Origin of the sequence: Streptomyces sp. NPDC044571, assembly GCF_040647115.1 — a bacterium.
In the GTDB taxonomy this organism is placed as follows: domain Bacteria; phylum Actinomycetota; class Actinomycetes; order Streptomycetales; family Streptomycetaceae; genus Streptomyces.
This window is the reverse complement of record NZ_JBEZBN010000049.1, coordinates 1-47,497: the sequence shown is the minus strand read 5'-3', so window position 1 is coordinate 47,497 and position 47,497 is coordinate 1. Positions and strand designations below refer to the sequence as shown.

The window sequence follows — 47,497 nt, the reverse complement described above, 5'->3', positions numbered from 1 at the left end:
CTCGCCGCCGACGACCGCTGCAGGCCACTCGCCTTCCACCTCACCGCCGGACAGGCCGGTGACGCACCCGCCTTCACCGACGTCATGGCCCGCCTTCGCGTTCCCCGTCGGCGAGGACGGCCCCGCACCAGGCCGGATGTGGTCCTGGCCGACAAGGCGTACTCCTCGCGAGCGATCCGCGAGCACCTGCGCAAACGCGGCATCCGGGCAGTGATCCCCGTCCCCGCCGACCAGCGCGCACACCGGCTACGTCGGGGCAGCCGCGGCGGCAGACCACCGGCCTTCGACCGCGAGACCTACAAGCAGCGCAACACCGTCGAACGGTGCATCAACCGCTTGAAGCAGTGGCGCGGTCTCGCCACCCGCTACGAGAAGACCGCCACCATCTACCTGGCCGGGCTCCACATCGCGGGCATCTTCCTCTGGTCCGCCCGGTGATCCAAACGAAACTGCCTAGGCCGGGGCGCCCGAGGTGAAGCGGCGGAGGAGCGGGGAGAGGACCAGCACCGATTTGGTGCGCTCCACGAACGGCTCGCCCGCGATGCGTTCCAGTACCCGCTCGAAGTGCCGCATGTCGGAGGCGAAGACCTGGACGAGGGCGTCCGCGTCGCCGGTGACGGTCGACGCGGACACCACCTCGGGGTAGCGCTCCAGACCTCGCCGGATGTCGTCGGGCGAGGTGTTGTGGCGACAGTAGATCTCTATGAACCCCTCGGTCTCCCAGCCCATGGCGGCGGGGTCGACGCGGACGGTGAAGCCGGTGATGGCTCCCTCGGCCCGCAGCCGGTCCACGCGCCGCTTCACGGCGGGGGCCGAGAGCCCGACCTCGGAGCCGATGTCCGCGTAGGAGCGGCGGGCATCCTCGGCGAGGGCGTGCACGATGCGTTCGTCGAGATCGTTCAGTCGCACTGCGGGTGGATCACATTTCTGCTGTGGCCAGTCGGGAGCGGCGGACGCCGTACACGAAGTAGACCACGAGGCCGACGGCCATCCAGACACCGAACGCGACCCACGTGGCGCCCGGCAGGTTGTACATCATCCACGCGCAGGCGATGAAGCCGAGGATCGGCGTCACCGGGAACAGCGCCACCTTGAAGGTGCGCGGCATGTCGGGCTTGGTGCGGCGCAGGATGACGACGGCGACGTTGACCAGGGCGAAGGCGAAGAGGGTGCCGATGCTGGTGGCGTTGGCGAGCTCACCCAAGGGGATGAAGGCCGCGAGCGCGCCGCAGAACAGGGAGACGATGAGGACGTTGGCGCGCGGGGCACCGCTCTTCTCGTCGACCTTGGCGAAGACCTTGGGCACCAGGCCGTCGCGGGACATCGCGAAGAGGATGCGGGTCTGGCCGTAGAGGACGGCGAAGACGACGGAGGCGATGGCGACGACGGCGCCTGCGGCGAGGACGACGCCCCAGAAGCTGTGGCCGGTGGCGTCCTTCATGATCTGGGCGAGCGCGGCCTCGGTGCCCTCGAAGTCCTGCCACGGCATGGCGCCGACGGCGACGAAGGCGACGAGGACGTAGAGGATGGTGACGATGCCCAGCGAGAGCATGATCGCGCGGGGCAGGTCCCTCTTCGGGTTCTGGGCCTCTTCACCGGCGGTGGAGGCGGCGTCGAAGCCGATGTACGAGAAGAAGAGGGTCGAGGCGGCGGCGCTGATGCCGGTGATGCCGAGCGGCGCGAGCGGGGCGTAGTTGCCGGACTTGATGCCCATGACGCCGATGCCGATGAAGAGCACCAGGGTGACGATCTTCACGACGACCATGATCGTGTTGATGCGGGCGCTCTCCTTGGCGCCGCGCAGCAGGAAGACCATGGCGAGCAGGACGACGACCAGGGACGGCAGGTTGATCCAGCCGCCGTCGCCCAGCGGGGCGGCGGAGAACTTCTCGGGGAGGGTGACGCCTATGGTGCCGTCGAGGAGCTCGTTGAGGTACTGGCCCCAGCCGACGGCGACGGCCGAGACGGAGACGGCGTACTCCAGGACCAGGCACCAGCCGCAGACCCAGGCGACGAACTCGCCCATGGTGGCGTAGGAGTAGGAGTACGAGGACCCGGAGACGGGGACGGATCCGGCCAGCTCCGCGTAGGAGAGGGCCGAGAACAGCGCGGTCAGGCCCGCGATGATGAAGGAGATCGTCACGGCCGGGCCGGCCTTCGGGGCGGCCTCGCCGAGGACCACGAAGATGCCGGTGCCCAGGGTGGCGCCGATGCTGATCATCGTCAGCTGCCACATGGTGAGCGAGCGGCGCAGGACGCCGCCCTCGCCCTGGCCGCCCTCGGCGACGAGCTGCTCGACCGGCTTGCGGCGCAGCAGGGGGTGCGCGGGCTTGCGGGTCTCACCGTCGAGCGGTGGCGCCTGGCCGTGATCGAGCACGAGAGGACTCCTTTGACACTGCGGATGGGGACTGAGGCATCGACCGCAGCGGTCCGGAGCAGGACAGGCGTGAGCCTGGGCATGGGGGACCGCCGAGCAGGCGGTCCACGCCACTCCACGTACAGCGAGTGAGCCTACGAGCTGAGTGATACTGCCCGTAATGCACCATCCTTGCACATTGGCGCACGATCGTTGCGCGGATCTGTCCGGGATGGCCCTTTGTTGCGCGCGGATGTTCGATCAATGCGCAGGCACCTCCGACCCCCTTTCTTGACACTTCGTCAGTCCTGCCGCAGCGTGCCGCCATGGATCCGGACCCCCGCCGGGCCGGCTCGCCGAGATCGCGGACATCGCGGCCGCCCCGTACGCGTCCTGTACTTCCCGGCCGCGCCCTGGCGGCGTACGCCCCGGGCAGACGTTGGTCGCGCACGGCGGGGTAGGCGTCAAGTTCCCCCATCCGAAGATCGGAGGCGAGCAGTGACCACCGAGGACACCGCCCCGCACGCGCCGTGCACCACGCCCTGGCTGGACCCGGCGCCGTTCCTGCGCGGGGTCGCCTGGCTGGACCGGGGCCGCCCGGTACGGGCCGACCCGGCCGACACCATGCGGCTGCCCTGGGACACCGGCGAGCGGGCCACGCTGCCCATCGGGGTCCGGCTGGAGTTCACGGCCGAGGGGGCGCACGCCGTGGAGATCCGCTACCGGGCGACCGTCCCCGGGCCCACCGACGCCCTGCGCGACCTGGCGCACGGCTTCGCGCTGTGGGACCGCCACGGGGTGGTCAGGGAGGTCTGGACCGAACCGGCCGGGGAGGCTCTCGTACGCATCGAGCTCCCCGGCGGGCGCGGACCCTTCACCATCCACCCGCCCGAAGCCCAGGCCCCGGTGATCCTCGGCGTGCGGGCGGTCGGCGGCGCCCTCGCCCCCGCCCCGCCGGCTCCGCGATGGGTGGTGCACGGCGACTCGATCACCGAGGGCTGGTGGTCCACCCGGCCCGCCCACGGCTGGCCCGCGGTCGCCGGCCGGGCGCTCGGCTGGGACACGGTCAACCTCGGCTACGCGGGTGCCGCGCGCGGTGAACTCGCCACCGCCGAGCAGCTCGCGGCCCTGCCCGCCGATGTCCTCACCCTCGCCTTCGGCACCAACTGCTGGACACGCGTGCCGTTTTCGGCACCGCTGATGTACGAGACCACCCGCGCCTTCCTCGACCTGGTCCGCCACGGCCACCCCCGCACCCCGCTGCTGCTCCTCTCCCCCCTCCTGCGGCCCGACGCCGAGCGCACCCCGAACCGGCTGGGCGCCACCCTCGGCGCCCTGCGCGACGCCATGGAGCGGGCCGCCCGGGACCGGATCGCCGCCGGGGACGGCCGGCTGGCCCTGCTGCCCGGGCACGACCTGCTGGGCCCCGAGCACCTGGCGGACGGCCTGCACCCCAACGACAGCGGACACCAGGTCCTCGGCCTCGCTGTGGCCACGGCTCTGCGGCGGGCCGGGTTCGCCGCGGGGTGAGTGAAACAGCCCACACCGCCCCTCGTGAACAGAACGGCCCCCGCCCGACGTGTCCTTCGCAAGCTGCCGACGCACCGCACCGGCGGGGCGGCGGACACGGGAGACACCACACGTGGGAGAGATCAAGATGGGCATCAAGCGCGGAACCACCCTGGCCGCCGTGGCCGTTGCCGTCGCACTGACCGCGACGGCCTGCGGCGGGGACGACACCAAGGCCGGCGCCGCCAAGCCGGCCGGGGCCGCCGCCGCCGCTCCCGCTTCCGGCTCCGACTACGGGTCCGACTACGGCGCGGGCTCTGCCGCCGGTTCCGGTGCGAAGGCCGCCGGGCAGCTGGCCGTCGCCCAGAACGACACGGCCGGCCCGGTGCTCACCGACAGCGCCGGCCTCACCCTCTACCGCTTCGACAAGGACACCGCCAAGCCGCCGAAGTCGAACTGCGAAGGGGACTGCGCCGGGACCTGGCCGGTGGTCGCGGCCGGTGACGCGACCGCCGCCGCCGGGATGGACCCGGCGCTGCTGGGCGAGGTGGTCCGCGGCGACGGCAGCAAGCAGCTGACCGTGGCGGGCTGGCCGGTGTACCGCTACGCCAAGGACACCAAGGCGGGCGACCTGAACGGGCAGGGCGTGGGCGGCACCTGGTTCGCCTTCGCGCCCGACGGGAAGAAGGCGGCGAAGGCGGCGGCCGCGCCCCAGGCCCAGGATGCCCAGGGCACCCAAGGCGCCCAGGCCGCCCGGGGCGCGCTGACCGTGGCCAAGGACCCCAAGCTCGGCGACCACATCGTCGACGGCAACGGGATGACCGTCTACCGGTTCAAGAAGGACACCGCCTGGCCGATGGCCTCCAACTGCACGGGTGACTGCGCGGCCAAGTGGCCGGTGGTGCCCCCGGTGGACAAGGCCGACGCCAAGGGCATCGTGGAGAAGGGCTTCTCCGTCCTGGACCGCCCCGACGGCAAGAAGCAGCAGGCGATCGACTGCTGGCCCGTCTACACCTTCACCGGTGACAAGAAGGCCGGTGACATCAACGGACAGGGGGTCGGCGGTACCTGGTACGCCGTCTCCCCCGACGGCAAGCTGATCACCACCTCCTGACCGCCACCTCCCCCCACTCACGAGCCGCGCGGCCCCCTGCCCCCTCCCCCCGGCAGGCGGGCCGCGCACCGTTTCCCCGCGGGCCGGTCGTCCCTAGACTCCCTCGCATGCTGCGCGTACTGGCCGTCGACGACGAGAAGCCGCTCCTTGAGGAACTCCTCTACCTGCTGCGCTCCGATCCCCGGGTGCTCAGCGCGGAGGGCGCCTCGGACGCCACGGAGGCCCTGCGCCGCATCACCCGGGCCCTGGAGACCGGGCCGGACGGCCCCGACGGCATCGACGTGGTCTTCCTGGACATCCACATGGCCGGACTGACCGGCCTGGACATCGCCCGGCTGCTGGCGGGCTTCGCGCGGCCGCCGCTGATCGTGTTCGTCACCGCCCACGAGGGTTTCGCCGTGCAGGCCTTCGACCTCAAGGCCGTGGACTACGTACTCAAACCGGTCCGCCCCGAACGGCTGGCGGAGGCCGTCCGACGGTCCTGCGCCCAGCTCGGGCGGGCAGCCGAGCAGCCGCCGGAGCCCGCCGGCCCCGCCGTCCCGGTGCAGCGGCGGCCCGCCGCGCCGGAGGTGGCCGTCGCCGAGCGGGCGCCGGACCAGATCGCCGTGGAGCTGGGCGGGGTCACCCGCTTCGTGGCGATCGCCGACATCGCGTACGTCGAGGCCCAGGGGGACTACGCCCGGCTGCACACCGACGAGGGCAGCCACCTGGTCCGCATCCCGCTGTCCACGCTGGAGGAGCGCTGGGCGGCACGCGGGTTCGTCCGGATCCACCGCCGCCATCTGGTGGCGCTGAGCCGGATCGACGAGCTCCGCCTCGACGCCGGAACCACGAGCGTCCGGGTGGGCTCGGCAGAACTCCAGGTCAGCCGCCGCCACGCACGGCAGCTGCGGGAGCTGCTGATGCGCCAGGCCACCGGCTGACGGGATCCGCCCACCGTCGGCCGACCGGATCCGCCGACCGTCCGGCGTGCGCAGGCGCCGTTCGTCGCGCGGCACGGGGCGTACGGCGATCCGCCGGTGCCGCCGGTCGCAGGAGCTCCCGGGGGGACCCGCGGTGGCCGCGGGCCGCGCCTATCGTGGAGCGGCAGGGGCGGGAGGAACACGAGATGGCTGAGATCCAGGCGCTGCTCGACGCGCTGGCCGCGCTGCCCCGGAGCCGGCCGGCCGGTCCCGCCGAGGCCGAGGCGCTGCTCGCCCGGCTGCGCAGTGCGGCCGCGCGCTGGGCCGAGGTCCTGTACGAGGCGAACGAGGGCGCCCGGCGGCAGCTGCCGCCCCGGGCGGAGGCGGCGCTGACGCTGGCGTTCCGGCGGGCCGAGGACTCGTACGTGGAGCTGGAGATCGCCCTCAGGGACTGCGCGGAGCACCGCGACCCGGCCCGGTGAAGCGCCGCCCGGAGGGGCGGGCGCTCCTCAGCGGGCATAGGAGCCCAGGCCGACCAGGCAGTAGACGTACTCGTTGAGCGTGATCCCGCCCCGGGTGTAGCGGTACGAGAAGGCGTACTGCGTCTTGGGGTTGTCCTCGCAGCGGTTGAGGTCGGAGGTCAGCGGAATGCTCTCGATCACCCGGTAGTGCGCGTCGTCCGCCGCGCAGGAGACCTCGCGTACTCCGGTGACGCGCTGCGCGGTCGTCGAGTCGGGCAGCTGTCCGTTGAGGCAGGTGCCCCGGTCGAAGGGGCTGGGGGCGGCTTCGGACGGGGTGGCGGGGGCCTCGGTCGCGGGGTCGGTCGCCGTGTCGGTCGCCGTGTCGGCGGGGGTGCCGGCCGGGGCCGGGCCCGGGGCGGGCGACCTGGAACTGGCCGGGGTGCTGGGCGTCGGGGTGGCGGTGGCCCTGTCGTCCTCGTCGTCCCCGCTGTTCAACAGCACCAGCCCGACGATCACGGCCGCGGCGACGCCGAGCACCAGCAGGCACCCCTTGGCGCCGGAGGCTCCCGACGCGGCGGGCCGCGCCGTGCCCGCGCTCGCGCTCGCGCTCGCGGACACCCGTATGCGCAGCAGGACTTCCGTGTCGCCGACGCGGGTGCGGACGAGGTCGCCGTCCCGGGCGGGCGGGATGCGCAGGTGGGAGGTGCCGGTGGGCAGGGGCAGGGCGATGACCACTCCGGAGGCGGCCTGCTGGGGGGTGAGCGTGAGGGGGATCTCCTGCGAGGACACCGGCTGCTCCAGGGGGTGGGGTGGCGCGGACACGGCCTGACGGACCCTCACGAGTGTGCCGCGTGCACGCAGGGTGACGCAGGGGTTCCGCCGCATCGCGCCGGACCGCCCACATCGCACCGCAGCCCGACGCGTCCCGACGCTTCGCACCGCATCCGACGCGTCGCACCGCATCCCACCGCCTCGCACCGCATCCCGCCCGATCACGCCGGATCACGCCTGTTGCCGGTCCGCGGGCGCGCTTAGACTCCGGTACCTCTCTCTCCCCTGCCGAAGGACCTGCCGGTGAACCAGACGTACGCGCTGACCGCGGTCACCGTCGTCGTCCTGGTCACGGTGCTGGTGGGCGCGCTGGGGCTGCGGATCTCGCGGACCACCTCCGACTTCTACGTGGCCTCCCGCACCGTCGGCCCGCGCCTCAACGCGGCGGCGATCAGCGGGGAGTACCTGTCCGCCGCCTCCTTCCTGGGGGTGGCCGGGCTGGTGCTGCTCCAGGGGCCCGGGATGCTCTGGTACCCGGTCGGGTACACCGCCGGGTACCTGGTGCTGCTGGCGCTGGTCGCCGCCCCGCTGCGGCGCTCGGGCGCGTACACGCTGCCCGATTTCGCCGAGGCCCGCCTGGAGTCGCAGGCGGTGCGCCGGATCGCGGTGCTGTTCGTGGTCGGGGTCGGCTGGCTGTACCTGCTCCCGCAGTTGCAGGGCGCGGGGCTGACCTTGGAGATCCTGACCGGGGCGCCGCACTGGGCCGGCGGGGTCGTCGTCGCCTTCGTGGTGACCGCGGCCGTGGCGGCCGGCGGCATGCGGAGCATCACCTTCGTGCAGGCCTTCCAGTACTGGCTCAAGCTCACCGCCCTGCTGGTGCCGGCCTTCTTCCTGTTGGCGGCCTGGGCCGGCGACGGCGCGCCGCGCGCCTCCTTCGACGCCCCGGCGGTGTTCCGCGAGCACACCGCCGTCACCCTCGCCGAGGACGTACGGCTGTCGCTGGACGCACCGCTGACCCTGACGGTGACCGGCCGAGTGGACGGGCGGACCTACGCGGGGGCGCCGGTGCGGCTGGAGTCCGGGCAGCACCTCGTACGGGCCCGGGCGCGGCTGGAGTTCGACCCTGCCACCCGGGTGCCCGAGACCCGGCCGACGGCCACGCCGGGGGTGTCCAGCCGGTCCGAGCCGCTGGACGGGAACCGCCCGGCGCTCGGGCTGTACGCGACGTACGGGCTGGTTCTGGCCACCTTCCTCGGCACGATGGGCCTGCCCCATGTCGCGGTGCGCTTCTACACGAGCCCGAACGGTCCGGTCGCGCGGCGCACCACGCTGGTGGTGCTCGGCCTGCTCGGCTTCTTCTACCTGCTGCCCCCGGTGTACGGGGTGCTCGGGCGGACGTACGCGCCGGAGCTCGCCCTGACCGGGGACGCGGACGCGGCGGTGCTCGTGCTGCCCGAGCGGATGCTTGGCGGGGTGCTCGGCGAGCTGCTGGGGGCGCTGCTGGCCGGGGGCGCGTTCGCCGCGTTCCTCTCGACGGCCTCGGGCCTGACCATGGCGGTGGCGGGGGTGCTGCACCAGGACGTGCTGCCGACGCGCGGGCTGCGGACGTTCCGCTTCGCGGTGCTGGTGGCGATGCTGGTGCCGCTGGCCGGGAGCATGGCGCTGACGGATGTACCGGTGGCGGATGCGGTGGGGCTGGCCTTCGCGGTGTCGGCCTCCTCGTTCTGCCCTCTGCTGGTGCTGGGCATCTGGTGGCGCGGGCTGACCCCGCCGGGCGCGGTGGCCGGGCTGGTCGCGGGCGGCGGGGCGGCGCTGGGCGCGGTGCTGGCGACCCGGGCCGGGCTGGCCCCGGCGGGGTGGGTGCACACGCTGCTGGCGTGGCCCGCGGCCTGGTCGGTGCCGCTGGGGTTCCTGACGATGGTGCTGGTGTCGCTGGCCACCCGGTCGCGGATTCCCGCGGGGACGGCGGCGACGCTGGCGCGGCTGCATCTGCCGGAGACGCTGCGGCTGCGGGAGACCGGGGGCGGGGCCCGAGGTGCGGGCGGCGCTCCATGAGCGGAGCAGTGCTCGCGGTGCTGGCGGTGGCGGGGGCGGTCCTGCTGCTGGCCCTGGGCTGGGCGGGCGGCCGGTGGCAGGCCCGGCGTCGTGAACGGGCGACCGGGCTGGACCTGGGGACCCCGGTGGAGCGTGCCACCTTCCACACCCTGCACACCGCTTCGCTGGCCGCTCCCCCGCTGCGCGCCGGCCTCACCGAGGACGCCGCCCGCAAGGCCGCCAGGCGGCTGCGCTCCCTGCTGGGCACCGAGGCCCTGTGCCTCACCGACCGGCAGTCGGTGCTGGCCTGGGACGGGCCTGGTGCCGACCACCACCAGCGGCGGGCGATGGCCCGGGTCGCCGTCATGCTGGACTCGGGACGCAGCCAGAGCGTCCGGACCGAGTGCCACCGTCCCGACTGCCCGCTGAAGTGGGCGGTGGTGGCCCCGCTCACCGGCGAGGACGGAGTGCTGGGCGCGCTGGTCGCCTACGGCTCGCGGGAGTCGGCCGTGCTGGTGCGGGCCGCCACGGAGGTGGCCCGCTGGGTATCCGTCCAGCTGGAGCTGTCCGAGCTGGACCGCTCGCGGACCCGGCTGATGGAGGCGGAGATCAAGGCGTTGCGGGCGCAGATCTCCCCGCACTTCATCTTCAACTCCCTGGCCGCGATCGCCTCGTTCGTACGCACCGATCCGGAACGGGCGCGCGATCTGCTGCTGGAGTTCGCCGACTTCACCCGCTACTCCTTCCGGCGGCACGGCGACTTCACCACCCTGGCCGAGGAGTTGCGCTCCATCGAGCAGTACCTCGCCCTGGCCGGGGCGCGCTTCGGGGACCGGCTGAAGGTGACCCTGCAGGTGGCTCCCGAGGTGCTGCCGGTGGCGCTGCCGTTCCTGTGCCTCCAGCCGCTGGTCGAGAACGCCGTCAAGCACGGGCTGGAGGACTCCACCGAGGAGTGCCGGATCACCATCGCCGCCCGGGACGCGGGCGCGGAGGCGGTCATCACCGTCGAGGACAACGGGGTCGGGATGGACCCGGACCTGCTGCGCCGGATCCTGGCCGGGGAACGCGCCGGATCCTCCTCCGGGATAGGGCTGACCAACGTCGACGAGCGGATCCGGCAGGTGTACGGGGACGCGTACGGCCCGGTGATCGAGACCGGGGTCGGGGCAGGCCTCAAGGTCACCCTGCGGATCCCCAAGTACCGCGCGGGCGTGCACGGCGCACCTCTGGGCGACGAGCCGCCCGGGCACTGAACCCCGCGGTCCGTGGTCCACGGACCGTGCGCGGGCGCAGCGGAACGGGTTGCCGTGCTGCGGGAGGCACAGGCCGCGGCCGAGCCCGGCGGTGCGCTGCCGGCGGCCCGGGGTGGAGCTGCTGCGCGGAGCCGGGGGCGGGGCCGCAGGGACGTACGGTCCGACCGGAGTCGGCCGAGCTGCTGCGCGGGGCGGCCCCGCTTCCGGCATCGGCACTGCGGGCAGGCCCCGTACGGAGAACTGCCCGGGCCGCTCGTACGGCTCGTCCCGCGCGGACCGCCGAACAGCTGCCGGCCACGGTGCACCGGTCGGCCTGTGCGGCCCAGGCCCTGATCGGGGCCGCGCCCGGATACGCCGCGGGCGGCCCCGGCCTGCGGCGAGGCGTGGTGGTGGCGCCGATGATCCAGACACGGCCCGCTCGCCGGGGGGACGGAGGAGGCGTTGGCACAGGTGGCAGCCCCGGAAGACCGAGTGTGACGGACCGGACACGGGAAGTTGTGCGGCCGTGCGACTTCATCCCGCCGCGGGCGGCGCCGACCGGTCGAACGGCGCCCGTCAGGGCCACCGGGCCGGGTACGCCCGTGGCCCCCGGCCGTCCGCAGGGGACGGCCGGGGGCCACGGGGAAGGAGACGGAGACCCGCTCCGGAGGGGGACTAGCTCCAGCTGGCGTGGAGCGGCTTGCCCTCGGCGTAGCCGGCAGCCGACTGGACGCCGACCACGGCCTTCTCCTCGAACTCCGCGAGGGAGCCCGCACCGGCGTAGGTGCAGGAGGAGCGCACACCGGCGATGATCGAGTCGATCAGGTCCTCGACGCCGGGGCGCGCCGGGTCCAGGAACATCCGCGAGGTGGAGATGCCCTCCTCGAAGAGCCCCTTGCGGGCCCGGTCGTACGCGGACTCCTCCGAGGTGCGGTTCTGCACGGCGCGCGCGGACGCCATGCCGAAGGACTCCTTGTAGAACCGGCCGTCGGCGGACTGCTGGAGGTCGCCCGGCGACTCGTAGGTCCCGGCGAACCAGGAGCCGATCATCACGTTCGACGCGCCGGCGGCCAGTGCCATCGCCACGTCGCGCGGGTGGCGGACACCACCGTCGGCCCACACGTGCTTGCCGTACTTCTTGGCCTCGGCGGCGCACTCCAGCACCGCGGAGAACTGCGGGCGGCCCACGCCGGTCATCATGCGGGTGGTGCACATGGCGCCCGGGCCCACACCGACCTTGATGATGTCGGCGCCGGCGTCGATCAGGTCCTTGACGCCCTCGGCGGCGACGATGTTGCCGGCGACGATCGGGACCTGCGGGTCCAGCGCGCGGACGGCCTTGATCGCGTTGATCATCGACTCCTGGTGGCCGTGGGCCGTGTCGATGACGAGCGTGTCCACGCCCACGTCGAGCAGCTGCTTGGCCTTGCCCACGAAGTCGCCGTTGATGCCGACGGCGGCCGCGATGCGCAGCTTGCCCCCGGCATCGGTGGCCGGGGTGTAGAGGGTCGCGCGCAGCGCGCCCTTGCGGGTCAGGATGCCGACGAGCTTGCCGTCCTTGTCGACGGCCGGGGCCAGCTTGCGGTGGCCGGCGTCGAGCTTGTTGAAGGCCTCGCGCGGGTCGATGTCGGCGTCGATGAGCAGGAGCTCCTTCGACATGACCTCGGAGAGCTGGGTGAAGCGGTCCACGCCGGTCAGGTCGTGGTCGGTGACGACGCCGACCGGGCGGCCCTCGGCGTCGACGACGACACCGGCGCCGTGGGCCCGCTTGGGCAGCAGGGACAGTGCGTCGGCGACGGTCTGGGTGGGCGCCAGCGTGATCGGGGTGTCGAGCACGAGGTGGCGGGTCTTCACCCAGGAGATGACGTCGGTGACGACCTCGATCGGGATGTCCTGCGGGATGACCACGATGCCGCCGCGGCGGGCGACGGTCTCGGCCATCCGGCGTCCCGCGATGGCGGTCATGTTCGCCACGACGAGCGGAATGGTGGTGCCGGTGCCGTCGGGCGAGGAGAGGTCGACGCCCTGGCGGGAACCCACCGCGGAGCGGCTCGGCACCATGAACACATCGTCGTACGTCAGGTCGTACGGCGGCTTCTGGTCATTGAGGAAACGCACGTGCAGAACTTCCCAGTCGATCGGAGTGCCTCGGACAGGGCAGCCGAGGAAACGCACGTACTTCATTCTCCCATGGCCCGGCATCAATGCCGCCCCGGCTGATCGTCCAGGACATACCGGGCCCGGTGGTCTGTTCCTACGGACGGGCGGAAGGTGGAAGGACAGGAGTGGCAGATCGACGGTGGAGGCACCATGCAGGCAACGACGCGGAGCGAGACGCCCGTCGCCCTTGAGGGCGGCGGCCTGGAAATCCGGATCAAGGAGATCGGCGGGGACCTCACCGTCGGGTTCTTCCGCCTTCCCGAGGGCGCGGACCTCACCGAGGCGCTCAAGGGCCTGCCGGGCGACATGTGCCAGTGCCCGCACTGGGGCTATCTGCTCAAGGGCCGGCTGCTGATGCGGTCCGCGGACGGGGAGAGCGTGTACGAGGAGGGTCAGGCCTTCTACTGGGGCCCGGGGCACGTTCCGGTGGCGCTCCTCGACACCGAGTACGTCGACTTCTCCCCGACCGAGGACCTCCGCAAGGTGCTCGACCACGTGAGGGGTGCGTCCGGGTGAGGGGCGCGCCCGGGTGAAGGGTGCGGACGGGTGAGGGGCGCGTCCGGCTGGTCCGCGCCCCCGTCCCGGCGGCGCCGGCCGGTCGGCCGGCCGCTCCGCCGGCTGCTCAGCGGCTGTACTCGCGTCTGGGGCTCTGCCCGGGGATCAGCGGGCGCGGCGGCAGCCGCGGCGGGGTGGCGGGGCGGGCCATGGGTGCTGCCGCGGTGGCGGCGGGACGGGCGGAGCCGGGACAGCCCTCGGGGATCCGGCCGCGGGCGGTCAGCAGCATCGACGCGTGGGCGACGCTCGCGAGCGTGGCGTGGTGGTGCCAGCCACGGAAGGAGCGGCCCTCGAAATCACGGATGCCCACGGGTTCGCAGGTCTCGGTGAAGTCGAGGGACACCCGGTCGGTGAGTTTGGCCAGCAGGAACAGCTGGGCGAGGGGCCGGTCGCCGATGTTGGTGATCCAGAACTCGGAGGGCAGCAGAGCCGCTTCGGTCCAGGCGCCCATGAGCAGCAGCGGGGTGGCCAGTACGGGGGCGGGCCGGTCCTCGCTGGGGGTGGCGAGGATGGCGGCCGAGGTCAGCAGGGTCACCGCTCCTTCGGCGCGGCCGTGCCGGGTCCATTCGACGACCCGGCGCTGGGAGCGCAGCGAGTCGATCAGTTCGCGGGCGGGGGCGACGTGCGGGCCGGGCCGCTGCCGGCCCGCTCCGCCGAAGGCGACGGGCAGCGAGCCGTCGACCTTGAAGACGAAGGGGATGTCCTGGAAGGCGAAGGACTCGATGCTCTGGGCGATGTCGGTGTTGGCCACCTCCATGACCACCGGCCGGCGCTGGAGCTGCCAGGAGGCGGCCATGCGCTGGACGGCGTGCACGGCGTCCTGGACGGGGGTGAGCGAGCGGGCGGTGTCGGGGATGCCGGCCCGTCGGCGGCGCAGCAGTTCGCTGGTCCACGGACCGGGCAGGGTGAGGGTCCATTCGACGGGGAAGCTGGCTTCGCTGGAGGCGAGCCAGATCCCGCTGGACTGCTGGCAGTTGGCGGTTCGGCCGAGCTGGGGGACGAACTGGCGGCCGACGCCGACGGAGCGGTCGCCCGCCTTCTCGATGACCATGGGCTGGACGACCCAGGCCAGCGGGCGCTGGGCGGTGCGTTCGAGGTACTGGGCGAGCGAGCGGCGGACGGGCGTCCAGTCCCACGGCGACTTGCTGATGAACTGCTGGAGACTCTGCTCGACGGAGCTGGCACCCGTTCCGGCGATGTTACGGATCGTTTTCTTCCCGTTGGTCCTCACCAGGCCGTTGAGATATACGCGGGCCCAGTTTCGCTGGTCCCGCCTGGGTAAGGACTCGAAGAAGAGAGAGATCAGCATGTCGATCAATTCGGAGATTTCCTTTGTGGATTCCTCCGGCAGAACTACGCGCGCCATCTGGGCCTCCCCCGCGACCACTAGATCCAATACCCTACTTGACCGCGCGAAACGGCCGTAGGGCCCCGCAGCTACTTCCTGAGGTCGCTCGCAGTTTCGAGTCGCTCTTCTTCTACCACGAGGGGGATCGGGATCTGGTTCGCCGCATAGTAGAGAGCGATCAGGAAGTGCGCGACGAGCGTGAGGGGCGCGGAGAAGAAGGACAGGACGACCGTCAGCGGGTAGGCCACGGCGCCCAGGCCGAAGCGCACCCGGGTGGCCCGGGCACCCTCCCGGTCCACCCGTTCGTGGAACAGGTGGCCGACCCGGGTGACGTACCACCAGAAGGCCAGGAACGCCAAGGCGTACAGGACGGTGATGGAACTGTAGAGGACGGCCGCGGCGTTGGCGGAGCCGCCCTCCTCCACGAGGTGTTCGGCGAGCACGGTGGTGGTGTACGGAATCACGGAAACCACCATCAGCACCAGGAGATTCAGGAACAACAGCGGACGGTCCACCCGCTTGAGGTGACTGAAGATGGTGTGGTGGTTCACCCACATCACACCGATGATGAGGAAACTGACCACGTATGCCGCGTAGTGCGGCCACTGTTCCCGGACCCCGTGCCAGAAGTCCGATCCCGTTTCCTCCGGAACCTTCAGTTCCAGGACGAGAATCGTGATGACGATGGCGAATACACCGTCACTGAATGCCTCGATCCGCCCGGTTTCGCGTTCCATGACCTCCCCCTTCGGATTCCACGTGCACGAGCAGGGAGGGCGCTGCCTCCGCCCTCCCCGCACACGCTACCCAGATATTCTTGATCAGCTGCCGAACCCGGCGGTCTGGCGCCAGATCCGGCCATCGCGGACCACAAGTGTCCCGAACGCGTGCTCCGGTTCACCGTTCAGATTCATGATCGCCCGATAGAAGATCGTGTCCTCGGTCTCGATGTACTCCTGGAGCTCCACCAGGGTCGGCTTCAGCGTCAGGTAGCCGGTGAAGGTCTCGCGGACGGCGTCGATCCCGACCGAGGCCCCCTCGAAGCGCAGGAGCACCGCGTCGTCGGTGTAGTTCTTCATCACCGCCTCGATGTCCAGAGCGGCCAGCGCCTCCATCTGGCGGACGAAGACCGGGTGCAGCGTGGAGATGTCGTACGTGGCCATCTGACTCCCTCTCAACGGGTGGTGGTGGGTTGGGCGGGTGGTTCGGCGCAGGCGGCGGCCGCGGAGAGCGGCAGCCGCACCACCATCCGGGTCTCCCCGGGACGCGAGCGGGCCGTGATCGACCCGTGGTGGCGCTGGGTCACGATGCGGTAGCTGAGGTGCAGCCCGAGGCCCGTGCCCTTCCCGACGTCCTTGGTGGTGTAGAACGGTTCGAAGATCCGCGGCAGGGACTCCTCGGGGATGCCCCGGCCCGTGTCGGTGATCGCCACGACCAGGCAGGCCCCCTCGGCGCGGACCCGCAGGGTGAGCGTGCCGGCGCCCTCCATGGCCTCGGCGGCGTTGTCGACCAGGTTGGTCCACACCTGGTTCAACTCGCTCGGATAGCCCGTCAGTTCGGGCAGGCCGGGCTCGTACGCACGCACGATGGTGATGCCGGAGAGCTTGGCACGCAGCACGACCAGCGTGTTCTCCAGCCCGTCGGTCACCGGGAAGCGCTGTTCGGGGGCGCGGTCGAGATTGGCGTAATCCCGGGTGGCGGCGACCAGTTGGGAGATCCTGGGGCCGGCCGCGCGCAGCTCCGCCGCCAGCGAGCGGACCTCCAGCAGGGCCGCCAGGTGGTCCAGGGCGGCGGACAGGGCCGGTTCGCCGATCCCCTCCAGCCGCTCCAGCAGCCAGCCCAGCTCCAGCCCGAGGTCCGAGATCCCCGAGCCCAGCAGTCCGGGCCGTTCGGTGCCGGCCTCCTCGGCCCAGTCGGTGATCTCCTCCTCGGCGTCGGCCTGGGCCAGCGGGTCGGTGGTCGCCGGCGGCGGCAGCTTGTCCAGCTCCTCGCTCAGCCGGTCGAGTACGGAGCGCTCCGCGCCGGTCGCGGCGGCCCCCCAGGCGTGGGCGGTCCGGGTGAGCCGGTCCAGGGCGGGCGCCAGCTCCTGCGCCGCCCGGGCGACGGCCGCCGCAGGGTTGTTGAGCTCGTGGGCCAGTCCTGCCGCGAGGGTGCCGAGCGCCTCGACGGTGGCCCGCTTGCGGGCCTGGACCTCGGAGGACTTGATCCGCCAGGCCAGCACCGGGATCAGCACGGCCGCCACCCCCTGGCAGCGGGTGAGCATCTCGAAGAACACCGGCTTGGGATAGGCCACGACGGTGGTCGCCGGGCCGCTGGCCGCGGCGGTGGCCACGTAGGCCCCGTCCGTCAGCAGGGGCAGCTCGCCGGTGAACCGGTGCGCGGCGGAGGGCTTGCCGTCGTGGTCCTCGGCGGCCGCGCTCTCCTCCTCGGTGGAGTGCCGGGTGAGCACCTCCTCCCGCCCGTCCACGACCTTGGTGACCACCAGCCCGCCCGAGAGCAGGACGTGGAAGCCGGTGGCCTCCTCGCCGTCGCGGAAGAGGACCTCCCCGTCGGCGAGCACCCGGGGCTCGGAGACGGAGACCAGCCAGTCGAGCTGCTCCTCGGTGAGCCCGGCGAAGATCTCCAGACCGCGCAGCGCCGACCGCAGGTCGAGGCCCTCATCCCCGGCGTTCATGCCGTACTCCCTTCGGACCGGGTGCGGGCGGCCAGCCGCAGCGTGGCCAGCAGGGCCAGCGCGCACACGGCGGCGACGGCGGCCATGAAGCCGACCGAGGTGCGGTGCAGCCCGTGGATGTTGGTGAGCATTCCGGCGAGCACCGCCGGGACGCTCATGGCGAGGTACGCGAAGACGTAGACCGCGGCGGTCAGTTCGCCCCGGTGCGCCGGCTCGGCGAGCGCGCTCAGCGCCCGGAAGGAGCCGAGGAAGGCCGCGCCCCAGCCGCTGCCGAGGACGGCGGTGCCCGCCAGGAACACCGCGGCCGAGCCCAGGCCCAGGGCGAGCAGCACCAGCCCGAGCCCGGCCAGCAGCCCGCACAGCCCGAGGACGGCGGTGCGCAGCGCCTCGGTGCGGCCCAGCAGCAGCTGGGCGGCGGTGGCGGCGCCCGCCAGCAGGGCGACGGTGGCCCCGCCGACCAGGTAGTTGGTGCTCCGCAGCAGGGACAGGGCCAGGTGCGGTCCGAGCGAGAGGTAGAAGCCGCCGACGGACCAGACGGCCACGATGGTCAGGACGAGGACGGCGAACCGGCCGCGGACGGCGGTCGGCACGCTGATCCGGTGGACGGCGATCCGCATCCGCCGGCGGCCCCCCGAGGCACCGGCGGGAGCGCTCTCCGGCATCCGCACCACCCCCACCAGTGCGGCCGAGAAGGCCGCGACCAGCAGCAGGTAGCTGAGCACGGTCGGGGCGGGCCCGTACTGGACGAGCAGCCCGGCTCCGATCCCGCCCAGCCCGATCCCCACGGTGGGGCCCGCGCTGTTGACCTGGGCGCCCAGCGCGGGCCGGGAACGGGGTGCCAGTTCGAGCAGGGCGGCGCCCATCGCCCCGGTGGCGAGGCCCACCGCGAGCCCCTGCACGGCACGGGCGGCGAGCAACAGCCCGAGCCCCTCGGCCCCGGCAAAGAGCCCCATGGAGACGATCGCCAGGACCAGGCCGGCACCGAGTACGGGGCGCCGGCCCAGGGTGTCGGACAGGGAGCCGAACAGCAGGAGCCCGAGGAGCACGGTGACGGCGTACAGGGCGAAGACCACCGTGATCGTGCCGGAGGACAGGCCCCATCTCTGCTGGTAGAGCACGTAGAGGGCGGACGGTACGGAGGAGGAGAGCATCAGCAGGACGAGGACCGCCCCCACCACCCGGAAGCCGGAGCCTCTGGGCGCGGCGCCCGGCCGGGCGGCCGGGTGCGGCGGATTCCCCGTGGTCGTCCTGGACATGTCGGCCACTGCGTCAACTCCCCCTCGTGGGCGTTCAGGCGAGGACCTGGTCTGCCCTCTGCAGCGCGCGGGCGGTCAGCACCCCCGCGAGATGGCCGAGGTACTCGGCCGAGGTGCCGCGCCCCGGGACGAACAGCTCCCGGGGCTCGGCGCGGAAGGCCGCGAGCACGGCTTCCGTCGTGTACGGGCCCCCGCGCAGCCGGTCTTCGACGCCGCGCAGCCGCAGCGCGCGGGCGGTGGCCCCGGTGACCGCGATGCGCGGCCCGCCGGGGGTGATCCGTACGGCGGCTGCGCACACCGGGTAGCGGGTGGCCCGGTCGGCGGTCTTCTCGAAGGCGGCGGCCCGTCCCGCGGCCGGCACCAGCAGGGCGGTGATCACGGCCCGGGCGGGCACCCCGGTGGCGGCGAGGTCCTCGGCGGTGACGGTGGAGCGCCCGCCGGGAGCGGCCAGTTCGACCAGGCCGTCTGCGGCGATGGCCGCCACGGGCAGGTCGGTGGCGCGGCCCGCGGCGGCCAGGTTGCCGCCGGCGGTGCCGAGGTTGCGGACCTGGGGGTCGCCGTTGGCCCGGGCCGCCGCGGCCAGTTCCGGGGCCTCGGCCAGCACCAGCGGGTCGGCGGCGAGTTCGGCGAGAGTGGTGAGGGCGCCGATCCGGAGCCCGTCGGGGGTCCGCTCGATCCCCCGCAGCTCCTCCAGGTGGCGTACGTCGACCAGCAGCCGCGTCCCCTCCGCGTCGAGGACGGTCTCCCCGGTGCGCAGGCCGGGCAGCAGGCTCTGGCCGCCGGCGAGCACCCGGCCGCCGCGGGTGGCGGACAGCAGGGTCAGGGCCTCTTCGAGGGTGAAGGGCCGGGCGTAGTCGAAGTCGGTGAGGATCACTGGGCTTCTCCTCGCAGGCGGCGCCAGACCTTCTCGGGGGTGAGCGGCATGTCGATGTGCTGGACGCCCAGGTCGGAGAGGGCGTCGACGACCGCGTTGACGACGGCCGCGGCGGGCGGCACGGTGGCGATCTCGCCGGCTCCCTTGGCGCCCAGCGGGTTGTGCGGGCTGGGCGTGACGGTCTTGTCGAGCACGAAGAACGGCACGTCGGCGGCGCGCGGCAGGGCGTACCGGGTCAGGTCGCGGGTGACGAGCAGGCCCTGCTCGTCGTACTCGGCGGCCTCCAGCAGCGCCTGGCCGAGGCCGTGCACGATGCTGCCCTCGATCTGGCCGAGGACGATCTTCGGGTTGCCGATGTTCCCGGCGTCGTCGACGGCCGTGTAGGCCACCACCTCGGTCTCACCGGTGAGTTCGTCTATCTCGACGACGGCGACGTGGCTGCCGAAGGGGTAGTTGAAGTCCGGCGGGTCGAAGTGGGTGGTCTCGTCGAGGGCGGGCTCGATCTCGGGGGGCAGCCCCCAGCCGTACCACATGGCCATCGCCAGCTCGGCGAAGGTCTTGGCGTTCTCCTCGTTGCCCTCTTCGTGGATCTTTCCCCCCGCGTAGACGACCTTGTCCTCCGGGATGCCGAGGAAGACCGCGCCGGCCCTGACCAGCTTGTCCTTGATCTTGCGGGCGGTGAGGGCGACCGCGGGTGCGGCCATGCTGTAAGAGCGCGAGCCGTAGGTGCCCTGCCCGTACGGGGCCCTCTGCGTGTCGCCCTCCAGGACCTGCACCTTCGCCGGGTCGATGCCGAGCTCGTCGGCGGCGACCTGGGCGAAGACGGTCCCGTGGCTCTGGCCGGTGGAGGCGGAGCCGACGGTGACGGTGACCTCGCCGGTGGGGTGGACGCGGATGTTCGCGCTCTCCCAGGTGCCGCCGAGCATGCCCTCCTGGGACATCCGGGTGGAGGGGCCGACGCCGCAGATGGCGACGTAGGTGGCCAGGCCCACGCCGAGGCGCTTGCCGCGGGTGCGGGCCTCGGCCTTGCGGGCGGGCATGTCGGCGTAGCCGGACAGCTCCAGCGCCCGGTCGAAGTTCCGCTGGTAGTCCCCGGAGTCGTAGGTCCAGCCGAGGCCGTTGTCGTACGGGAACTTCTCTTTCGGCACCAGGTTCTTGCGCCGTACGGCCGCCGGGTCCATGCCGATCTCGGAGGCGTACCGGTCGACGAGGCGCTCCATCAGGAAGGCGGCCTCGGCGCGCCCGCTGCCGCGCTGGGCCCCCAGGGAGACGGTGTTGGTGAAGGCGGCGTAGACCTCGCAGAAGGCGGCGGGGATGTCGTACATGCCGGTGATGGAGCGTCCCATCAGGGCGGTGGCGACACCGGGGCCGATGGTGGAGGGGTAGGCGCCGAGGTTGGCGTAGCTGGTGGCGCGCACGGCGGTGATCCGGCCGTCGCGGGTGCCGGCGAGGGTGACGTGCTGGCGGTGGTCTCGGCCCTGGACGGTGGAGTTCATCAGGCCGGTGCGGGTGTCCACCCATTTGACGGGACGGCCGAGCGCCTTGGAGAGCAGCAGGACCAGGGCCATGTCGGGATAGAGGTAGCCCTTGGTGCCGAAGCTGCCGCCGACGGTCGGGGCGATGACGCGCAGTTTGTTGAAGGGGATGCCGAGGACCAGGGCGGAGAGCAGGAAGCGGTGGTTGTGCGGGCCCTGGGTGGAGGCGTAGAGCGTGTATTCGCCGGTCACGGCGTCGTAGTCGCCGACCGCGCCGCGCGGCTCGATGGGACTGTTGATGGTCCGCTGGTTGACGAGGTCCAGCTCCACCGTGACCTCGGCGTCGGCGATGGCCGCGTCGGTGCGGTCCTTGTCGCCGCAGGTCCAGTACGCGTTGAGGTTGCCGGGCACGGCCTCGTGCAGCTGGGGCGCGCCTTCGGCGAGGGCCTCGTCGGCCCGGGTGACCACGGGCAGCGGCTCGTACTCGACGGTGATGGCGGCCAGCGCGGCGGCGGCCTGGCGCGGGGTCTCGGCCACGACCACGGCGATCGGGTCGCCGACGTGGCGGACGGTGTCGCCGGTGAGGACCGGGCGAGCGCCGGGAAGTCCGTAGGGGTGCGGCGGGAAGTGGCTCTCGACACCGCCGGGTATCCAGATGCAGGGCAGCGGCATGACGTCGGTGAAGTCGGCGGCGGTGGCCACCTTCAGGACGCCGGGCAGCTGCTGCGCGGCCTTGGTCTCGATGGAGAGGATCTTCGCGTGGGCCACGGGGCTGCCGAGGATGGCCATGTGGGCGGTGCCCGGCAGGTCGATGTCGGCGACGTACTTCGCCTCGCCGCGCAGCAGCTGCGGGTCCTCGCGGCTGTCCAGCGGCTGCCCGAGCACCCCGGGTCCGGGGAGGGCGCTCTCCCCCGTCACTGCGGTCATGGCTCAGCCCTCCTGACCGGACGCGGCGGAGGCTGCGGACGCGGTGGACCCGGCGCTGACGGCGTCGGCCCCGGCGGCCTCGGCCCGGGCGGCGGAGCAGGCGCGCTGCACACCGCGGACCACGCTGTGGTAGCCGGTGCAGCGGCACAGGTTGCCGGTGAGCCATTCGCGGATCTCGGGTTCGGTGGGGGCCTCGCCGCCGGCGGCGTTCTTGATGAGCGCGGTCTCGACGAGCTCGCCGAGGGCCATCACCATGCCGGGGGTGCAGAAGCCGCACTGGGTGCCGTGCTCCTGGCGCAGGGCCTCCTGGAGTGCGGTGAGTTCACCGCCGGGGGTGGTGATGCCCTCGATGGTGGTCACTTCGGAGCCGGCGGCCGTCGCGGTGAGGACCAGGCAGCTCTTGACGGACCGGCCGTCGAGCCGGACGACGCAGGATCCGCACTGGCCGGTGTCGCAGCCGACCTTGGTGCCGGTCAGCCCGAGGCCGTCGCGGAGCCGTTCCACTAGCAGTTCGTTCGGCTGGGCCGAGAACTGCTCGGGTCTTCCGTTCACGTTCAGTGAGAGATCCATGCCAGCGCCTGCGCTTCCGTGAGCGGCCGGTTGAAGAGGGGCCCGCCGGGCTGCTGGAGAATTCCTCCGGAGTGCAGCGAGCCGGTGTCGACGGGCGCGAATCCCAGATCCGTGATGATTCCCGCGACGATTTCCTTCGCCTTTTCGTCGTCGCCCGCCGTGAAATGGGCCAGACGTTCGCCGCGTCCGGTGCCGGCAATGGCGAGGGTCTCGTAATGCATGGTGTTCAGGGATTTCACGACGCGGGCGCCGGGATACCACTCGGCGACCAGTTCGCTGGAACTCCGGCCGCCCAGATCGGCGGGGGTGCCGGCGCCGCTGAACGCGTTGGTCGCGTCCACCAGCACCGTGTCCCGTACCGCGTCCGCGGGGAGGAGCCCGCGGACGCTCGCGAAGGGCACCATCAGCACCAGGAGTTCGGCCTGGCCGGCGACCTCGGCGGGGTGCGCCGCCGAGGCCGCCGGGCCCAGCTCGGCCAGCAGCGGGCCGAGGGACTCGGGGCCGCGGGCGTTGGCCAATAAGACCTCGTGCTCCGCGGCCACCAGGATCCGTGCCAGGGTGGATCCGATCCGCCCGGTGCCGATGACGCCTGTCCGCATTGCCGCTCCTTCTCGGGTCGGGTGGGTCAGTCCATGCCGATCCAGACCGACTTGGTCTGGGTGTAGCTTTCGAGGGATTCCGGCCCGCATTCGCGGCCGTAGCCGGAGGCCTTGTAGCCGCCGTAGGGCACCGAGGGGTCGTACTGGTTGTAGCAGTTCACCCAGACCGTGCCGGCCTTGATCTGCGAGGCGACCCGGTGGGCCCGGCGCAGGTCCTTGGTGTGGACGCCGGCCGCCAGTCCGTACGCGCTGTCGTTGGCGATGCGGATGGCGTCCTCTTCGGTGTCGAAGGGGATGATCGACAGCACCGGGCCGAAGATCTCCTCCTGGGCGATGCGCATGCCGTTGTCGACCCCGGTGAAGACGGTCGGCAGGAAGTACAGGCCCTGACTGGAGGCACCCTCGGGGGTCCAGCCGGTGCCGCCGGTCCGCAGGACGGCGCCTTCCTTCTCGCCGATCTCGATGTACGAGCTGACCTTCTCGAACTGCCCGCGGTGGGCGAGCGGCCCGAAGAGGGTGGCCGGGTCCCTCGGGTCCCCCGGCTTGAGGGCGGCGGCCCGCCGGACCAGGCGCTCGACCAGCTCGTCGTGGACGGGGCGCTGCAGCAGCAGCCGGGAGCCGGCCGTGCAGATCTCGCCCTTGTTGTAGTAGATGCCGAAGAAGGCGAGTTCCTCGGCGGCGTCCAGGTCGGCGTCGGCGAAGACGATGTTGGCGGACTTGCCGCCCAGTTCCATCGTCACCTTCTTCAGGGTGCCGGCCGACTTGCGGATGATCGACTGGCCGACCGCGGTGGAGCCGGTGAAGGCGATCTTGTCGATGCCCGGGTGGTCGGTGAGGGTCTCGCCCAGTTCCACGCCCGGACCGGTGATCACGTTCAGCACCCCGTCGGGGATCTCCGCCTCCTGGAAGAGCTCGGCGATCTTCAATGCCGTGAGCGGGGTCGCCGGGGAGGGCTTGTGGACGACCGTGTTGCCCGCCGCGAGGGCCGGTGCGATCTTCGTCATCGACAGCAGCAGCGGGAAGTTGAACGGGGTGATGGCGCAGACCACGCCCAGCGGTTCGCGCAGGGTGTAGGCGAGCTGCCCGCCGGCCGGGGCCCGCGAGGAGCCGTCGACCCGGGTCACGGCGCCGGCGTAATAGTGCATGAGCTGCGCGGCCATGGGGGCGTCGACCGTGCTGGAGAAGGCGAACGGCTTGCCCATGTCCACCGTCTCCAGCAGGGCGATCTCCTCCAGGTCGCGCTCGATGAGCTCACCGACCCGGTTCAGCCTCAGCGCGCGTTCCTGGGCGGACAGTCTGCTCCAGGGACCTTCCTCGTACGCCGCGCGGGCCGCCGCCACGGCCGCGTCCGCGTCGGCCGCGGTGGCCTGGGCCACCGGCACGATCTCCTGTCCGTCCACGGGACTGATGTCCGGCTCGGTACGGCCGTCCTGGGCCGAGACCCATGTGCCGCCGATGAACAGCTTCCCGGGGTTGGCCAAGGGCTGGTCGCTGAGCGCGCGCTTGGTCATGGCTGCCTTCCGGTGTCGGTGTGCGGGGCGTGGTACTAGCCCTTCGCGAGCTGCCGTAAGAACGTCTCGGCGAGGGCCTTGGAGGAGTACGGGTTCTGGCCGGTGGTGAGCTTGCGGTCCACGACGACGTGCGAGTCCCAGATCGCCTCGGCCTTCTCGTAGCGGGCGCCGAGCCGGGTGAGCTCGGCCTCCAGGATCAGCGGGAGGCGGCCGGCCATGTTGGTGACCAGCTCCTCGCTGTGCGAGAAGGCCGTCATCCGGTAGCCCTCGAAGGGCCAGCGGCCCTCGCCGTCGCGCAGCGCGAGCAGCGCGGTGTGACCGTGGCAGACGGTGGCCAGCGGCTTGTCCTGGGCGAGGGCCCAGCGCAGGATCTGGGCGAGCTCGTCGGACTTGGGCAGGTCGCCGATCGCGCCGTGGCCGCCGCTGACGTAGATGCCGTCGTAGTCGGCGATGTCCTTCTCGTCCAGGGACTCCAAGGAGATCGGGTTCTTGAGCTGGGGGATGCTCTCGATGACTCTGACGTACTCGGCGGCGTTGGCGGCGTCCTCGTCCGGCGAGCCCTCGGGGCGGACCCACCGCAGGAATGCGGGGTCGATGCTGGTCCGGTCGACCGTCGGGGCCTCGCCGCCGATCGTCGCCACGTCCACGGTGTGGCCTGCTGCCGTGAAGAGGGTGTAGGGAACGACGAATTCCTCGGCCCAGAATCCCGAGGGGTGCTGTTCTCCGTCCAGCAGATGGAGCGTGGCCTTGGCCGTCATGACGACGAGAATCTTCATGACTGTTCTCCTTGTTCTTGAATCGCTGCCGATTCAACACGCCGCCCGCGAGGGGCGTAAGGGGGGAGCGTCAGGCGCGCGATACTTCGTCACGTGCGTCCAACGCCGTGATGATGGTGCGGAATTCACCGACCAGGGGGTGGTCGGGATGGGCTTCGGCGAATATGCGTTCACCGTAGAGGGCGGCCATTTCCGGCACATAGGGAAGTATTCCGGCCAGGGGGGCGCCGTAGACTTCCTGTGCGCGCCGGCGGGCCTGCGTGGGGTCGACGCCCTCGGGAGCCATGCTCATGACCAGAGCCCGCCGGCAGGCCAGCCGCCCGGCGAGGGCGATGGTCTCCTCGACCCCCGAGAGGTCGATCCGGTCCGCCCGCGCCAGGATCATCAGCACGTCGGCGCTCGCCATGGCGGTCACCGACTCGTTGTTCAGCCCGGCGTGGGTGTCGAGCAGCAGCACGTCCAGGGCGTAGTACTCGGCCAGCCGGTCGAAGCCCTCCGGCAGCAGCCCGACGTCGTATCCGCTGGTCATGATCTCGCGCAGGGCCGCCGTCCCGGTCCGGGCCGGCACCACGTACAGCCCCGGCGCGCCGACCTGCTGGGCCGCGGCCTCGATCTCGCAGCGCCCCAGCAGGTAGTCGGCCAGGGAGGGGCCCGGGCCGAGCCGGAACAGCAGGTCCAGGGTGGGCGACTGGATGTCGGTGTCGACCACCCCCACCCGGCGCCCCTCGCCCGCGATGAGCAGGGCCAGGTTCGCCAGTACCGAGGACTTTCCGGTGCCGCCGCGGTGCGAGTGCACCACGATGGTCCGGGCCATCAGGCCACCGCCGTACGGGCGGCCGCGGTCCGGTCTCCGTGCGGCCCCCGCGCCGCACGTGGCCGGTGCAGGGCCAGCATGGTGACGTCGTCGTGCTGTTCGGCTGTGCCGGTGTGCTCACGCACGGCCGTGTCCATCCGGTCGACCACCTCCCTGCCGCTCGCCGGGGGGCCGGCGAGCAGCTCCAGCATCCGTTCGTCACCGAGGAAGGTGCCGTTGGGACAGCGGGCCTCGGGCACTCCGTCGGTGAACACGAAGAGGGTGTCTCCAGGGTTCAGCTGTGCGTAGCCGAGCGTGTACACGCAGTCGGGCAGCACCCCGACGGCCGGCCCGGTCACGTCCAGCGGAACCGGTTCGCCGCCGTCGGCCCGCAGCAGCAGCGGCGGATTGTGGCCGCCGTTGATGTACACGAGGCTTCCGGTCTGCGGGTCCAGCACCCCGAAGAACAGGGTGGCGAAGTACCCCTGCCTCAGGTGGTTGCGGGTGAGGTACCCGTTGGTGGCGGTGACCGCATTGAGCAGCGGTGTGGCGCCGACGACGGGAACCCGCCGGCTGCCCGCCCGGCCGACGGCCACCAGGTGCTGCAGTCCGCTGTTCTCGGCGGTATGCCGCAGCAGCGAGCGGATCAGCGCCATGAACAGCGCGGCGCCGACCCCCTTGTCGCAGACGTCGGCGACGACGAAGGCGAGCCGGCGGCCGCGGGAGATCTCGAAGACGTCGTAGAAGTCCCCGGCGACCTGCCGGGCGGGCCGGAAGCGGACGTCGATCTCCCAGCCCTCGGGGACCGGCATCGATTCGGGCAGGAACCCGGCCTGGATCTCCCGGCCGATCTCCAACTCCTTTTCGTATCCCATCAGTTCGGCGCGGGCGTCGGCTTCGCGCAGGGTACGTCCGAGTCCGGCCCGCTCCGAGCAGCTGTGCAGCCGGGCCCCGACCAGGGCGGGCAGGAAGGGCGGGACGAGGTAGTCGTGGCCGAGGCGCACGTGCTCCTCCAGGGCCGCGAACCCGGTCGCCGTCCAGACGACCACGATGGGAGCCCCGGCCCAGCGGCGCAGCCGGCGTACGGCCAGCCGTACCGATTCCCCGTCGGACTCGGCGGGCGCGAGCAGCACGTCCGCGACGGGCAGCCCGTCCATCGGGCCGGCCAGCAGCTCCGGCAGGGTGCGGGCGACGAGTTCTGCGTCCATCGTCCGCAGGGCGTCGAGCAGTTCGAGCGGGGGCGGCGGGTACTCGTCGAGGATGATCACGGTCGTGGAGGGCATGGGTCCGTCCCCTCAGCCTTCACAGTCAGCATGCTGATGTTGCGGCCGTCCCTGCGTACGTAGCTGAATTCGTCCACGCTGGTCAGCGCCAGGTGGATGCCGAGTCCGCCGATCCGGCGCCGCTCGGGGGGAACCCCGGGGGCGGGCGGCAGGCAGCCCTCGACCGGGTCGAAGGCGGGTGCGGTGTCCACCAGGGCGATCTGCACCCGGCCCGGACCGGAGCGGCCGCGGACGGTGATCCGCCCGTCGCCGCCCCGGTACCCGTGCATCACGATGTTGGTGGCCAGTTCGTCCACGGCCAGCCGGATCCGGTACGCGGCCCGCTTGTCCAGGTCCGCCCGGCCGGCCAGCCGCAGGACGAACGCGGCGATCGCGCCCAGGGCCCCCATCGTCGCGGGCACCTCCAGCTCCGCGGGCGTCCTCGCCAGTTCGACCGTGTCACGCACGGAGTCGGCCATCGCCCTTACTCGTCCGAGAGCACGATGCTGCGGTCCAGCCCGGCCGTCCGGATGGTCCGGGAGACGGGCTCGATCGCGCCGACCACCTTGATGGTGACGTGGTCGGCGATCTTCTGCTGGGCGAAGACCAGGGACCGCAGCCCGGCACTGGCCATGTAGCCGACACCGGCCATCCTGATCTCGACGGTGGTGGTGCCGTGGCCGGCTGCCTTCTCGATGGTCTGGTGGAATTCCGGCGCGGTGTTGGCGTCCAGCTCGCCCGCCAGCTCGATCACGGTGGTGTCGCCCTCGATGCTCAGGGACACGGAAAGCGGCATGTCAGGTCTCCTTCGGCCGTACGGTTCGGTCGCTCATGGCGCGGACGGGCTACAGCTCGGGTGCGGGCGTACGGCCGACGAGGATCACGACCGATCGCGGACCGATCAGGTACTTGCCGGCGTTCTCCAGCTCGGCCTCGCCGCCCGGGGTCCGGATGTCGTACGGGGCCTCGGCCCCGGTGTCCGCGAACAGGTGCCAGCTGCGCCCGTGGGGCAGAGCGGGCAGCTCCAGGTCGTGCGCCTCCCAGTGCGCGTTCATGGCCACGTACACGACGTCGTCGTCCCCGGTGCCGCAGCGGGCCACCGCCAGCAGCCGGCTCTCGTCCGACCAGTCGGGCTGCCAGGCCCGCTCCCCGTGCCAGCTGATGTCGGGCAGCCCGAGGGTGTCCCGCATCTGCCCGGTGGGGTGGGAGGTGGAGCGCAGTTCGCGGTGGTGGCCGCGGAAGGCGATCATCTCCCGGGTGAACCGGAGCAGTTCGGCGTTCTGGTCGACCTGGTCCCAGTCGAACCAGGAGAGCTCGTTGTCCTGGCAGTACGTGTTGTTGTTGCCCTGCTGGGTGCGTGCGACCTCGTCCCCGGCCAACAGCATCGGGATGCCCTGGCTGGTGAAGAGGATGGCCAGGGCGTTCTTCATCTGGCGCAGCCGCAGCGCGTTGACCTCGGGATCGTCGGTCGGCCCTTCCGCCCCGCAGTTCCAGCTGTTGTTGTCGTTCGCCCCGTCGTTGTTGCCCTCCCCGTTGGCCTCGTTGTGCTTGTCGTTGTACGAGACGAGGTCGGCCAGGGTGAAGCCGTCGTGGGCGGTCAGGAAGTTGACCGAGGCGGAGGTGCCGCGGGTGGAGTACAGGTCCGGCGAGCCGGCGAGCCGGGTGGCGAGCTCCCCGGTCACCCCGGCGTCGCCCTTGAGGAAGCGGCGCACGGTGTCGCGGTACTTGCCGTTCCACTCGGCCCAGCGGCCGTACGCCGGGAAGTTGCCGACCTCGTAGAGGCCGCCCGCGTCCCAGGCCTCGGCGATGAGCTTGGTGTGCCGCAGGACGGGGTCGTAGGCGAGCATCTCCAGCAGCGGCGGGTTGGGCAGCGGAGTGCCGTCCGGGGAGCGGCCGAGGATGGCCGCGAGGTCGAAGCGGAAGCCGTCGATGTGGTAGTCGGCGACCCAGTGGCGCAGGCAGTCGAGCACGTAGTTGCGCACGACGGGGTGGTTGCAGTTGACCGTGTTGCCCGTGCCGCTGAAGTTGAAGTAGTACCCCTCCGGCGTGAGCATGTAGTAGGTGGCGTTGTCGAGCCCCTTGAAGGAGATCGTCGGGCCCTGCTCGTTGCCCTCGGCGGTGTGGTTGAAGACGACGTCGAGGATGACCTCGATGCCGGCCGCGTGCAGGTCCTTGATCAGGGTGCGGAACTCGTCGCCCTGCATCCCGTAGCGTCCGGTGGCCGCGTAGCCGGCCTTGGGCGCGAAGAACGAGACGGTGTTGTAGCCCCAGTAGTCGAAGAGCCGCTCACCCGTCTCCGGGTCGGTGCGCGGGTTGTCGCTTTCGTCGAACTCGAACACCGGGAGCAGCTCGATGCAGTTGATCCCGAGTTCCTTCAGGTACGGGATCTTCTCCCGCAGCCCCGCGAAGGTCCCGGGGGCGGTGACGCCCGAGGAGGGGTGCCGGGTGAAGCCGCGCACGTGGGTCTCGTACACGACGAGGTCCTCGGCGGGCAGCCGCAGCGGTGTGTCGTCGCCCCAGTCGAAGTCCTGGAGGCAGACCCGCGAGCGGTACTGGTAGCCGCGGCTGCGGTCCGGCTCCACACCCCACACGTCGCGGCCGGAGATCAGCCGGGCGTACGGGTCGGAGAGGACCTGGCGGGCGTCGAAGCGGTGTCCGGTGACCGGGTCGTAGGGGCCGTCGGCCCGGTACCCGTACTCGATGTTCTCGTGGTCGAGTCCGAAGACCGTCATGGCGAAGACGCTGCCGGTGCGGAACTCCTCGGGGAACTCCAGCTCGGCCATCGGCTCGGGCTCTCCGCGCTTGTAGATGACCAGGGTCATGGAGGTCGCCTGGTCGGAGTACACGGAGAAACTGACCCCGCCGGGGACCACGTTGGCCCCGAAGGGGAACGGCTTGCCCGCGCGGACGCGGTACCCGCCCACCTCGTGGGTCGGGTACGCGTCGACGCGCAGGACCTGCTCGGACTGCGTGTCGGTCATCGCGCGACCGCGCTCTTGACGGCGGTCTTCGCGGAGGCGGCCCTGGCCGCGGCCGCGGCGGCCTCGCCGGTCTCGAAGAAGTCGAGGAAGCCGGTGGCCGACATGACGAACCGGACTTCCTCGCTCACTCCGTACAGGGTGACGGCCACACCGGCGTGCTGGGCCTCGCGGTAGACCACGAGCAGGGTGCGCAGGCCCGCGCTGGACACGTAGGTGACGGCCGTGAGGTCGATCCGCAGCGGCCGGCCCTCCCGGACCAGCGGCAGCAGGGTCTGCAGCAGCGATCCGGAGGTCTCGCTGTTGATCTCACCGGTGGCGACGAGCACGGTGCCCGCCTTGTTCCGGCGTTCCTTGAGGTTGAGAGTCATGATGTTCCCCTCTATCTGGGGCGCCCCCCGTTGGGCACTACTTGGTCACCGGCCGCAGCCGGACCTTGACCTTGACGCGGCCCTGGACGTCGGGCAGCTTGACGGTCAGAGCGTCGGCGTCGAAGTCCCGGTACGGCTTCTCGTCGATCTCGACGGACGCGATCTGCACCGATCCCGCAGGGAGCAGGTCGGGCGAGACGCGCAGGATGCGGTCGGGCAGGCCCGTCGGCTCCGGCTTGAAGTGGAAGTCCATCTCCCGGCCGTTGACGAGCAGGTTGTTGTACACGGCGGAGAGGTAGCAGAGCTCCGCCGAGTGGTACATGGACATCGAGTGGCTGCCTTTGAGCCGCTCGGTGCCGAGCAGGTACGGCGTACCGCTCGCGAGCACGTTGAAGTAGACGGCTCCCTCGTCGTGGTCGAGGAAGAAGGTGTTGTAGAAGGCCTGCGCCTGCCGGGCCTCGCGCAGGAAGTCCTCGCCGCCGACCGTGCCGTTCAGGATCAGGTAGGCGAGGATCGCCTGCTCCTGCTGCCACCAGGCCTTGCGGTCGTGCCAGGCGAAACGATACGTCTCCTGGTCGCCCTGCTTGATCCGCTCGACGACGTCGTACCAGCCGCCGCGCTGCCGGTCGCTGCCGACCGCCGGCATGATCTCGCCGATCTTGCGGGCGAGCTCCTCGTAGGCCGGCTTGGGCTTCAGCGAGTTCATCCGCATGAGATTCCAGGCGATCTTCAGGTTGTGCCCGACCACCGCGCGGTTCTGCTGCCAGCTGTGCGCGGTGTCGTGCGACCAGTCGCGGAAGAAGCGCTCCTGGACGAACGGGCTGTTCTTGTAGTCCGGGAACTTGTCCGCGATGGTGTCGAAGGTGTACTCCAGGAAATCGGCGTACTTCTGCTCGCCGGTCGCCAGGTACAGGTTGATCAGGTACGCGGGCGCGTGGTCGCCGACCGAGTTCCAGTTCTTGCGCTCGGCGTTCTCGCCGAGGGACTCGTGGTCCGGGCTGAAGAGGATCGGGTCGATGTGCGAGTAGTAGCCGCCCTGCTCTCGGTCCAGGAAGAACTTGTCGAACAGCCGGATCGTGGCGTCCGCGTCGTTCTTGATCCGGACGTCACCGGTGACCCGGTACGTCTGGATCGGGCCGGCCAGCGCGTAGATCTGCTCGTACATCGGGATCGCGTCGTAGTCGTCGGAGAACTCCGAGGTGAAGAGCTTCCGCTCGCTGTCCCCGTCGACGCTGATGCCGTGGTACCAGAAGACCACGTCCTCCTCGCTGTCGACGACCCGCATGTGCTTGCGCAGGTACTCGGTGCCGCGCTCGGCGACCTCCAGGTACTCGTCCTTGCCGGTCAGCAGGTAGGCCGAGGCCATGCCGTAGACCAGGCGGGAGATCGTGTCGGTCTCCTGGACGTGGCTGGCGGTCTTGTCGCCGCCGAGGCGGATCTCGGTGCGGTACTCGGTGAAGTCCACCGGGCCGTCGCCGAACTGCGCCCGCTTGTAGAAGTCGGCCAGCGACTCGATCTGCTTGACCCACCAGCTGGGCTCCTCGAACCGGTAGTCCTCGGCTCCGCGGCCCAGGAACACCAGGCGCTTGGCGTCGAAGCGCCCGCCGTGCTCCGGGTAGTGGATGCCGTAGGCGAAGAGGAACCGGCCGGGCGAGAGCATCTCGTCGATGTGCCCGGAGGCGTCGATGTAGGGCTCGTCCAGGTTCCGGACCAGCTCGGCGCTCGGGTCCCCGGCCAGCGAGACGTCGAACTCGCGGCCGTCCGAGGTCTTCAGCCGCAGCAGGCGGGACTGGGAGTCGAAGCGGCCGACGTAGCCCGCGATCGTGTCGGAGAAGGAGAAACCCACGGCGTCAGCCATGTTTCACACACCGTCCTTGTCGTGAGAGCTGTCGTCCTCGAATCCCTGGCTGACTTCGACGATGACGCCGTCGGGGTCGCGGACCCACACGGTCCGCCAGCCGCAGATGAAGTCGTCGAAGTCCAGTGGTCCGAGGGTCACTTCGGCCGCGTCGCCCAGCTCGGCCAGGAACGCGTCGACGTTGTCCGTCTGAAAGGCCAGGTGGCGCATCCGGCCCGGGGCCTGCGGGCCGTCCTCGTGCGCCGGCCGGGCCGGTTCGGTGCCGGCCGCGAAGAGCTCCAGGTACGCGTCCCCCTTGCGCAGGAACACGATCTGCGCCTCGCCGAGGTCGACGACCCGGGCCCGGGTGAAGCCGAAGTACCGGGTGTAGAACTCCTCGGTGGTCTTCTGGTCCGTGCAGTTCAGGCCCACGTGCGACCACACCATCCGGCCCATCAGCCGGCCCCCCGGCCCCGCCCCGCCGCAATCAGCTCGATGATCCGGCGGGCGAAGAGGTGGTGGTGGGCGCCGGTGCGGCCGGTGACCAGGTCACCGTCGACCACCACGTCCTCGTCGACGTACTCGGCGCCCATGTTGCGGATGTCACCGATGAGGTTGTTGTGGCACACCACCTTGCGGCCGCGCACCTTGTCGGGGATCGAGGCCGCCAGCCACATGCCGTGGCAGATGATCCCCTTCAGGACCGTCGGCTCCTCGAACGCCCGGCGCAGCAGCTCGGTCGCGGGCGCCGGCACGTCCACGTCCTCGGTGTAGCGCAGCCGGTCGGCCACCATGCCCGAGGGCACGATGACCGCCGCGTACCGGCGCAGCTGCTCGTCGCTCAGCCCCTCCAGGGACCGGCTCGCGGTGAACGGCGCCCGGTACTCGTGCCCGGAGAAGGTGAGGGAGTCGTTGCCCCACAGCCGGGTCAGGAAGTCGACCTCGGCGCCCTCCTCGGCGAACCGGTGCTGGTAGTAGAAGATCTCCGGCTCGTAGAAGTCGCTCTCGACCAGGACCGCGATCCGGGTCCCGGTGAGGGCGCCCTCGCGCAGGACGGCGTCAGGCACGGGATGCTCCCTTCAGGAAGTCCGCCGCGCGCTCGGCGATCATCGCGATGGCGGTGTGGCAGTTGCCCGACGGGACGGCGGGCATCACGCCGGCGTCGACGACGCGCAGGTTGCGCACCTCGTGCACCCGCAGCTCGGGGTCGACGACGGAGAGGTCGTCGATGCCCATGCGGCAGGAGCCGGCCTGGTGGTGGTAGCTCTCGGACTTCTGTTTCACGAAGGCCCGCAGGTCCTCGTCGCTGCCGAAGCCGGGGCCGGGCTGCAGCTCCTGCTTGTACCAGGGCGAGAACGCCGAGGTCGCGAAGATCTCCCGGGCCAGCTTCACGCCCTGCACCATCCGCTCCAGGTCCCACCGGTCGCCCAGGTAGTTCGGGTGGATCAGCGGGTGGGCCAGCGGATCGGCGCTCGCGAGCCTGATCCAGCCGCGCGAGACGGGCCGGACCACACCGGGCAGGATGCTGACCGTGTTCGGGTGGTCCTGGCCGACGATCACGTCGAAGGGCACGTGCACGAAGGCGATCTGCAGGTCGGGTGCCGGCAGACCCGGCCGCGACGAGAGGAACAGGGCGCTCTCCGACAGGTTCTGTGCCGGCGGCGGCAGCTCCTGGGTGACCTCGGCCATCAGCCCGGTCAGGACGTGGTTGTGGAAGTTCTCGCCGACTCCGGGCAGGGCCGCGGTGACCTCGATGCCGTGCTCGCGCAGCCGGGCCGGGTCGCCGATGCCGGAGAGCAGCAGCAGCTTCGGGGACTCGATCGCCCCGGCCGCCACGATCACCTCGCGGCGGGCCCGTACGGTGTGCAGGCCGGGCTCGGCGGCGATGTCGCGGGCGGTACGGCTGTCCCGGACGGTCCGGCCGGGGACGGCCGCGGGCGGTGCGAGCTGTGCGTACTCGACACCCGTGCAGGTGTCGCCGTCGAACAGCAGCCGGGTGCTCTGCGCGCTGGTGCGCAGGGTGAGGTTGGGTCGGCCGAGGGCCGGTTCCAGGTACGCGGCCAGGACGCCCTGACGGCGGCCGTCGGCCACGTCGATGTGGTGCCAGCCGGTGCCGAACAGGCCCCGCCGCGGCCCGTCGGTGTTGAAGTCCGCGATCTCCTGGTGGCCGAGTTCCACGGCCGCGTCGATGAAGGCGCGGGAGACCGGGTTCGGGCCGTGCAGGCCCGCGTTGGTGATCCGCTGCGGGCCCCGGGTGCCGGTGGTCGCGGCGGTGGCGTCCTCCTGGCCCTCCAGCAGGGCGAAGTACGGGAGCACGTCCTCGTACGCCCAGCCGGCCGCGCCCTGGTAGGCCCAGTTGTCGAAGTCCGAGGCGTGGCCCCGGATGTGCATCATGATGTACAGGTTGCTGCTGCCGCCGGGGGCCTTGCCGCGCGGCTCGTACGTCCGTCGGCCGTCGAGCCCGGGTTGGGGGACGCTGGTGTAGCCCCAGTCGACGGGGCCGCCGAGCAGTTTGTACCAGGAGGACGGGTCGTCCACCTCGGGCGGGATGCGGTTGCCGCCCGCCTCCAGGACCAGGACGGAGACGTCCGGGTCCTCGGAGAGGCGGCTCGCGAGGACGCTGCCCGCGGTGCCGGAACCCACGACGACGTAGTCGTACTCCTCTACAGCCATCACATGTCCCCTCAGCCCTGGCCCAGCACCTGGAAGGGGACGGTGTCGTGGTAGTTCGCCATGTAGGCGATCTTTCCGTCCACGATCCGGAAGAAGTTCATGACCTCGGCCTCGATCGCCTCGCCGGAGGCGCTGACGGCGCTGAGGTGGGAGACGGCCGCGGCCTTCTCCCCGTCGACGAGGAAGTGCACGGGCTCGTTCCGGAAGACGCGGTACATCGTCCCCATGCCCTTCATCATCGAGCGCAGAACCTCCAGGCCCTCGATGTGGCCGGCGAGCTGCTCGTCCATGACCTGGTCGTCGGCGAACAGGTCGCACCAGCGGTCCCAGTCCCCGGCGTTGGCGTACTCGTAGTACTTCTCAAGGATCTGTCGTGCGTCGAGCGTGCTCATCGCGCTCGTCCCCCTATCTGTCGCGGCGGGTTCCGTCCGGCGCGAACGGCGCCCAGAACTGGCTGAAGGCGGTGGCCGAGTCACCGAAGAGGCCGTCGCGGCCCTCGATGATCCGGCCGTCACGCCACCGCATGAAGTGGAAGACCGGATAGTCCATCCGCTCGTACGGGGACCGGCTCGCCTCGTCGGCGCCGTCCCGCACGGCGACGTTGCGGCACACGTCGGCGCTGCAGTCCTCACCGACGAGCACCGCCTGGATGTCCATCCGGAAGGTGCCGCCCGTGAGCTTGTGGGTCTGGCCCATCAGCTCCAGGAAGGCGTCGAGGCTCTCGTACCAGCCGGCGAGCGGGTGGTTGCCCGGCACCAGCCAGCGCAGGTCCTCGGAGTAGAACTCAAGGATGCGTGCGCGGTCCCCGGAACCGAGGGCCTGGTAGGCCGCACGGACCCGCTCCGGTGTCACTTCGGTCATCGCCGCTCCTCCTTCGCCTGCACTCAGAGGGAGCCGGAGCCCGGCATGGGGGCCAGCTCGTTGACGGTGTACTGCTTGATCAGCGGTCCGTCGGGGCCGGCCACCACGGTCCAGGTCTGGTCGGCGTCGAAGCCGAGCCACTGGCTGCGGGCGGCCGGGGCGTCCCAGATCCTGGCCTGCCAGTTGACGAGGACCCGGACGACCGCCCGGTCGCCCTCGATGACGGGCTCCACCTTCGTGACCGTGTGCACCTCGTCGAAGAAGCGGTGGGTCACGGCCTCGTACCAGCGGCCGAAGCCCTCGCGGCCGAGGAAGGTGTCCTCGGGGACCTTGAACTCCAGATCCTCGGTGATCATGGCCAGCACCCGGTCCGGCGCAAGGTGCTGGTCCAGCGCCACGTACCAGTTCTCCGCGAAGGTGCGGATCGCGTCCTCGGTCAGCCGCTCGGCGGGCATGCGGTCTCCTCCTGTCCGTGGGGATGGGGTGTGCGGTGGGTCAGATCTGGACGTCGACGAGGAACGGACCGGGGTGGTCCAGCATCCGACCGACGGCGGCGACCGCCTCGTCCGGCTTCTCCACGCGGGTCCCGCCGGCGCCGAGCGAACGGGCCAGGGCGGCGAAGTCGATCTCGGGGTGCGAGAGGTCGAAGGAGCCGGGGAAGCCGTGCTCCGGGATGTCCCGCTCCCGCCAGTACTGGGCGATGTTGTCGTCCAGCAGCCGGTACTTGCGGTTGTTGCAGACCACGAACTTGGCGTCGATGCCGTGCCGGACCGCGGTCCACAGCGCCTGGTACGTGTACATCGACCCGCCGTCGCCCGCGAAGCCCACGACCAGCCGGTCGGGCCGGGCCAGCTTGACCCCGACCGCGCCGGGGAAGCCCACCCCGAGCGAACCGCCCCGGGTGAGGTGGTAGTCGCCGGGGCGCTGGGGCGGCAGGTACCGGGTGACCAGCGGGGAGGTGGTCAGCGCCTCGTCGAAGACGATCAGGTCTCCGCCCGTGCGCTCGGCCAGGGTCCGCAGGAAGACCGCCATCGGCGATCCGTCCTGCTCGGTCTCTGCCGCGCGGGCGTCGAGCGCCCGCTCCCGGGTCCGGGCGTCCAGCCGGGCGGCCGCGGCGGCCCGCTGCTGCGGGGGCAGCCGCTGTTCGAGTACGCCGGCCAGGGCGCGCAGCGCCTGGCGCGGGTCGGCGGCCAGGCCCAGGTCCACCGGGTGGTTCTTGGCGATCTCATAGGCGTTGAGGTCGATGTGGACGACCTTGGCTCCGGCCCGGAAGGGGTTCTCCAGCTCGGGGAACACCTCCGGGAAGACGTACGTGCCGACGATCAGGACCCCGTCCGCATCCCCGACCAGCTCCTTGCTGTGCGGGCCGAACATGTGGCCGGTCTGCCCGCGGCGCAGCGGGTGCGAGGCCGCGATGTTCACCTCGGAGGAGTCCACCTCGTACACGTCGGCGCCCAGCAGCTCGGCGACGGCGACGAGTTCGCGCTGCGCTCCCGAGAGGGAGACCCCGTCGCCGACGAGCACGACGGGCCGCTGCGCGGAGGCGAGCAGCTCGGCCGCCCGCCCCACCGAGGCCGCCGAGGGCGCCACGTCCGTGAGCGGGACCGTGGCGGGAACGACGGCTTCGGTGTTCGGCTCGTCCAGCACGTCCATCGGCAGCGCCACGAACACCGGGCCGCGCGGCGGGGTCAGGGCGATCTTCACCGCCCGGCGGATGGTGCGCAGCACGGACCGCGGATCGGTCACCCGGGTCGCGTACTTGGTCACCGGCTTCGCCATCGCCACCAGGTCGGACGCCATCTGCGCGTCCATGGCGTCGTAGCGGACGCCGGCGTCGCCGGCGACGACGACGAGCGGGGTGTGGCCGCGCAGCGACTGGTAGAGCATGCCGATGCCGTTGCCGAGCCCCACGCCGGAGTGGAGCTGGAGCAGGGCCGCACCGCCGGTGGCCCGGGCGTAGCCGTCGGCGATGCCGGCGGCCACGGTCTCCTGGAGGGCGAGGACGTACTGGAAGTCCTCCGCCGCGTCCACCGCGTCGAGGAATCCCTGTTCCACCGTCCCCGGATTTCCGAACATCACTGTCAGGCCGTCGGCCTTGAACTGCTCGATCAGCCTTTCCCGTCCGGGAGTGGCTTCCATGAATTCCCCCTCTTTTTCACCGCGGTTACGGGGCCGCCCAAATCACCACCCGTAACGGGTGAGGCCTTCTTCGAGGACTTCCACGATCTTCTGCCCCGTGAGATAAGAGTCGGGGGTCGAACGGCCGGTCACGAACGGGAAGTCGACGATCACCGAGAGGGGGTGGCCGAAATTCCCGTGGTACGCCCCGCGCGGGCCGGTCGCATCGCGCAGGATGTACTCCAGCGGGTACGGCGGCGGCCCCATGTTGAAGTCGGTGCCGAGGAACCCGGTGCCGTCCTTGTAGTCGTACTCCTTGCAGTGGCCGGTGACGTGCTTGCCCCAGATGATGCTCCGGCGGTCACCCCAGTCCCGGGCGAAGGCCAGGCAGGCGACGCCGTAGCACTCGGCGGCCACGACCTTGCCGGCCTTCTTGAAGGCCAGGATCAGGGCGTGCACCCGCTCGTTGTTGGCGAGGTCGACGATGGGGCCGCTGCCGCCGACGACGAGGATCGCGTCGTATCCGGCGATGTCCGCGTCGAGCTTGTCCAGATCGCGGTGGTACTGCTCCAGCTTGCGCAGATAGCCCTCGTCGCTCGTGTACGGGCGCTCGGGCACCCACGCCTCGATGTCGAGCGGCGAGTCCAGCCGGCTCGACTGCTCGAACTCGCGTCCCAGCCGGGCGTTCTCCTCGGTGGTGACCGAGCGTCCCAGCGGAGGGTCGATGAAGTTCGCGTCGAGGCTCGGCGGAAGAGCGTGCGCACGCTTTCCGGTCGGCGTGGCGAATACGACTTCGTAGCCCCGCTCGTCGAACTTCGACACCGGGCCTATGAGTTCTTCGGCCCAGTAACCGTGTTCGGAGACAATGACCAGAATCTTTCTGCTCACGGATTCCTCCAGGCGCCGCCTGTTGTCGTTGGCGTCCACCACACTGCTGGCGCCCGGACCCGGCGTCAAAGCGCCCGAAGGCGACTTCGTGAGGTAGGAAGGCAGGTCGTCGGCCCACATCACGTAGTCACTCACCGAGGTCATGAAGTAGCCGCGGGACTTCCTGACCTCGGCCGAATCACTGAACCATTTCCGGGACCCCGCCCTATGGTCTGGACGCGCCGTGCATCACGGGTGCACGGAGGACAGAGGAGAGGGACGGGGACGATGACGACCGACCTGTTGTGCACACACATCGATCAGATACGTCCGGTGAAGCCCGGCACGGAGGGCTGCGAGGAGTGCCTCGTCCTCGGCGACAGCTGGGTGCACCTGCGGATGTGCCTCAGCTGCGGGCACATCGGATGCTGCGACTCCTCGAAGAACCGCCACGCCACCAGGCACTACCGCACGACCGACCACCCCATTGCCGCCTCGCACGAGCCGGGCGAGGACTGGGCCTGGTGCTACGCCGACAAGCTGATGCTGGACCCGGCGTGAGCGCGGCCCCGGAGCGCGCCGCCGCCCCCGCGACCACGACGACGGCGACGGCGACGGCGACGGCGGCCGAGCGCGCGGAGACCAGGAAGCCCGTCATCCTGGCCGTGGACGACGACCCGCAGGTGCTGCGGGCCGTCCGCCGGGACCTGCGCAGCGCCTACGGGGACCGCTACCGGGTCCTCGGGGCCTCCTCGGCCGCCGACGCACTCAAGATCCTGGACTCCCTCGACGAACGCGGCCACGACCCGGCGCTGTTCCTGGTGGACCAGCGGATGCCGGACGTGACCGGCGTCGAGTTCCTCCTCGAAGCCGTCAGCCGCTTCCCCGACGCCCGCCGCGTCCTGCTCACGGCGTACGCGGAGACCGACGCGGCGATCACCGCCATCAACCGGGTCCGGCTGGACTACTACCTGCTCAAGCCGTGGGACCCGCCGCACGAGCGGCTCTTCCCGGTCCTCGACGACCTGCTGTCGGACTGGCTGGCCACCTACCGCCCGGCCTACGACGGCATCATCGTCGCCGGCCACCTCGTCGCCCCCGGCACGCACGCCGTACGGGACTTCTTCACCCGCAACGGCCAGCCCTTCCGGTTCCTCAACGTCGAGCGGGACCCGGAGGCGCTGACCCTGATCGCCGCCCAGCCCGATGCGCCGCTGCCCCTCGTCCGCTTCCCGGACGGGTCGGTGCTCTCCGCACCGAGCGACACCGAGCTCGCCCAACGGCTGGGGCTGGCCACGACCGCCTCCCGCCCGCACTACGAGTGCGTCATCGTCGGCGCGGGGCCCGCGGGCCTGGCAGCCGGTGTGTACTCGGCCTCGGAGGGCCTGTCCACCCTGATGCTCGACTCCCGGGCCCCCGGCGGCCAGGCCGGCACCTCCAGCCTGATCGAGAACTACCTGGGCTTCCCCTCGGGCCTCTCCGGCGGCGACCTCACCCGCCGGGCCACCATCCAGGCCTCCCGGTTCGGCGCCGAGATCCTGCACCCGGTGGAGGTGGTCTCGCTGACCCGGGACGACCCGGCGAAGATCCTCACCCTGGCGGACGGCACGGAGATCAGCGCGGAGACGGTGCTGCTGGCCACGGGTGTCTCGTACAACCGCCTCCAGGCCCCGGGCGCGGACCGCTTCGAGGGCGCGGGCCTCTACTACGGCGCAGCCACCACCGAGAGTTCGGCGTGCATCTCCCAGCACGTGTTCATCGTGGGCGGCGCCAACTCGGCGGGCCAGGCGGCGGTCCACTTCGCCAAGTACGCGGCCCGAGTGACGATCCTGGTCCGCGCGGAGTCCCTGGACGCGAGCATGTCCCGCTACCTGATCGACGAGATCGAGCGCACCCCGAACATCGAGGTCAAGGTCCACACCACGGTCGTCGCCCTGTCCGGTGAGGACCACCTGGAACGGATCACCCTGCACTCCTCCGACACCGGCGAGGACACGGAGGTCCCGGCCCGCTTCATGTTCACCTTCATCGGCGCCCGCCCGCACACCGACTGGCTGTCGGGCGTGGTCGAGCGGGACGAGTACGGCTTCGTCCTCACCGGCTCCGATCTGATCGCCAACGGCGGCGAACTCCCGGCGGAGTGGAGCCTGGAGCGCGCCCCGTACCCGCTCGAAACCAGCGTTCCCGGGGTCTTCGCGGCGGGCGACGTGCGCGCCCACTCGGTCAAGCGCGTCGCGTCGGGCGTCGGCGAGGGTGCGATGGCGGTCTCCCTGATCCACCGTTACCGCTCCATGGGCTGAGAGCGTCCATGGGCTGAGAGCGAACGGCGTGGGCTGAGAGCGAACACGATTCCCTTGCGATCAAGCGGCAAGCGGATGCAACGTTGATTACATGATTACAGCAGAGCAGAGCGAGCAGCTTCGCACGTGGTTCGCGGACCGCCTCCCGGTGGACGTCTACGAATCCCTGGTCGAGGTGGCCGTCGACCGCGAGGAGATCACGGTCGTCGGCACCCTCCCGGCGAACGAGTCCGTCAGGGAGTTCCGCGAGCGCACCCGCGAACAGCGCATCGAGGTGGCACGGGAGGCGGAGGAGCTCTACCGCCGCAAGGTCGCCTGGGCCGTCCAGTCCGGCGACGAACGCGTCCTGTTCACGCACCTGGCCGTCCCGGTGATGACGCGCCTGCGCCAGCCGGAGCGCCAGGTCCTCGACACCCTGGTCGCCGGCGGCGTGGCCCGCAGCCGCGCCGACGCCCTGGCCTGGTGCGTACGCCTGGTCGGCCGCAACACGGACGAGTGGCTGACCGAGCTCCGGGACTCCCTCGCCAAGGTGCAGCAGGTCCGGGCGGCGGGCCCCGACGTCACCCCCGAGGGCAGTACCGATGCCGCCGACTCCCAGAAGTCTGAGTCGGAATGAGCAAAGCCCTCCCGGCCCGGGCATGATCACGCAAGTCTGACGAGCGACCAGGACCCCGATCACAGGGAGAGGCCCGTTCCATGACCACCACCGTCGAATACATCCGCTACCGGATCGCATTGGACGACCAGCAGGCCTTCGAGGACTCCTACCGGCAGGCCGCGGAAGCCCTGGCCGCGTCACCCGAGTGCATCGACTACGAGCTGGCCCGCTGCGAGGAGGAGACCGACCGCGAGCACTACATCCTGCGCATCCGCTGGACCTCGGTCGACGCCCACCTGAACGGTTTCCGCAAGGGCGAGCACTTCCCGGCGTTCTTCAGCGCGATCCGCCCGTACGTGAAGGCCATCGAGGAGATGCAGCACTACCGCGTCACCGACGTGGCCGGCCCCGGAAAGGCCGCCCCCCAGTCATGAGCACCACACCCGGCACCACCCCCACCATCTACGAGTGGATGGGCGGGGCGGAGGCCATGCAACGCCTCACGGACGTCTTCTACACCCACGCCCTCCAGGACGAGATCCTCGCCCCTGTCTTCGCGGGGATGGACGCGGAGCACCCCCGGCACGTCGCGGTCTGGCTCTCGGAGGTCTTCGGCGGCCCGAAGGACTACACGGCCCACCACGGCGGCCACCCGCACATGGCCACCAAGCACCTCGGCCGCGGCATCACCGAGAAGCAGCGCCGCCGCTGGGTGGACCTGCTCCTGGACACGGCCGACGAGGTCGGCCTCCCCACGGACCCGGAATTCCGTGCGGTGTTCGTCTACTACATCGAGTGGGGCACCCGTATGGCCCTGATCTACTCGGGCCCCACCCCGCCCCCCGTGGACGCGGCCGACATCCCGGTCTGGTCCTGGGGGCAGACCCCGCCCTGGATCCCCAAGAGCTGACCCGGTGGGGGCAGGACCCGCCTGCCCCCACACCACCGGGCCGCAGCGCGGTACACCGGGCGCACCGGGCGGAAGCGCGACACCGGCCCGCCTCAGTCCTGCGCGGGCTCCCCTGCGGAGGCGAGCAGGACCGTCAACGCCCCCTCGTCGGCGGAGCGCCAGAAGTCGACGGCCTCCTCCAACACCTCCTGGAGCGTCTCCCAGTCACCCGGACGCGCGCCGGCGTAGCCCCGCCACGAGGACACCGCCACCAGCCACCCCGGCGGAGCCGGCTCCCACCACGACAGGTCCCTGAGGGCGTCGGCCAGCGCGTCCCAGTTCCCCCCGAACCACTCCGGCACGCGCAGCGCCGCCCCCCAGCGCCGCATCAGCTCGGCCTTGGTCCGTACGCCGTCCAGGTCCACCCGTACGGTCGTCCAGCCCGCCTTCTGCGCGGCGGCGAGCGCCGGTGCGAGCGGCTGCGGCTCCAGGGTCATCGCAGGACCGCCTTGAAGGTCTCGTAGTGGTCGGCGGTGTAGAAGAACTCCCCGCCCTCACCGGTCACGATCCGCCGGGCCCCGCGATCGCGCTCCCCCGGCGTCCTGACCGTGAACTCGTGGTAATAGCCGCGCGGGTGCGGGGGCAGGGCCTTCTCGAAGTTCCCGAAGACCGACCCGTCCTGCGGGTACGGGTACGGCCCGCCCTTGTCGATGAGCGCCAGCACGTTCCGCGCCTCCTGCGGCAGCGCGTCGGCCCGTACGGTGGCCATCCCCTTGGCCCATCCGGGCGCGGACGCACCAGAAGCCGAGGGCACGGCCGTCCCGCTGCCGGCGCTGCTTCCGTCGCCGCTCCCGCACCCCGCCGCGCCGGCCAGCGCGACGCACAGGAACAACGCCCCCAGCACACGCAGCAACGATCGGGGCATGCTCCGGAAGATCATGCACCGATCGTGCCAAACATCCGATTCGCTCGCGAATCGCGCGGTGACCGCGGTGACCGCGGTGCCGCGAGGTCCTCAGAGTGCGGACATCTTGGTGTACGGACTCAGAATGCGTTTCTGGACGGACCCGAAGTCGACCAGGACAGCGATCCCCTCCTCGATACCGACGACACGGCCGAGGCCGTGCTCGTCGTGAGAGACCCGGTCGCCGACGCTGAACTGCCGGAGCGGCGGTTCCACGGGGGCCTTGAACGGGCTGGACGGCAAATGGCGGCGAGGTACTGCGGACTTTGTCATTGGTACCAGTATGCGCCCAGCGGGCCTCTGTACGGCCCTGGCTGAGGATCTCAATTCCGGCACCATCTGCCGCAGGCCCCCCGCCGGGGACCCGCCCGGACCCCTCGCGCTCCCGGTCAGTCGTCGGGGTCGGCCCGCTCCAGCGCCGGGCGCAGCCCCGGGGCCGACTCGGTCAGCAGGTAGTCCGCGACCGCCGTGTCCGTGACCAGGCTGGTCACCAGGCCCGACCGCAGCACCGCGCCGATGGCCGAGGCCTTGCGCAGACCGCCGGCGATCGCGACGACCTCGGGGATCCGGCGCAGCCGGTCCGCCTCGACGGTGATGCAGCGCTCGCCGAGGTCGCGACCGACCCGCCGCCCCTCGGAATCGAAGAGGTGGGCGGACATCTCGGCCGCGACGCCGAGCGAGGCGTAGTGGGCCCGCTCCTCGTCGCTCAGCATGTCGTGGACCGTGGAGATGCCGGGCTCCCACGAGCCGATGGAGACGGCCGCGACGGTCACCTTGTCGAAGTACTCGAAGGCCCGCGCGATCCCGGTCTGGCTCCGCAGCGCGGCCGCGGTCGCGGGATCGGGCAGCAGCATCGGCGCGTAGATCGGGTGGGCGTCGCCTCCGGAGACCTGCGCGGCGCGCCGTACGGCCTCGACGGAGCCGCGCTCGGCGGTTCCGGCGTCGTACACCCCGGTCAGCTGGACGACGGTGCACTGCGGGAGGCGGTGCAGGGAGGCGGCCATGTGGATGGTCGACCGCCCCCAAGCCAGGCCCAGTACGTCGCCCTCGTTGACGAGCTCGCCGAGCAGGTCGGCCGCGACCGCGCCGAGGTTCTCCGGGTCGGGCGCGTCCTCGGTCGCATCGGCCGGGGACTCCACCACCACGGCGTGCCGGAGCCCGTAGCGGGCCCGGAGGGCGTCGGAGCGCTCCGCATCGAGTTCCGCCGGGACCCGGATCTCGATGCGCACGAGGTCGCGTTCGAGAGCGGTCTCCAGGACCCTGGCCACCTTGAAGCGGCTCACGCCGAACTCCTCGGCGATCTGGATCTTGGACTTGCCCTCCAGGTAGAAGCGGCGGGCCATGGCCGCCGCCTGCACCAGCTCCGCGGGTCCCATCCGCAGGGCTGACCGTCCCGCCGACATTGCAGACACCGCGTTCTCCTCACTGCTGTTCACACTCTCGACTCGCCGTTCATCCTGTCAGATCCGGCGGCCGTTGATCAGCCCGGACAGCTGCCGTTCACCGAGCTGTTCACCAAGCCTTGTTCCCGTTGTTCCTGTTGTCTCCGTGGTCACACGCGCCTCAGTGGTCGCACGCCCAGGGCGCCGCGGAGATCGCGGCGTCCGCCTGCTCGCGCAGGGTCCGTACGGCGGCGGCCGGGTCGACCGCCCCGTAGACCGCGCTCCCCGCGACGAAAACGTCCGCGCCGGCCTCCGCGCACTGCTCGATGGTGGAGGCCGAGACCCCGCCGTCGACCTGCAGCCAGAGCTCCAGGCCGTGCTTGGCGATCAGCTCCCGGGTCCGGCGGATCTTGGGGAGCATGATGTCGAGGAAGGGCTGGCCGCCGAAGCCGGGCTCCACCGTCATGATCAGCAGCATGTCGAGCTCGGGGAGGATGTCCTCGTACTGCTCGATCGGCGTCGCGGGCTTGAGCGCCATGGACGCCCGCGCCCCCTTGGCCCGGATCTCCCGCGCGAGGCGCACCGGCGCCGCGGCGACCTCGGCGTGGAAGGTGATCGACCCGGCGCCGGCCTCGACGTACTGCGGGGCCCAGCGGTCCGGGTCCTCGATCATGAGGTGCAGGTCGAGCGGAGTGTCCGTGGCCCGGCTCAGGGACTCCACGACGGGCACACCGAGGGTGAGGTTCGGGACGAAATGGTTGTCCATGACGTCGACGTGCAGCCAGTCGGCCCCCTCGACGGCCCTCGCCTCCTCGGCGAGCCGGGCGAAGTCGGCGGACAGGATGCTGGGATAAATCTGAGCGGCCATGCCCCAAGCCTGCCATGCTCCCGGCCGGTTCCGGCCACGACCCCGCATGTCCGGGTTGCCTCAGCTCGCCTAAAGTGATCATGGAGAACATTTAACTTGTCCTTCGCGATCGACCGCGGCACGGTTCTGCTCTGTTCATGACACGAGCCGGATCCCGGCCCGGCCCCCACCCGACGCGAGGAGACCAGCCCCGGCATACCCGCTGCCCCGCCCCCGGCGACCACGTCCCCACGCCCCGCTCCCACCCCTTGGCGCAGCAAGGACTTCCGCACCCTCTTCACCGCCTCGACCCTCAACCAGTTCGCCACCAACACCGGCCAGGTGGCCGTCCCCCTCCTCGCCCTCACGGCCCTCGACGCCGGCGCCGCCCAGATCGGCGCCCTCGCCGCCTCTCCACCGCCGCGTTCCTCCTGATCGGCCTGCCGGCCGGCGCCTGGGTCGACCGCCTGCGCACCCGCCGGGTACTGATCGCCGCGGACCTCGCACGCGCGACCCTCCACGCCTCGCTGCCGCTGGCCTGGTGGCTGGACGGGCTGACCCTCGCGCAGCTGTACGCCGTCGTCCTCGCGGGCGGATGCGCCACCGTCTTCTCCGAGGTCGGCTCCCAGAGCGTGGTGCCCGGCTCGTCGGCCGCGACGGCCTGGTCCGCGCCAACGCCGCCCTGGTCACCCTGATGGCCGTCGCCGACATCGCCGGCTGCGGCGCCGGCGGAGCCCTCGTCGCCGCCCTCACCGCCCCCTTCGCCCTGGCCTGCTCCGCCGCCGCCTACCTCGCCTCGGCGCTCCGCCTCGTCCGGAGCCGCCCCACCCCGGCGCCCCCGCCCGCCCGGACACCGCTGGCGGCCCAGATCCGGGAGGGGGTGCGGCACGTACTGGGCCACCCCGAACTGCGGGCCCTCGCGCTCAACTCCGCCCTCAGCAACCTGGGCGGCGCGATGGTCAACACCTTGCTCCCGGTGCTCTTCGTACGGGAGCTCGGGCTCTCCGCGGCCGCACTCGGCCTGTTCTGGGCGGCGGGCGGCGCGGGGCTCCTGCTGGGCGCGCGCCTGGCCCGGCCGTTCGCCGCCCGCGTGGGCTACGGCCGCGCCCTGGTCCTGAGCCTGACGCCGGCGACGCTGCTGGTACCGCTGTTGGACCGCGGACCGTGGCTCTGAGTGGCGGGGGCCGGGTGGCTGCTGGCCATGATGAAGGTCGGCGCGAACAACGTCCTGGGCGTCAGCCTCCGCCAGCACGTGACCCCGGACCCCCTCCTGGGCCGCATGAACGCCACCTTCCGCTTCCTCCTCACCGGCGCCCTCGCCCTCGGCGCAGCCGCCTCGGGCCTCCTGACGGAACTGACCACGCTGCACACCGCCCTCTGGACGGGAGCCACGGTGATGGCCCTGTCTTGGATCCCCCTGTCCCTGTCACCGATCCGCCACAGGGTGACGGGGCCGTAGGCGGGGGCCCTGCGGATGGGCGGGGGCGGGGGGCTTCGGGGGGCGGGGCGGGGGCTTCGGGGCGGGATGCCCTCACCCGGGGGCGGTGGGGTTCGGGGGCGTCCCGTCAGTCCACTGTCCTTCCGTGCCGGGCCGGGCCGTCAAGGGCGCTCCTTCGTCGCGTCGCTTCGCGATGGCCTTCGGCCACCCTTGAC

The 47,497-nt window shown here is 71.5% G+C and carries 50 protein-coding genes; 15 read left to right on the top strand and 35 right to left on the bottom strand.

Going from position 1 to position 47,497, the window contains the following annotated elements; all coding sequences use genetic code 11:
* The coding region (locus AB0B01_RS23930; protein WP_361722597.1) for an IS5 family transposase at positions 1 to 438 on the top strand (438 nt) is incomplete at its 5' end.
* A gap of 15 nt (positions 439 to 453) precedes the next feature.
* Here AB0B01_RS23930 and AB0B01_RS23925 read toward each other — a convergent pair.
* Complete coding sequence (locus AB0B01_RS23925) at positions 454 to 909, bottom strand: Lrp/AsnC family transcriptional regulator (RefSeq protein WP_007262967.1); 456 nt, start codon at positions 907 to 909, stop codon at positions 454 to 456.
* 10 nt (positions 910 to 919) lie between these two features.
* Positions 920 to 2,377, bottom strand: a complete 1,458-nt coding sequence (locus tag AB0B01_RS23920; protein WP_361722594.1) for an amino acid transporter — start codon at positions 2,375 to 2,377, stop codon at positions 920 to 922.
* A gap of 477 nt (positions 2,378 to 2,854) precedes the next feature.
* Between AB0B01_RS23920 and AB0B01_RS23915 the strand changes: the two genes are divergently transcribed.
* The 4 genes from AB0B01_RS23915 (at position 2,855) to AB0B01_RS23900 (ending at position 6,363) form a co-directional block, all read left to right on the top strand.
* Entirely contained in the window at positions 2,855 to 3,886 is a 1,032-nt protein-coding gene (locus tag AB0B01_RS23915; protein WP_361722591.1) for a GDSL-type esterase/lipase family protein, read from the top strand.
* 127 nt (positions 3,887 to 4,013) lie between these two features.
* Complete coding sequence (locus AB0B01_RS23910) at positions 4,014 to 4,979, top strand: SCO0930 family lipoprotein (RefSeq protein ID WP_361722606.1); 966 nt, start codon at positions 4,014 to 4,016, stop codon at positions 4,977 to 4,979.
* 107 nt (positions 4,980 to 5,086) lie between these two features.
* Positions 5,087 to 5,902 (top strand): LytTR family DNA-binding domain-containing protein, encoded by an 816-nt coding sequence (locus AB0B01_RS23905; protein WP_361722588.1) that lies wholly within the window; start codon positions 5,087 to 5,089, stop codon positions 5,900 to 5,902.
* 185 nt (positions 5,903 to 6,087) lie between these two features.
* Positions 6,088 to 6,363: a hypothetical protein gene (locus tag AB0B01_RS23900; protein ID WP_356850910.1), complete on the top strand. Its 276-nt coding sequence runs from the start codon at positions 6,088 to 6,090 to the stop codon at positions 6,361 to 6,363.
* Positions 6,364 to 6,390: 27 nt separating this feature from the next.
* On the opposite strand, the gene AB0B01_RS23895 is transcribed toward AB0B01_RS23900, so the two are convergent.
* Complete coding sequence (locus AB0B01_RS23895) at positions 6,391 to 7,164, bottom strand: hypothetical protein (protein WP_361722585.1); 774 nt, start codon at positions 7,162 to 7,164, stop codon at positions 6,391 to 6,393.
* Positions 7,165 to 7,416: 252 nt separating this feature from the next.
* On the opposite strand from AB0B01_RS23895, the gene AB0B01_RS23890 reads away from it, so the two are divergent.
* Complete coding sequence (locus AB0B01_RS23890; RefSeq protein ID WP_361722582.1) at positions 7,417 to 9,168, top strand: cation acetate symporter; 1,752 nt, start codon at positions 7,417 to 7,419, stop codon at positions 9,166 to 9,168.
* On the top strand, positions 9,165 to 10,400 hold the full coding sequence (locus AB0B01_RS23885) for a histidine kinase (protein ID WP_361722579.1): 1,236 nt from the start codon (positions 9,165 to 9,167) through the stop codon (positions 10,398 to 10,400). Before AB0B01_RS23890 ends, AB0B01_RS23885 begins: the two co-directional genes overlap by 4 nt.
* Positions 10,401 to 11,054: 654 nt before the next feature.
* Here the strand turns inward: AB0B01_RS23885 and AB0B01_RS23880 are convergent.
* Complete coding sequence (locus tag AB0B01_RS23880; protein WP_361722576.1) at positions 11,055 to 12,497, bottom strand: GuaB1 family IMP dehydrogenase-related protein; 1,443 nt, start codon at positions 12,495 to 12,497, stop codon at positions 11,055 to 11,057.
* Between the two features lie 192 nt (positions 12,498 to 12,689).
* On the opposite strand from AB0B01_RS23880, the gene AB0B01_RS23875 reads away from it, so the two are divergent.
* On the top strand, positions 12,690 to 13,055 hold the full coding sequence (locus AB0B01_RS23875; protein WP_361722573.1) for a hypothetical protein: 366 nt from the start codon (positions 12,690 to 12,692) through the stop codon (positions 13,053 to 13,055).
* A gap of 106 nt (positions 13,056 to 13,161) precedes the next feature.
* Here the strand turns inward: AB0B01_RS23875 and AB0B01_RS23870 are convergent, their stop codons facing one another.
* From AB0B01_RS23870 to AB0B01_RS23745, 26 genes are all read right to left on the bottom strand, one after another.
* Positions 13,162 to 14,403 (bottom strand): transposase, encoded by a 1,242-nt coding sequence (locus AB0B01_RS23870; RefSeq protein ID WP_361722603.1) that lies wholly within the window; start codon positions 14,401 to 14,403, stop codon positions 13,162 to 13,164.
* Positions 14,404 to 14,531: 128 nt separating this feature from the next.
* On the bottom strand, positions 14,532 to 15,179 hold the full coding sequence (locus tag AB0B01_RS23865; protein WP_361722571.1) for a TMEM175 family protein: 648 nt from the start codon (positions 15,177 to 15,179) through the stop codon (positions 14,532 to 14,534).
* An 84-nt stretch (positions 15,180 to 15,263) separates the two neighbouring features.
* Positions 15,264 to 15,605 (bottom strand): nuclear transport factor 2 family protein, encoded by a 342-nt coding sequence (locus AB0B01_RS23860; protein WP_361722568.1) that lies wholly within the window; start codon positions 15,603 to 15,605, stop codon positions 15,264 to 15,266.
* 11 nt (positions 15,606 to 15,616) lie between these two features.
* Positions 15,617 to 17,116 (bottom strand): ATP-binding protein, encoded by a 1,500-nt coding sequence (locus tag AB0B01_RS23855; RefSeq protein WP_361722565.1) that lies wholly within the window; start codon positions 17,114 to 17,116, stop codon positions 15,617 to 15,619.
* Complete coding sequence (locus AB0B01_RS23850) at positions 17,113 to 18,372, bottom strand: MFS transporter (RefSeq protein WP_361722562.1); 1,260 nt, start codon at positions 18,370 to 18,372, stop codon at positions 17,113 to 17,115. Before AB0B01_RS23850 ends, AB0B01_RS23855 begins: the two co-directional genes overlap by 4 nt.
* A 34-nt stretch (positions 18,373 to 18,406) precedes the next feature.
* Complete coding sequence (locus AB0B01_RS23845; protein ID WP_361722559.1) at positions 18,407 to 19,246, bottom strand: FAD binding domain-containing protein; 840 nt, start codon at positions 19,244 to 19,246, stop codon at positions 18,407 to 18,409.
* Positions 19,243 to 21,648 (bottom strand): xanthine dehydrogenase family protein molybdopterin-binding subunit, encoded by a 2,406-nt coding sequence (locus AB0B01_RS23840; RefSeq protein WP_361722556.1) that lies wholly within the window; start codon positions 21,646 to 21,648, stop codon positions 19,243 to 19,245. Before AB0B01_RS23840 ends, AB0B01_RS23845 begins: the two co-directional genes overlap by 4 nt.
* A gap of 3 nt (positions 21,649 to 21,651) precedes the next feature.
* Positions 21,652 to 22,218, bottom strand: coding sequence for a (2Fe-2S)-binding protein (locus AB0B01_RS23835; protein WP_361722553.1), 567 nt, complete (start codon positions 22,216 to 22,218; stop codon positions 21,652 to 21,654).
* Positions 22,203 to 22,907, bottom strand: a complete 705-nt coding sequence (locus AB0B01_RS23830) for an NAD(P)-binding domain-containing protein (protein ID WP_361722550.1) — start codon at positions 22,905 to 22,907, stop codon at positions 22,203 to 22,205. The genes AB0B01_RS23835 and AB0B01_RS23830 overlap by 16 nt, the downstream gene beginning before the upstream one ends.
* On the bottom strand, positions 22,844 to 24,328 hold the full coding sequence (locus AB0B01_RS23825) for an aldehyde dehydrogenase family protein (protein ID WP_361722547.1): 1,485 nt from the start codon (positions 24,326 to 24,328) through the stop codon (positions 22,844 to 22,846). Before AB0B01_RS23825 ends, AB0B01_RS23830 begins: the two co-directional genes overlap by 64 nt.
* Positions 24,329 to 24,363: 35 nt before the next feature.
* Positions 24,364 to 25,104, bottom strand: coding sequence for a type 1 glutamine amidotransferase domain-containing protein (locus AB0B01_RS23820; protein ID WP_361722544.1), 741 nt, complete (start codon positions 25,102 to 25,104; stop codon positions 24,364 to 24,366).
* 70 nt (positions 25,105 to 25,174) lie between these two features.
* Positions 25,175 to 25,918, bottom strand: a complete 744-nt coding sequence (locus AB0B01_RS23815; RefSeq protein WP_361722541.1) for a MinD/ParA family protein — start codon at positions 25,916 to 25,918, stop codon at positions 25,175 to 25,177.
* Entirely contained in the window at positions 25,918 to 27,180 is a 1,263-nt protein-coding gene (locus AB0B01_RS23810) for a PP2C family protein-serine/threonine phosphatase (protein WP_361722538.1), read from the bottom strand. The genes AB0B01_RS23815 and AB0B01_RS23810 overlap by 1 nt, the downstream gene beginning before the upstream one ends.
* A complete protein-coding gene (locus AB0B01_RS23805; protein ID WP_361722535.1) occupies positions 27,162 to 27,638 on the bottom strand; it encodes an anti-sigma regulatory factor in 477 nt (158 codons plus the stop codon). The genes AB0B01_RS23810 and AB0B01_RS23805 overlap by 19 nt, the downstream gene beginning before the upstream one ends.
* Before the next feature lie 5 nt (positions 27,639 to 27,643).
* Complete coding sequence (locus tag AB0B01_RS23800; RefSeq protein WP_361722532.1) at positions 27,644 to 27,955, bottom strand: STAS domain-containing protein; 312 nt, start codon at positions 27,953 to 27,955, stop codon at positions 27,644 to 27,646.
* Between the two features lie 49 nt (positions 27,956 to 28,004).
* Complete coding sequence (gene glgX / locus AB0B01_RS23795) at positions 28,005 to 30,140, bottom strand: glycogen debranching protein GlgX (protein ID WP_361722529.1); 2,136 nt, start codon at positions 30,138 to 30,140, stop codon at positions 28,005 to 28,007.
* Positions 30,137 to 30,508, bottom strand: a complete 372-nt coding sequence (locus AB0B01_RS23790) for an STAS domain-containing protein (protein ID WP_361722526.1) — start codon at positions 30,506 to 30,508, stop codon at positions 30,137 to 30,139. The genes glgX and AB0B01_RS23790 overlap by 4 nt, the downstream gene beginning before the upstream one ends.
* Positions 30,509 to 30,545: 37 nt before the next feature.
* Positions 30,546 to 32,366, bottom strand: coding sequence for an AGE family epimerase/isomerase (locus tag AB0B01_RS23785; RefSeq protein ID WP_361722523.1), 1,821 nt, complete (start codon positions 32,364 to 32,366; stop codon positions 30,546 to 30,548).
* Between the two features lie 3 nt (positions 32,367 to 32,369).
* Complete coding sequence (locus tag AB0B01_RS23780) at positions 32,370 to 32,801, bottom strand: VOC family protein (RefSeq protein WP_361722520.1); 432 nt, start codon at positions 32,799 to 32,801, stop codon at positions 32,370 to 32,372.
* The gene (locus tag AB0B01_RS23775) at positions 32,801 to 33,412 is read right to left on the bottom strand and encodes a DJ-1/PfpI family protein (RefSeq protein WP_361722517.1); all 612 of its coding nucleotides are present in this window, start codon (positions 33,410 to 33,412) and stop codon (positions 32,801 to 32,803) included. Before AB0B01_RS23775 ends, AB0B01_RS23780 begins: the two co-directional genes overlap by 1 nt.
* On the bottom strand, positions 33,405 to 35,018 hold the full coding sequence (locus AB0B01_RS23770) for a GMC oxidoreductase (RefSeq protein ID WP_361722514.1): 1,614 nt from the start codon (positions 35,016 to 35,018) through the stop codon (positions 33,405 to 33,407). Before AB0B01_RS23770 ends, AB0B01_RS23775 begins: the two co-directional genes overlap by 8 nt.
* 11 nt (positions 35,019 to 35,029) lie before the next feature.
* A complete protein-coding gene (locus AB0B01_RS23765; protein ID WP_361722511.1) occupies positions 35,030 to 35,410 on the bottom strand; it encodes a nuclear transport factor 2 family protein in 381 nt (126 codons plus the stop codon).
* A gap of 13 nt (positions 35,411 to 35,423) precedes the next feature.
* Positions 35,424 to 35,879: a nuclear transport factor 2 family protein gene (locus AB0B01_RS23760; RefSeq protein ID WP_361722508.1), complete on the bottom strand. Its 456-nt coding sequence runs from the start codon at positions 35,877 to 35,879 to the stop codon at positions 35,424 to 35,426.
* Positions 35,880 to 35,902: 23 nt separating this feature from the next.
* Complete coding sequence (locus AB0B01_RS23755; RefSeq protein ID WP_361722505.1) at positions 35,903 to 36,334, bottom strand: nuclear transport factor 2 family protein; 432 nt, start codon at positions 36,332 to 36,334, stop codon at positions 35,903 to 35,905.
* A 40-nt stretch (positions 36,335 to 36,374) separates the two neighbouring features.
* Entirely contained in the window at positions 36,375 to 38,018 is a 1,644-nt protein-coding gene (locus AB0B01_RS23750; protein ID WP_361722502.1) for a thiamine pyrophosphate-binding protein, read from the bottom strand.
* 42 nt (positions 38,019 to 38,060) lie between these two features.
* Complete coding sequence (locus AB0B01_RS23745; protein WP_356850952.1) at positions 38,061 to 38,885, bottom strand: type 1 glutamine amidotransferase domain-containing protein; 825 nt, start codon at positions 38,883 to 38,885, stop codon at positions 38,061 to 38,063.
* Between the two features lie 267 nt (positions 38,886 to 39,152).
* On the opposite strand from AB0B01_RS23745, the gene AB0B01_RS23740 reads away from it, so the two are divergent.
* The 5 genes from AB0B01_RS23740 (at position 39,153) to AB0B01_RS23720 (ending at position 42,672) form a co-directional block, all read left to right on the top strand.
* Positions 39,153 to 39,425, top strand: coding sequence for a UBP-type zinc finger domain-containing protein (locus AB0B01_RS23740; protein ID WP_361722499.1), 273 nt, complete (start codon positions 39,153 to 39,155; stop codon positions 39,423 to 39,425).
* A gap of 98 nt (positions 39,426 to 39,523) precedes the next feature.
* A complete protein-coding gene (locus AB0B01_RS23735; RefSeq protein WP_361722600.1) occupies positions 39,524 to 41,164 on the top strand; it encodes an FAD-dependent oxidoreductase in 1,641 nt (546 codons plus the stop codon).
* Between the two features lie 91 nt (positions 41,165 to 41,255).
* Positions 41,256 to 41,780 (top strand): hypothetical protein, encoded by a 525-nt coding sequence (locus AB0B01_RS23730; RefSeq protein ID WP_361722496.1) that lies wholly within the window; start codon positions 41,256 to 41,258, stop codon positions 41,778 to 41,780.
* 80 nt (positions 41,781 to 41,860) lie between these two features.
* Positions 41,861 to 42,196 (top strand): antibiotic biosynthesis monooxygenase family protein, encoded by a 336-nt coding sequence (locus tag AB0B01_RS23725; protein ID WP_361722493.1) that lies wholly within the window; start codon positions 41,861 to 41,863, stop codon positions 42,194 to 42,196.
* Positions 42,193 to 42,672, top strand: coding sequence for a group II truncated hemoglobin (locus AB0B01_RS23720; protein WP_361722490.1), 480 nt, complete (start codon positions 42,193 to 42,195; stop codon positions 42,670 to 42,672). The genes AB0B01_RS23725 and AB0B01_RS23720 overlap by 4 nt, the downstream gene beginning before the upstream one ends.
* 92 nt (positions 42,673 to 42,764) lie before the next feature.
* Here the strand turns inward: AB0B01_RS23720 and AB0B01_RS23715 are convergent, their stop codons facing one another.
* The 5 genes from AB0B01_RS23715 to rpe form a co-directional block, all read right to left on the bottom strand.
* Entirely contained in the window at positions 42,765 to 43,148 is a 384-nt protein-coding gene (locus tag AB0B01_RS23715; RefSeq protein ID WP_361722487.1) for a barstar family protein, read from the bottom strand.
* Positions 43,145 to 43,591, bottom strand: a complete 447-nt coding sequence (locus tag AB0B01_RS23710) for a ribonuclease domain-containing protein (RefSeq protein WP_361722484.1) — start codon at positions 43,589 to 43,591, stop codon at positions 43,145 to 43,147. The genes AB0B01_RS23715 and AB0B01_RS23710 overlap by 4 nt, the downstream gene beginning before the upstream one ends.
* Positions 43,592 to 43,666: 75 nt before the next feature.
* On the bottom strand, positions 43,667 to 43,888 hold the full coding sequence (locus tag AB0B01_RS23705; protein ID WP_030157491.1) for a CarD family transcriptional regulator: 222 nt from the start codon (positions 43,886 to 43,888) through the stop codon (positions 43,667 to 43,669).
* Positions 43,889 to 44,004: 116 nt separating this feature from the next.
* Entirely contained in the window at positions 44,005 to 45,051 is a 1,047-nt protein-coding gene (locus AB0B01_RS23700; RefSeq protein WP_356850946.1) for a sugar-binding domain-containing protein, read from the bottom strand.
* Between the two features lie 127 nt (positions 45,052 to 45,178).
* Positions 45,179 to 45,865, bottom strand: coding sequence for a ribulose-phosphate 3-epimerase (gene rpe / locus AB0B01_RS23695; RefSeq protein ID WP_361722480.1), 687 nt, complete (start codon positions 45,863 to 45,865; stop codon positions 45,179 to 45,181).
* Between the two features lie 574 nt (positions 45,866 to 46,439).
* Between rpe and AB0B01_RS23690 the strand changes: the two genes are divergently transcribed.
* Both AB0B01_RS23690 and AB0B01_RS23685 read left to right on the top strand, forming a co-directional pair.
* Positions 46,440 to 47,018 (top strand): hypothetical protein, encoded by a 579-nt coding sequence (locus AB0B01_RS23690; protein ID WP_361722477.1) that lies wholly within the window; start codon positions 46,440 to 46,442, stop codon positions 47,016 to 47,018.
* Positions 47,019 to 47,303, top strand: a complete 285-nt coding sequence (locus tag AB0B01_RS23685) for a hypothetical protein (RefSeq protein ID WP_361722474.1) — start codon at positions 47,019 to 47,021, stop codon at positions 47,301 to 47,303.
* The last annotated feature ends 194 nt before the right edge of the window (positions 47,304 to 47,497 follow it).

What these genes read in the sequence shown, in the direction of transcription:
- AB0B01_RS23910 (WP_361722606.1), top strand. Translation starts at nt 4,014, where the DNA reads ATGGGCATCAAGCGCGGAACCACCCTGGCCGCCGTGGCCGTTGCCGTC.
- AB0B01_RS23905 (WP_361722588.1), top strand. Translation starts at nt 5,087, where the DNA reads ATGCTGCGCGTACTGGCCGTCGACGACGAGAAGCCGCTCCTTGAGGAA.
- AB0B01_RS23900 (WP_356850910.1), top strand. Translation starts at nt 6,088, where the DNA reads ATGGCTGAGATCCAGGCGCTGCTCGACGCGCTGGCCGCGCTGCCCCGG.
- AB0B01_RS23885 (WP_361722579.1), top strand. Translation starts at nt 9,165, where the DNA reads ATGAGCGGAGCAGTGCTCGCGGTGCTGGCGGTGGCGGGGGCGGTCCTG.
- AB0B01_RS23875 (WP_361722573.1), top strand. Translation starts at nt 12,690, where the DNA reads ATGCAGGCAACGACGCGGAGCGAGACGCCCGTCGCCCTTGAGGGCGGC.
- AB0B01_RS23870 (WP_361722603.1), bottom strand. Translation starts at nt 14,403, where the DNA reads ATGCTGATCTCTCTCTTCTTCGAGTCCTTACCCAGGCGGGACCAGCGA.
- AB0B01_RS23865 (WP_361722571.1), bottom strand. Translation starts at nt 15,179, where the DNA reads ATGGAACGCGAAACCGGGCGGATCGAGGCATTCAGTGACGGTGTATTC.
- AB0B01_RS23860 (WP_361722568.1), bottom strand. Translation starts at nt 15,605, where the DNA reads ATGGCCACGTACGACATCTCCACGCTGCACCCGGTCTTCGTCCGCCAG.
- AB0B01_RS23855 (WP_361722565.1), bottom strand. Translation starts at nt 17,116, where the DNA reads ATGAACGCCGGGGATGAGGGCCTCGACCTGCGGTCGGCGCTGCGCGGT.
- AB0B01_RS23850 (WP_361722562.1), bottom strand. Translation starts at nt 18,372, where the DNA reads ATGTCCAGGACGACCACGGGGAATCCGCCGCACCCGGCCGCCCGGCCG.
- AB0B01_RS23840 (WP_361722556.1), bottom strand. Translation starts at nt 21,648, where the DNA reads ATGACCGCAGTGACGGGGGAGAGCGCCCTCCCCGGACCCGGGGTGCTC.
- AB0B01_RS23835 (WP_361722553.1), bottom strand. Translation starts at nt 22,218, where the DNA reads ATGGATCTCTCACTGAACGTGAACGGAAGACCCGAGCAGTTCTCGGCC.
- AB0B01_RS23830 (WP_361722550.1), bottom strand. Translation starts at nt 22,907, where the DNA reads ATGCGGGCCGGAATCCCTCGAAAGCTACACCCAGACCAAGTCGGTCTG.
- AB0B01_RS23825 (WP_361722547.1), bottom strand. Translation starts at nt 24,328, where the DNA reads ATGACCAAGCGCGCGCTCAGCGACCAGCCCTTGGCCAACCCCGGGAAG.
- AB0B01_RS23820 (WP_361722544.1), bottom strand. Translation starts at nt 25,104, where the DNA reads ATGAAGATTCTCGTCGTCATGACGGCCAAGGCCACGCTCCATCTGCTG.
- AB0B01_RS23815 (WP_361722541.1), bottom strand. Translation starts at nt 25,918, where the DNA reads ATGGCCCGGACCATCGTGGTGCACTCGCACCGCGGCGGCACCGGAAAG.
- AB0B01_RS23810 (WP_361722538.1), bottom strand. Translation starts at nt 27,180, where the DNA reads ATGCCCTCCACGACCGTGATCATCCTCGACGAGTACCCGCCGCCCCCG.
- AB0B01_RS23805 (WP_361722535.1), bottom strand. Translation starts at nt 27,638, where the DNA reads ATGGCCGACTCCGTGCGTGACACGGTCGAACTGGCGAGGACGCCCGCG.
- AB0B01_RS23800 (WP_361722532.1), bottom strand. Translation starts at nt 27,955, where the DNA reads ATGCCGCTTTCCGTGTCCCTGAGCATCGAGGGCGACACCACCGTGATC.
- glgX (WP_361722529.1), bottom strand. Translation starts at nt 30,140, where the DNA reads ATGACCGACACGCAGTCCGAGCAGGTCCTGCGCGTCGACGCGTACCCG.
- AB0B01_RS23790 (WP_361722526.1), bottom strand. Translation starts at nt 30,508, where the DNA reads ATGACTCTCAACCTCAAGGAACGCCGGAACAAGGCGGGCACCGTGCTC.
- AB0B01_RS23785 (WP_361722523.1), bottom strand. Translation starts at nt 32,366, where the DNA reads ATGGCTGACGCCGTGGGTTTCTCCTTCTCCGACACGATCGCGGGCTAC.
- AB0B01_RS23780 (WP_361722520.1), bottom strand. Translation starts at nt 32,801, where the DNA reads ATGGGCCGGATGGTGTGGTCGCACGTGGGCCTGAACTGCACGGACCAG.
- AB0B01_RS23770 (WP_361722514.1), bottom strand. Translation starts at nt 35,018, where the DNA reads ATGGCTGTAGAGGAGTACGACTACGTCGTCGTGGGTTCCGGCACCGCG.
- AB0B01_RS23765 (WP_361722511.1), bottom strand. Translation starts at nt 35,410, where the DNA reads ATGAGCACGCTCGACGCACGACAGATCCTTGAGAAGTACTACGAGTAC.
- AB0B01_RS23760 (WP_361722508.1), bottom strand. Translation starts at nt 35,879, where the DNA reads ATGACCGAAGTGACACCGGAGCGGGTCCGTGCGGCCTACCAGGCCCTC.
- AB0B01_RS23755 (WP_361722505.1), bottom strand. Translation starts at nt 36,334, where the DNA reads ATGCCCGCCGAGCGGCTGACCGAGGACGCGATCCGCACCTTCGCGGAG.
- AB0B01_RS23750 (WP_361722502.1), bottom strand. Translation starts at nt 38,018, where the DNA reads ATGGAAGCCACTCCCGGACGGGAAAGGCTGATCGAGCAGTTCAAGGCC.
- AB0B01_RS23740 (WP_361722499.1), top strand. Translation starts at nt 39,153, where the DNA reads ATGACGACCGACCTGTTGTGCACACACATCGATCAGATACGTCCGGTG.
- AB0B01_RS23730 (WP_361722496.1), top strand. Translation starts at nt 41,256, where the DNA reads ATGATTACAGCAGAGCAGAGCGAGCAGCTTCGCACGTGGTTCGCGGAC.
- AB0B01_RS23725 (WP_361722493.1), top strand. Translation starts at nt 41,861, where the DNA reads ATGACCACCACCGTCGAATACATCCGCTACCGGATCGCATTGGACGAC.
- AB0B01_RS23720 (WP_361722490.1), top strand. Translation starts at nt 42,193, where the DNA reads ATGAGCACCACACCCGGCACCACCCCCACCATCTACGAGTGGATGGGC.
- AB0B01_RS23715 (WP_361722487.1), bottom strand. Translation starts at nt 43,148, where the DNA reads ATGACCCTGGAGCCGCAGCCGCTCGCACCGGCGCTCGCCGCCGCGCAG.
- AB0B01_RS23710 (WP_361722484.1), bottom strand. Translation starts at nt 43,591, where the DNA reads ATGATCTTCCGGAGCATGCCCCGATCGTTGCTGCGTGTGCTGGGGGCG.
- AB0B01_RS23705 (WP_030157491.1), bottom strand. Translation starts at nt 43,888, where the DNA reads ATGACAAAGTCCGCAGTACCTCGCCGCCATTTGCCGTCCAGCCCGTTC.
- rpe (WP_361722480.1), bottom strand. Translation starts at nt 45,865, where the DNA reads ATGGCCGCTCAGATTTATCCCAGCATCCTGTCCGCCGACTTCGCCCGG.
- AB0B01_RS23690 (WP_361722477.1), top strand. Translation starts at nt 46,440, where the DNA reads ATGCGCCACCGTCTTCTCCGAGGTCGGCTCCCAGAGCGTGGTGCCCGG.